This is a genomic window from Achromobacter sp. MUI-25009338, from assembly GCF_057359325.1.
Genome location: NZ_CM170627.1, coordinates 2159764 through 2213081, shown reverse-complemented (window position 1 = coordinate 2213081; position 53318 = coordinate 2159764). Strand labels below are relative to the sequence as shown.

Sequence of the window (53318 nt, the reverse complement as noted above, 5' to 3'; positions counted from 1 at the left end):
TCCTCGCCGGTGACGTACAGCACGCTGGTGGTGGCCGACAGCGAGGCCAGCGCCTGCAGCAGCAGCGTGGACTTGCCGATGCCCGGGTCGCCGCCGATCAGCACGACCGCGCCGGCCACCAGGCCGCCGCCCAGCACGCGGTCGAATTCGTCCAGCCCGGTGGGCTGGCGCGGGGTTTCGCGGGCTTCGATTTCGGACAGGCTGCGCACCGGACTGCTGGAGGCCAGGGGCGCGTAGCGGTGGGCGGAAGCCGCCGGGGTCGAAGACTCGACCGTCTCTTCCAGCGTGTTCCAGGCATTGCAGTGCGGGCATTTGCCCTGCCACTTCGGGGTGGTGCCGCCGCAGTCGGCGCAGACGTATACGGTTCGGGATTTGGCCATGCGCGGAAGTTTACCGGCATCGCCGCGGCCCCGAGGGCCAGCGCCGTTACATGATGCAAATTTACGAAATTTCCTGCCGGATTCCTTCAAATCGCGCATAATCAGACAGTGCTGCGCAAGATCGAGCCGCCCGCCCCACGCGGCCTCCCGAAACTGCGCAAGGAGTACGCGCATGAGCATTGCCTACCGCCCCCCTTTCGACGAAGACGATGAACGGGATCTGCGCGCCCTGTACCGTCGGCCCGACCCCGGCGCCAGCCCCGAACTGGACGCGGCGGTGCGCCGCAGCTGGCATCCCGGCCACAGCTGGCACCCGGCCTGGGGCGCCGCCGCCTGCGCCGCCATGGTCGCCGGCCTGTTCGCCTGGACCGACATGCGCGAGGCGCAGCAGGAATACGCCGATCCGGCCGCGCAGCTGACCGCGCCCCACGAATCCGCCGCAAGCCAGGAAGCGCCCGCTGCGGCCGCGGCTGAAACGCCCGCGCCGGCCGCCCCCGCCATGCAGCGCGAGGCCGTCGAGCCGCCCGCCCAGGAAACGGCGTCCGACACCCAGCCGCAGGCCGAAGCCGCACCCGCCGAAGGCGAGGCCGCCGCCGAGCCGGCGCCTTTCAGCGACGAGGACATCGAGGCCCGCGCCGCGCATATCCGCGCCCTGATGCAGGCCGGCCAACAGGAAGAGGCCGTGCAGGCGCTGCGCGAGCTGCAGCAGGGCGCGCCCGACCTGGCCCTGCCCGACGACCTGCAGGAACTGGCCGACCGCAACCCGGCCTGAGCCCGGCGGGCCGCCCCCGGGCTTCTTGCTAACATAGCCGCATGAGCCCGAGCTTTCACCACCGCAACCTGCCTCACCTGCTGCTGCATGCGCGCGAAACGCTGATGGCGCATTTCCGCCCGCTGCTGAACGAGGCCGGCGTCACGGAACAGCAGTGGCGGGTCCTGCGCACCCTGAGCGAAACCGGGCCGATGGAGCCCAACCAGATCGCGCGCAGCTGTCAGCTGCTCAGCCCCAGCCTCACGCGCATGCTGGCCGGCATGCAGGAACAGGGCCTGATCAAGCGCGAACGCTCGCGCGCCGACCAGCGGCGCCAGGAAATCTCGCTCACGCCCAAGAGCCACAAGCTGATCGACCGCATGCGCCCGATGGTGGACGCGAAATACCTGGAGCTGGAATCCAGGATCGGCAAGGAACTGCTGGACCGCATGTACCGGGACGTGGACGCCATGGTCGAACTGATCAAGCGCGATCCCGATGCGCCGCAAGAGCCCGGCGAAACGCAATCCTGACTCCACTCGTCCATGGACATCCTGACCAATACCTTCAAACGCGCCCTGCTCCAGGGCAAGCCGCAGATCGGCCTGTGGGCCGGCCTGTGCAGCGCCTATTCCATCGAGATCGTCGCCGGCGCCGGCTTCGACTGGCTGGTGATCGACGGCGAGCACGCGCCCAACACCTTGCAGAGCACGCTGGCGCAGCTGCAATCCGTGGCCGCCTATCCCGTCGCGCCGGTGGTGCGGCCGGCCTGGAACGACGCCGTCCAGATCAAGCAGATCCTGGACGCGGGCGCGCAGACCATACTGGTCCCGATGGTGCAATCGGCCGAAGAAGCCGCGGCTGCGGTCGCCGCCGTGCGTTATCCGCCCCAGGGCATACGCGGCGTGGGCAGCGCGCTGGCCCGCTCCTCGCGCTGGAACCGCATCCCCGACTACCTGCGGCGCGCCAACGACGAGATGTGCGTGCTGGTGCAGATCGAAACGCCGCGCGCGGTCGAGGCGCTGGAACAGATCCTCGCCGTGGACGGCGTGGACGGGGCCTTCATCGGCCCGGCCGACCTGGCGGCCAGCATGGGCTACCTGAGCGAGCCCGACCATCCGGCGGTCGCGCAAGTGATCGAGCGCACCATCGAACGCATCGTCGCCAGCGGCAAGGCCGCCGGCATCCTGCATGGCAGGGTCGAACAGGCGCGGCGCTACCTGTCGCTGGGCGCGAGTTTCGTCGCCGTGGGCGTCGACGCGATTCTGCTGGCGCGCGCGGCCGAAGAGCTGGCGGCCCAGTTCAAGGACGTCGCCGCGCCCGCGGCCCGGGCCGCCCAGGGCCCCTACTGAGACTCCAGCACCACGCCCGAGGCGCGCACCACCTCCTGCCATTTGCCCGCCTCGCTGCGCAGGGTCTGGGCGAACTGGGCCGGGGTGTCCTGCGCCGGCACGAAACCGTTGGCCAGATAGGACTGGCGCACCTCGGGCAGGCTCAGCACCTCGCGCAGCGCATCGGCGAAACGCGCGATGCGGTCGGCCGGCGTGCCCTTGGGCGCGGCGAAACCGAACCAGTTGCTCCTGACCACGTCGGGCATGCCGGCCTGCGCCGCGGTGGGCACGTCCGGCAGCCCGCCGAAGCGCTCGGGCGAGGCCACCGCCAGCACCCGCACCCGGTTCTGCGGCAGATAGGCCGCCGCGACGCTGTAGCCGCCGATGTACAGCTGCACCTCGTCGGCCAGCAGGGCCTGCACGCCCGGCGCCGAACCGCGGTAGGCGATGTGCATCATGCCCGCGCCCATCGCCTCGGACAGGCTGTAGGCCGACAGGTGCGGCGTGGTGCCCATGCCCGGCGAGCCGTAGTTGAGCTTGCCCTTGTGGGCGCGGGCGTACTGCGCGAACTGCGCGTAATCCTCGGCCGGCACTTTGGCGCTGATGTAGACGAACGCCGGTATGTCGACCATCTTGCCCACCGGCTCCAGGTCGGTCAGCGGATCGAAGCCCAGCTTGCGGTACAGGAACTGGTTGATGACGAAGTTGTTGGTCGCCCCCAGCAGCAGCGTGTAGCCGTCGGGCTTGGCGCGCACCACGTCCTGCGCGCCGATGTTGCCGCCGGCGCCGGTCTTGTAGTCCACCACCACGGGCTGGCCCAGGCGCTTTTCCAGCAGCGGCTGGATCTGGCGCATGGCGACGTCGCCCGCCGCCCCCGGCGCATACGGCAGCACGACCCGGATGGGATGATCGGGATATTCCGCCCGGGCCGACGGCGGCAGCGCCGCCGCGCACAGGGCAAGCAAAACGGATACGGCGCAAGTCCGGTACGTCATGATGTCCTCCCCTGGCCGGCAGGCGGCGCGCCCGCGACATCCCGGCGCGTCGGCCGGCCGTAGTCGTTGCTGGTGCTACAGGTCGATGCGCATCAGGTCGTGCGCCAGGCGCAGCGGACCCGAGTAGTTCTTGCGGATGTCGGCCACGATCTCGTCCATCAGGTGCGGGCCCATCAGCTCCACCGGCAGGTGCTTGGCGGCGGCGCGCTTGAGCACCGGGCTGGTGGAATCGAAGTGGCCGAAGTGCGTGGCCACCAGGCTCTTCACATTGGCCCGCTGCGCGATCTTGCCCAGGTCGGTGGGGCTGGTGTGCGCATAGGTGCCCACGCCGGTCTTGGCGCGGTGCGCGATGAACGATTCGGGAAACGTGCACTCGTGGATCAGCAGGTCGGCGTCCTGCGCCAGCTTCACCATGGCCTCACAGGGCGCGGTATCGCCGCTGAACGCGATGACCTTGCCTTCGGCCTCGACCCGCACGCCGAAGCATTCGCAGATCTCGCGCGGAATGTGCTCGACCCAGTCGACCGAAATGCGCACCCGGCCGTCGTCGAACACCACGCCGGGGCTGACCTCGCGCACCTCGGGCCGGATGGCCTCGATATTGGCCTGGCGCACCGGATAGGCGCTGCGCGCCTGGAAATCGATCTGGAAGGCGCCGTTCTCGAACAGATGATCGACGAAGTGGCGCGTGCCCTTGGGCCCCAGCACCAGCGGCGGCCCCTTCTTGTTCAGCATCCAACTGGAAATCACGAAGTACGGATAGTCGCAGATGTGGTCGTGATGCATGTGCGTCAGGAACACGAAGCCGACCTTGGCCGGGTCGACATCGGCGCGCACCATCTGGCGCGTGGCCCCTTCGCCGCAATCGAACAGATAGTGCGTATCGTCATCCAGGGTCAGCAGGATGGCGGACTGGCCGCGGTCGGGATCGGGCAGCGCGGCGCCGGTCCCCAGCATCGTGATCTTCATGGTTTCCCCTTGTGTGTCGCAAGACGGTTGGACTGCGACCCAGTATAGGCACGGAGTGCATACGATCTAATCAATTATTAGAATGCTGTGATAACCAACAGGAATTACACGAAACCATGCCCTCCCCGCCCCGCATTCCCGAGCTGCGCCACATCGGCGGACGCCTGCGCATGCGCCACCTGGAGCTGCTGCGCGCGCTGTACGCGCTGCGCAGCGTGCACAAGGCGGCGGCCGAACTCGGCATGACGCAGCCGGCCGCCAGCAAGCAATTGCTGGAACTGGAGGACATGTTCGGCGTGCCGCTGTTCCAGCGCACGCGCCGCGGCATCGTGCCCACCGGCTTCGGCCACGCGCTGGCGCGCAAGGCCGACGTGCTCTGGTCCGACCTGTCCGGCGCGCGCAATGAAATGGCGGCGCTGGCCGTGGGCGCCAGCGGGCGCATCCGCGTCGGCGTGCAGCAGGTGGCGCTGCCGGTGCTGGTGCCGCGCGCCGTGCAGCGCCTGCATGCCGAGCACGCCGGCGTCACCGTCATGCTGCAGGAAGAGGCGCACGACACACTGCTGGCGGGCCTGGCGCGCGGCGAGTTCGACTGCGTGCTGGGCCGCCTCATGCTGGATGCGACGCAGCCCATCTTCCGCACCGAAGTGCTGTACGAGGAGCCCATATGCGTGGTGGCGCGCGTCGGCCACCCGCTGGCGAAATCCAGCCGCATCACCGCCGCCGCGCTGGCGCGGCAGGACTGGCTGCTGCCGCCGCCCCAGGCGCCGCTGCGCCAGCGCATCGACGCCTACTTCGCCCAACACGGGCTGACGCTGCGCGCGCCCATGGCCGAGTCGGTTTCGCTGCTGGCCAACGAGGTGCTGCTGCGCACCAGCGACGTGCTGTCGGCCATGCCGCGCGCGGTGGCGCAGCACTACGCCGCGCTGGGCGTGCTGGCCATCTTGAAGTTCCGTCCCGACTGGACCCTGCCGCCGGTCGGCGTGGTGCAGCGCGCCGAGGTCGAGGCGGCGCCTGCGCTGCAGCGCTTTCTGGAAGCGCTGCGCATCGAAGCCGGCGCGCTGGGCGCGTGAAGCCCGGGCCTCAGGCGTATTGCGCCAGGCCGCGGCCCAGCGACCAGTTCTCCTTGGCCACTTCCACCAGGCTCACGAATACGTCGTCGGCGCGCATGCCGGGGCTGGCGGCCAGCCGTCCGGCAATCCGCGCGAACAGCGCTTTCTTCTGCTGCGCGCTGCGCGTGTTGCTTGCCGTGATCTGGATGAACACCACGTCATCGCTGCGGTCCACGCCCAGGTAGGTCGCGCCATAGCGGAAATTGGCGGCGTCGTGTTCTGTCATGGCCATGAACTGGTCGTCGTCGGGAACGTCGTAGGTTTCGCGCAGCGCCTGATAGACGCCGTCGAAAATCGCCTGGCGGTAGGCTTCGGGCTTGCCCGTGCGCAATGAAATATGGACTAGCGGCATGGCGGTTCTCCAAGTTGTGCCGCTTCATGTTATCTATTCTGATACGCTATTTTCCCATATATCATTGATAAGTATTTGAAATGACCGACAGAGCCCTGGACCTGGATGCCGTCAAGGCCTTCGTGCGCATCGCCGAACTCGGCAGCTTCACCCTGGCCGCCGAGGCGGTGGGCGCCACGCAGGCCGCGGTCAGCCTGAAGCTGAAGCGGCTCGAAGACCGGCTGGGTTTCCGCCTGCTCGAACGCACGCCGCGCTATGTGGAGCTGTCCGCGCGCGGCGCGGGCTTCCTGGAGCACGCCCGCGAACTCCTGGCCGCGCACGACCGCGCGCTGTCGGCGGTGGCCGCGACCCGCCAGCGCCTGGCCATCGGCATCAGCGACCACGTCGCCGGCCCTGAACTGCCCTCGCTGATCGCGCGCATGAACGCGCAGGACCCGCAGCTGCTGATCGAAATCCGGATCGCCTCGTCGGCCGATCTGCTGCAGAGCTACGACCGCCGCGAACTGGACACGGCGATCGTCCGGCTGCACGCCGGGCGCAGCGACGGCAAGCTCATCGCGAAGGAGAAATTCGGCTGGTTCGCCGCGCCGGGCTGGCAGCACCGGGCGGGCGAGCCGCTGCCGCTGGCCACGATGGCGCAGCCCTGCGGCGTGCGCGCCTTGGCCGGGGAACTGCTGAACGCCGCCGGCATCCCCTGGACCGAAGTGTTCGTCGGCGGCGGCGTGATGGCGGTGACGGCCGCCGTCATGGCGGGATTGGGCGTGGCGGCGCTGGCGCCGCGCATGCTGCCGTTCGGCGCGGTGGACGCGGGCCCCAGGCTGGGGCTGCCCGCGCTGCCGCAGCTGCCGGTGCTATTGCATACGCGGGTCCGGGACGGCCGTGCGCACGATGCGCTCACGGCCCTGGCGGCCGCTTTCCGCAGCGCGGTGCGCGGCTGAGCCGGCGGCTCAGGAACGCCCGGCCAGGCTGCCGCCGCCGTCCACCCCCAGCACCTGGCCGGTGATGAAGCCCGCGTCGTCCGACAGCAGGAAGGCGATGGCGGCCGCCACTTCGGCGGGCGTGCCCAGGCGCTTCATGGGCACCGAGGCCAGGGCGCGCTTTTCGGCGTCGCTGCCGGCCGGCCGCGTGGCGCGGAACATTTCGGTTTCGATCGGGCCGGGCGCCACCGCGTTGACGGTGACGCCGTACTCGGCCAGCTCCAGCGCCCAGCTGCGGGTACAGCCCACCAGCGCGCTCTTGGCGGCCGAATAGGCGCTGCGGTCGACGCCGCCGTGGACGGCGCGGCTGACCACGTTGACGATGCGCCCGGCGCGGCGCACTTTCATGGATTCGATGAAAGCCTGGGTGACCTGCACCGCCACGCGCACGTTCAGGTCCAGCACGTTGTACAGGGTGGCCAGGTCGATTTCGCCCAGCGGCTGCGGCAGCACGATGCCGACGTTGTTGACCACGGCGTCGACCGGGAATTTCTCGCGGATCTCGCGCAGCACTTCCTCGGTGCGGCCGGCGTCGGCCAGGTCGCAGGCGTAGAGATAGCCGGGAAAATCCACGTCGGTGGTGTTGCGCGCGATCCCGACCACATGGCAGCCCATGTCGGACAGCCGCTGGGTAAGGGCCCAGCCGATGCCTTTGGTAGCGCCCGTGATGAGCACGCATTTGTCCTTCATGGATCCAAACCTCGCTTCAGTTTTCTAGGAAAAAACGGGCGCCTGAGCGCCCGGTCTTTCAAGTAGACACCATCCGGCGTTACCTGTCTTGTAAATTGCGTAGCAATTCTTGCACGCCGGACGGCCTGGTCAGGCGTCCCGGGTGACCGGCACGCGCGGCGCCAGGGCGCACAGCAGCTCGTAGCCGATGGTGCCCGCAGCCTGGGCGACCTCGTCGACCGACGGGCCTTCCTCGCCCCACAGCGACACCGGCGTGCCCACGCCGGCGGCGGGAACCGGGTCCAGGTCGACCATCAGCATGTCCATGGAGACCCGGCCCACGAGCTGGGTGCGGATGCCGGCCACGACCACCGGCGTGCCGGTGGCGGCGTGGCGCGGATAGCCGTCGGCGTAGCCGCAGGCCACGATGCCGATGCGCATCGCGCGCTCGGCGCGGAAAATCGCGCCGTAGCCGACCGAATCGCCAGCCTTGAGTTCCTGCACGGCGATGATTTCCGAGCGCAGCGACATGGCCGGCTTCAGGCCGAACGACGCCGCGTCGGCGTCGGCGAACGGCGAGGCGCCGTACAGGCAGATGCCGGGGCGCACCCAGTGCGCCTGCGATTCCGAACCGACCGCGATCTCGGCGAAACGCAGCGTGGCCGCCGAATTGCAGACGCTGATCGCGCCCGGCAGCTTATGGGTCACCGAATTGAAGATACCCAGTTGTTCGTTCACGCCCTGCGGGCCGTCGGCGCAGGCGAAGTGGGTCATCTTGCCCACCGAGCCCAGCGTGCCCTGCTGCTGCAGCAGCAGGGCGCGTTCGTGCGCCGCGGCATAGGCCGCCGGGCTGAATCCCAGGCGGTTCATGCCGCTGTTGAGCTTGAGCATGATGTCCACGCGGCGCGACAGGCGCGCGCGCGCCAGCATGTCGAGTTGCTCGCGGTTGTGCACCGTGGCGCTCAGGTGGTAGCGGTCGACCACGTCCAGGTCGGCCGGATCGAAGAAACCTTCGAGCAGCAGTATCGGCCCGCCCCAGCCCGCCTCGCGGCAGCGCACGGCTTCGTCCAGGTCCAGCATCGCCAGGCCCTGCGCCTTGGAGAATCCGGCCACCGCCTGCTCGATGCCGTGGCCGTAGGCATTGGCCTTGATGACGGCCCAGATCGAGGGCGCCTGCCCGGACGCGGCGGCGGCGGTCAGGTCGAGATGGCGGCGCACGGCGGCCAGATTGTGCGCGAGGGCGGAAACGGAGACAGTGGCTGAAATTGGGCGCGGCATGGTGTGCAATCCTGTGGCGCTTAAGTCTAACTGATCCTTGCCCCCGGCGGCATGGCGCCGCCGCGCGGGCGCGTACACCTTAAAATGATCCGGTCCCGGCTCCCGCGGGGCCGTCATCGCCCATCCGCTTTATGCCCATCGATCACTACGAAAACTTTCCCGTCGCCTCGCTGCTGCTGCCGCGCAGGCTGCGCGGCGCCGTGACCGATATCTACCGGTTCGCCCGCGCCGCGGACGACATCGCCGACGAAGGCAGCGCCACCGACGAGGAACGGCTGCGCCAGCTGGCGGCCTTCCGCGCCGAACTGCACCGCATCGGCGCCGAGCCGGGCGCCACGCCCGAGCCCGGCTCGCCCGAGCTGGCCGGCATCTTCGTGCCGCTGGCGGCCACCATCGCCCGCCACCAGCTGCCGATCACGCCGTTTTTCGACCTGCTGTCGGCCTTCGAGCAGGACATCGGCGTCAAGCGCTACGAAACCTACGCCGCGCTGGCCGACTACTGTACGCGCTCGGCCAACCCCGTGGGCCGGCTCATGCTGCACCTGTTCGAAGCCACCAATCCCAACAACGTCGAAGAGGCCGACGCGATCTGCACCGGCCTGCAGCTGGTGAATTTCTGGCAGGACGTGCGGGTGGACTGGCGCAAGCAGCGCGTCTACCTGCCCCAGGAAGACCTGCGCCGCCACGGCGTCACCGACGAGGACCTGGCCGCCTGCCGGCTGACGCCCGCGTGGCGCGACCTGATGGCCTTCGAAGTCGAACGCGCCCGCGCGCTGCTACACTTCGGCGCTCCGCTGGCGCGTCGCCTGCCGGGCCGCATGGGCCTGGAGCTGCGCCTGGTGGTGCAAGGCGGGCTGCGCGTGCTGGAGCGTATCGAGGCGGGCGGCTACGATGTATTCATGAATCGCCCCGAATTGGGCGCCAAAGACTGGGCCATCATGTTGTGGCGCGCAATTACCTGATATGACCCCTGACGAATATTGCCAGGAAAAAGCCGCCAAAAGCGGCTCCAGCTTCTACTACGCCTTCCTGTTCCTGCCGCCCGAGCGGCGGCGCGCCATCACGGCCCTGTACGCCTATTGCCGCGAAGTCGACGACGTGGTGGACGAATGCACCGATCCCTCGCTGGCGCGCGTCAAGCTGGCCTGGTGGCGCACCCAGGTCGACCAGATGTACGACGGCAAGCCCGACCATCCCGTCACCCGCGCGCTGCAGCCGCACCTGGAAAGCTGCGCCATCACGCGGGAGCGCCTGCTGGCCGTGATCGACGGCATGGAAATGGACCTGGACCAGACCCGCTACCTGGACTGGCCCGGGCTGCGCAAATACTGTTGGCACGCCGCCGGCGTGGTGGGCGAACTGTCCGCCGGCATCTTCGGCTACTCCGATCCCAAGACCCTGGTGTACGCGGAAAAGCTCGGCCTGGCGTTTCAGATGACCAATATCATCCGCGACGTGGGCGACGACGCCCGCCGCGGCCGCATCTACCTGCCGGTCAACGACATGCAGCAGTTCGAGGTCAAGGCCTCGGACATTCTCAACGGCGAATATTCCGAACGCTTCAGCGCGCTGATGAAGTTCCAGGCCGAGCGCGCCCGCAGCCTGTACCGCGAAGCGATGAGCAACCTGCCCGAGGCCGACCGCCGCTCGCAGCGGCCCGGCCTGATGATGGCCGCCATCTACCACGCGCTGCTCGACGAGATCGAGCGCGACGACTGGCAGGTGCTGCACCAGCGCATTTCGCTCACGCCGCTGCGCAAGCTGTGGCTGGCCTGGAAAACCTGGGTGGGCGGCGGACGCGGACTCGTCCGCCGGCTGGCGCGGTGAAGGCCGCGGTCATCGGCGCGGGCTGGGCCGGGCTGGCGGCCAGCGTCGCCCTGCGCGAGGCGGGCGCCAAGGTCACGGTATTCGAAGCCGGCCATACGCCGGGCGGGCGCGCCCGGCGCGTCTTCCACACCGAATTCGACGCACCGCTGGACAACGGCCAGCACCTGCTCTGCGGCGCCTACAGGCAGACGCTGGCGCTGATGCGGCGCGTGGGCCGCAACCCGGACGCGCTACTGATGCGCCGCCCGCTGCGGCTGGCCAGCCTGGACGGGCGCTTCCGCCTGGCGGCCCCGCGCCTGCCGGCGCCGCTGCACATGGCCGTGGCCATCCTGGGCGCGCGCGGCCTGTCCTGGGCCGACCGGCTGGCGATGCTGCGCCTGATGCGCGGGCTCAAGGCCATGTCCTGGACGCCGCCGCGCGACTGGACCGTGCAGCAGCTGCTGCATTACCACGCGCAGTCCGACGCGCTCATCGGCCAGCTCTGGGAGCCGCTGTGCCTGGCCGCGCTCAACACGCCGCCGGCCGCGGCCAGCGCCGCGCTGTTCGCGCGGGTGCTGCGCGACAGCCTGGCCGGCCGCCGCGAAGACAGCGACATGCTGATGCCCTGCACCGACCTGTCGGCGCTGTGGCCCGACGCCGCCGCGCGCCAGGTGACCATGCGCTACGGCAGCACGGTGCGCCAGCTGCGCCCGTCGGACGACGGCATCGACGTCAACCAGGAACGCTTCGACGCCGCGGTGCTGGCCGTGCCGCCCACGTTCGCGGCCCGCCTGCTGGACGCGCCGCTGCGCGAGGCCGGCGCCGCCGGCCTGTTGAACGCGCTCAAGGCTTTCGACTACCTGCCCATCGCCACGCTCAACCTCCGGCTCGCCGAGCCCTGGCGCCTGCCCGAGCCCATGATGATGCTGCGCGAGGAAGCCGCCCGCGGCCACGTCGGGCAGTGGCTGTTCGACCGCGCGCAACTCGCTGGCGACACCCGCGCGGGCGAGCTGGCCGTGGTGGCCAGCAATGCGGTCGGCATCGCCGAGCGCAACCGGCGCCAGGCCATCGAAGCGCTGATCGACCAGGTGGCCGAGCAGGCCGCCAGCCATCCGGCGCGCATGTCCGCCATGCCCGAAGTGACGGCGGCGGAACTGTTCATCGAAAAACGCGCGACCTTTGCGGCCGTGCCGGGCCTGACCCGTCCGCTGAACACCACGCCCTGGCCCACGCTGGCGCTGGCCGGCGACTGGACCGACACCGGCTATCCCGGCGTGCTGGAAGGCGCGGTGCGCAGCGGCCTGCAGGCCGCCAGCGTGCTGGCCCGCGCAAGCGCCGAAGCGCCCGCCTAGCGGAACAGGCTGGCGCTGGCCAGCCCGGCCGCGGTCAGCAGCAGCGAACCGGCCAGGCTGGCCCCGGCGTAGCCCAGCGCGCCGCCGTAGGCGCCGCGTTCCAGCATGGCCACGGTTTCGGCCGAGAACGTGGAAAACGTGGTCAGCCCGCCCATGAAACCCGTGATCGCGCCCAGGCGTATCCAGGCCGGCCATTCGGGATGCGCGGCCACCAGCGCCAGCGCCAGCCCCACCAGGTAGCCGCCCGCCAGGTTCACCGCCATGGTTCCCCAGGGCCAGGACTCGACGTTCAGCCACAGGCCGATCAGCCAGCGCGCCCAGGCGCCGAACATGGCGCCCAGGCCCACGGCCAGGAAATTGAGGGGAATCAGGGTCTGGTATGCGGACATCGGATCAGGGCGCCTTGTGCTGTCGCAGGCGCAGGGAAAAAACCAGCAGCAGTATGCCGAAAAACACGGCGTAGATGCCGATCACCCACACCAGCGCCAGCGCGCCCGCGCCGGGCTGCATGACCAGCATGGCGCCGAACAGCACCGACACCAGGCCGGACAGGCCGAGCAGCCATTCGTTGCGGATCTCCTTGCGGAAACGGACCGCCGCGATCAGCTGGAACACGCCCGACACCAGCGCCCACAGCGCAATGATGTAGAGCAGGACCAGCGCCGTCAGGCCCGGCCACAGGAACGTGACGATGCCGGCCGCCACGCCCAGCAGGCCCACCACGATGAGCGCCCACAGCGGCTTGCCGTTGTCCCGGATGCGCACGCCGGCCACCAGCGCCAGCACGCCGTCGGCCAGCGCGAAGGCGCCCCACACCAGCACCAGGGCCGACAGCGTGATGGCGGGCATGAACATGGCCATGAGGCCGAACAGGATGGCGACGACTCCGCGCAGCGCCACCCATCCCCAATGACGACCGATGTGATCTGCGACTTGCCGTTCGAGCATGACGACCTCCGGGGGTTTGCCAAGGGTGGCCTATCTTATCGCCGCAGCCCTCCGGGCGCCACGCGGCGGCGAAACCGATTGAAATCCTCTTGCGGTCGCGCGCGTGGCACTTATAAGAGTCATTCTCATTAAGTGTTAGAATCCGCGGGCTTTCATCCGAAACCCCATGGACAGCCCAACCACTCCCCGCCGCCGCGCCTACTGGCTCAAGACCCTGCACCAATGGCACTGGATCAGCTCGGCGCTGTGTCTGCTCGGAATGCTGCTGTTCGCCATCACCGGCCTCACGCTGAACAACGCCTCGCACATCGAGGCCAAGCCGGTCGTCACCAGCCGTCAGGTCCAGCTTCCTCCCGCCGAACTGGCGCAACTGTCCCCTCCCCCCGCCCTGGACCGCAACAAGGCGCCGCTGCCGGCCGCCGTGGCGCGCTGGCTGGACGACACGCTCGACGCCGGCGCGGCGGGCCGCCAGGCCGAGTGGTCCGCCGATGAAATCTATCTGTCGCTGCCGCGCGCCGGCGGCGACGCCTGGCTGTCCATCGACCTGACCAGCGGCGAGGTCGAGTACGAACGCACCGACCGCGGCTGGATCTCCTACCTGAACGATTTGCACAAGGGCCGCAACACCGGCCTAGCCTGGAGCTGGTTCCTCGACATCTTCGCCGTGGCCTGTCTGGTGTTTTCGCTGACCGGGCTGGTGCTGCTGAAGATGCACGCCGGCAACCGCAGCGCGACCTGGCCGATGGTGGGGCTGGGCGTGGTGATCCCGGTCGTGCTGGCCCTGCTATTCATCCATTGATCCGCCCCTGGAGACTTCCATGCGCAAGCTGTTGCTGTCGGCCCTGCTGGCCGGCCTGATCGCCCGAACGGCCCAAGCGGCCGACATCGGCCTGTCCATCGAGGTGCCGCGCCTCGACGTCGCCGAGTACCACCGTCCCTACGTGGCGATCTGGATCGAGAATCCCGACCAGAGCGTGGCCACCGACCTGGCCGTCTGGTACGACGTGGCCAAGAAGAACAACGAAGGCACCGAATGGCTCAAGGACATGCGCCAGTGGTGGCGCCGCAGCGGCCGCAACCAGCAGTTTCCGGTGGACGGCGTGAGCGGCGCGACCAAGCCCGTCGGCAAGCACGCGCTCAGCTTCGACGCCGCCAGCAAGCCGCTGGCGCAGCTCAAGCCCGGCCAGTACGCCATGGTGGTCGAGGCGGCGCGCGAAGTCGGCGGCCGCGAGCTGCTGCGCATCCCCTTCCAATGGCCGCCGCAGAAGGCCGAGCAGCTGACCGCCCGCGGCGAACACGAACTGGGCGCCATCGCGCTCGACCTGAAACCCTGATTAGGAGCGCAACGATGAAATCCACCGCCAAACTGGCCGCCGCCCTGGCCCTGTGCCTGCCCTTCGCCGCCCAGGCCCATGACGTCTGGATGGTGCCGTCCTCGACGGTGCTGTCGGGCACCGACAGCTGGGTCACGGTCGACGCCGCCGTCGGCAACGACAAGTTCTATTTCAACCACGCGCCGCTGCGCCTGGACGGCCTGGCCGTGACCGCGCCCGACGGCAAGCCGGCCGAGGCCGAGAACCTCAACCGCGGCAAGCTGCGCAGCACCTTCGACCTGCAGCTCAAGCAAAGCGGCACCTACCGCGTGGCCGTGGTCAACGACGGCGTGTTCGCGCGCTGGAAGGAAGACGGCAAGAACAAGCGCTACTTCGGCAAGCCGGAAGGCCTGGCGCAGGCGGTGCCGGCCAAGGCCGACGGCCTGGAGATCTCCCAGAGCGTGGGCCGCGTCGAAACCTTCGTCACCGCCGGCAAGCCGTCGGCCGTCAAGCCGGTCGGCCGCGGCCTGGAACTGGCGCCCGTGACGCACCCGAACGACCTGTTCACCGACGAGCCCGCCACCTTCCAGATGCTGCTCGACGGCAAGCCCGCGGCGGAACTGCAAGTCAATGTCGTGCCCGGCGGCAGCCGCTATCGCGACAAGGTCGGCGAGATCGAGCTCAAGACCGACAAGGACGGTAAGTTCACGGTGAAGTGGCCGCAGCCCGGCCTGTACTGGATCGAAGCCGGCATGGAAGACGCCAAGGTCACCGTGGAGCAGGCCAAGAAGCGCCGCCTGTCCTACGCCGGTACGGTCGAAGTGCTGCAACCCTGACGGTCAGCCGGCGCATGGCCTCTTCTTCCTACGCCCCGCGCGGCGCGCCGGCCGCGGCCGTAAGCGTCGCCTACGGCGCCATGCCGGCGCGCCCGGCGGCGCTGGCCGGCGCCACCATGGGCACGACCTGGTCGGCGCGCATGGCGCTGCCGGCCGGGCGCACCGAAGCGGCCGCGCGCCAGGCCATCCAGGGCGCGCTGGACGACGTGGTGGCCCAGATGAGCACCTGGGAAGCCGACACCGACATCACGCGCTACAACCGGGCGCAGCCGGGCTGGCAGGCGCTGCCGGCCGGGTTCTTCCATGTGCTGAGCCACGCGCTGGCGCTGGCCGAGGACAGCGGCGGCGCCTACGATCCCACCGTCGGGCCGCTGGTCAACGCCTGGGGTTTTGGGCCGCACCAGCGCGCCTTCGAACCGCCCTCGCCCGGCGCCATCGAGGCCGCGCGCGCCCGCTGCGGCTGGCGCCGCGTGCAGCTCGACGCCGAACGCCGCGCGGCGCTGCAGCCGGGCGGCGCCTACCTGGACCTGTCCTCCATCGCCAAGGGCTACGGCGTGGACCGCGCCGCGCTCGCGCTCGACGCCCTGGGCGTCACCCAATACCTGGTCGAAGTCGGCGGCGAACTGCGCGCCCGGGGCGCGCGGCCCGACGGCCAGCCCTGGCGCGTCGCCATCGAAGTGCCCGACGCCAGCGACGGCCATGCGCTGGCGCTGCCGCTCACGGACCGCAGCATCGCCACCTCGGGCGACTACCGCCGCCACGCCGGCAGCGGCGACCAGCGCTACGCCCACACCATCGATCCGCGCAGCGGCCAGCCGGTGCGCAACAACCTGGCTTCGGTCACGGTGCTGCATACCGGCTGCATGCAGGCCGACGCCTACGCCACGGCGCTGACCGTGCTGGGCGAGGCCGACGGCCTGGCCTACGCCCGCCGCCACGACCTGGCGGCCCTGTTCATCCTGCGCGAGCGCGACGCCTGGCGCGTCGTGGCCACCCCCGCGTTCCAGGCGCTGGCCGAATTCCGTTGACGCCATGGCAGCAACCCGGTTGATCGCGGCGGCATGCATGGTGGGGGCCTGGCTGCTCTTGTGCGCCTGGGCCTGGCGCCGCGCCCACCTCCACCGCGTGCAGCAGGCGCTGGCCCGACAGGCCCTGGACGCGCCGGTCCCCGACGACACCTTGCTGGTCGCCTACGCGACGCAGACCGGCTACGCCGAGATCCTGGCCGAACAGACCGCGCAATCGCTGCGCGCCGGCGGCCTGGCGGTGCGCGTGGCCGCGCTGGAACAGCTGGACGGCAGGCGTCTGGCCGAATATCGCCGCATGCTGTTCGTGGCCAGCACCTATGGCGAAGGCGATCCGCCCGACGCCGCCGCGGCCTTCGCCCAGCGCATGCAGCAGGCCGCGCCGGCGCTGGCCGGCTCGCAGTACGCGGTGCTGGCGCTGGGCGACAGCGAGTACGCGCACTTCTGCGGCTTCGGCCATCGCCTGGACGAGTGGCTGCACGCGCAGGGCGCGACGCCGCTGTTCGACCTGGTCGAAGTCGACAACGGCGATCCGGCCGCCCTGCGGCACTGGCAGCACCACCTGGGCCTGCTGGCCGGCCGCAGCGACCTGCCCGACTGGCAGGCGCCGGTCTACGAATCCTGGCGCCTGGCCGAGCGCCGCCACCTCAATCCAGGCAGCCAGGGCGGCCCCTGCTATCTGCTGACGCTGACCCCACCGCCCGGCGTCGCGCCCGGCTGGCAGGCGGGCGACATCGCCGAGATCGGCCCGCGCCGCGAAACCGGCGGCCCGCTGCTGGCGCACCGCGAATACTCGATCGCCTCGCTGCCCGAGGACGGCTCGATCCAGTTGCTGGTGCGCCAGATGCGCGGCGCCGACGGCGCGCTGGGCCTGGGCAGCGGCTGGCTGACCCACATCGCCCAGCCGGGCGATGCCATCGATCTGCGCGTGCGCGCCAACCGCAATTTCCATGCGCCGGCCGACGACCGCCCGCTGCTGCTGGTGGGCAACGGCACCGGCCTGGCCGGGCTGCGCGCGCTGATCAAGGCGCGCCGCGCCGCGGGCCGGCGGCGCAACTGGCTGGTGTTCGGAGAGCGCAACGCCGCGCACGACTGGTTCTGCCGCGTAGAGATCGACGCCTGGCGCGGAGACGGCACGCTGGAGCGCGTGGACGCGGTGTTCTCGCGCGACCAGCCGCAGCGCCGCTACGTGCAGCACCTGCTGCGCGAACAGGCCGACGCGGTGCGCGCCTGGATCGACGCCGGCGCGGCGGTCTACGTCTGCGGCAGCCTGCAGGGGATGGCCGGCGGCGTGGACGCCGCCTTGCAGAACATCCTGGGCGCGGCGCGCCTGCAGGCCATGCAGCACGACGGCCGCTACCGCCGCGACGTGTACTGAACGGCCGGGCTTACTGCAGCTTGATCTGCGCGCGCTCGATCACCGTCTTCCAGCGGTCGCGCTCGGTGCGGATCTGCGCGCCGAACTCGGCCGGCGTGTTGCCCAGCGGGAACGCGCCGGTCTCTTCCATCTTGGCCGCCGTCGCCGGATCGCGCACCGCCTGGGCGAACGCCTGCGCCAGCTTGTCGCGCACCTCGTCGGGCATGCCGGCCGGCCCCACCACGCCGTACCAGGCGGTCACGTCGTAGTCCTTGTAGCCCTGCTCCGCGAAAGTCGGCACGTCCGGCAGGCGCGGATTGCGCTGCGTGCCCGTGATGGCCAGCGCGCGCAGGTGGTTGCTCTTCAGGTACGGCAGCGAGGACGGGAAATTGTCGAAGATCACCGGCACCACGCCGCCCACGGTGTCGGTCAGCGCCGGCGCCGAGCCGCGGTACGAGATGCTGTTCATCTTGCCGCCGATGAGCTGCAGGAACCAGATCATGCCCAGGTCGTTGACCCCACCGGCGCCCGCGTTGGCGTAGCCGTCCTTGCCGGGATTGGCGCGCACGTGCGCCACGAAGTCGGCCAGCGTGCGGGCCGGATATTCCGGGTTCACGCTGAGGATGTTGGGGCTGGTGACCAGGTTGCTGATGGGCGTGAAATCCTTGACCGGGTCGTAGGCCAGCTTGGGAAACAGGTGCGGCGCGGTGCCGTGCGTGCTGACGGTGGCCAGCCCCACGGTGTAGCCGTCGGGTTTGGCGCGCGCCGTGGCGGTCATGCCTATGGTGCCGGAGGCGCCCGTGCGGTTCTCGACCACGACCTGCTGGCCGAGGATCTCGCCCGCCTTGGCCGCCGCCAGCCGGCCGACGATATCGGTGGGCCCGCCCGCCGGGAACGGCACGATCAGGGTGATGGGACGGTCGGGAAAGGCCGCCTGGGCGGCGGGCAGCACGGCGGCCAGCGCCAGGGCGATGCAGGTCTTGCGCAACATGATGCTTGTCTCCTGTGAAGGATGGTGGATGTCGTTATCGGTGGGAATCGGCCGCGGGCTGCGCCATCGCCTCGCGCCGCAGGATGCGGCCGGGGCGCGGCTGCCCGGCCAGCGGCGGATGGACCTGGCGGCCGTTGACCAGCACCTGCTCGACGCCGGCCGAGGCCAGCGTCGGCGCCTCCCAGGTGGCGCGGTCCTCGACGGTGTCGGCGTCGAACACCACGATGTCGGCCCAGGCGCCCTCCGTGAGCTGGCCGCGCCCGGCCAGGCCGAACACGCGCGCCGGCAGGGCGGTCATCTTGGCGACCGCCTCCTCCAGCGTCAGCAGCCGGGCCTCGCGCACGTAGCGGCCCAGCACCCGCGTGAAGCTGCCCCACAGGCGCGGGTGCGGATGCGCGTCGTTGGGCAGGCCGTCGGAGCCGACCATGCAGCGCTCGTGCCGGAAAATGCGCTGCACCTCGGCTTCGTCCATGGCGAAGTAGATCGCGCCCGCCGGGCACAGGCGGCGCGCCGCCGTGGTCTTGTCGCAGCCCCATTGCGCCGCGATGTCGCTCAGGTAGCGCCCGCCGCATTCGGGATGCGGGGTCGACCAGGTGATGCGGATGTCGTCGATGAGGTCGGCGCGCTCCGGAATCAGGATGGTGGAGCTGCCCGGATACGGGTAGATGTCCAGCGCCACGTCCACGCCCTCGGCGCGCGCGCGGTCGATATTGGCCAGCGTCGCGCGGCTCTTGCCCCAGTTGCGCGGCAGCATGCACTTGTGGTGCGAGAGCACGGTGGCGCAGCCGGTGCTGCGGCCCACTGACAGCACCTCTTCGACCGCGGCCTCGACCTCGTCGCCCTCGTTGCGGATATGGCTGGTATGCATGGCGCCGCGCGCGGCCGCCACCCGGGCCAGCCCTTCCAGCTCCGGCGGCTGCGCGGCGCCGCCCGGCTGGTACGCCAGCCCGGTGCTGAACCCCACCGCGCCCGCTTCCAGGGCGGCCTCCAGCATGCGCTCCATGGTCTGCTGTTCCTCGGCCGTCGGCTGGGCCGCCGGATCGCGCATGGCGGCCAGGCGCAGGTTGGCGTGCCCCACCAGGGCCGCCACGTTGATCATGGGCTGCTGCGCGCGCAGTTCGCCGAAATAGGCGTCCATGTCGGCGAACAGCGGCGTCTCGCCCAGCAGCGCCAGCGCCGCCGCGGTATTGCCGGGCAGCGGCGCGGGCGCGCCGCTGACGCCGCAATTGCCCACCACCACCGTGGTGATGCCCTGGCTGGTCTTCCATTCCAGGCCGGGCCGCTCCACGAACATCAGGTCGTCATGGCCGTGCACGTCGATGAATCCGGGCGCGACGATCTTGCCGCGGGCGTCCACGCGCCGCGCCGCGGCGGCCTGCGCCAGGTCTCCGATCGCGGCGATGCGGTCGCCCGACACGCCCACGTCGGCCCGCCGCCGCGGGCCGCCCAGCCCGTCGATGACCCAGCCGCCTTCGATGATGAGGTCCAGAGTGTGCTGCCGCATTGCCTATCCTGCCGGGAGGTGAAAAGGCCTAGTATCGGCGCACGGATCAATCTGGGAAAATTGTTTTTATTGATCCATCTATCGTGATTTGAAATGAATCGCCTGCCCAAGCACGTCACGCTCAAGCACCTGACCGCCTTCGTCGCGGTGGCGCAGGAATCCAGCTTCACGCATGCCGCCAAGCGCCTGTTCCAGACCCAGTCCTCGGTCACCGGCCTGGTGCAGCAGCTGGAGGAAGCGCTCGCCACGCAGCTGTTCGCGCGCACCAGCCGGCGCGTGCTGCTCACGGCGGCGGGCGAGGCCTTCCTGCCCGGCGTGATGCGGCTGCTGGCGGATTTCGACGGGGTGATCGAGGACGTGGTGCGCTTCGGCGCGCTGGAGCGCGGACGCGTGGGCGTGGCGGCCGCGCCGTCGGCCATCACCCAGATCATCGCGCCGGCGTCCGCCGCGTTCTGCGCCCGGCATCCCGGCGTGCGCCTGTACCTGAGCGACGACAACTCCGGCCGCATCCAGCGCAAGGTCGCGGCGCGCGAAGTCGATTTCGGCCTGACCAGCCGCTGGGCCGACGCGCCCGGGCTGCATTTCGACGCCGTGCTGGAAGACCGTTTCGGCGTGCTGTACCGCGAGGACGACCCGGCGCTGCGCCCCGGCCGCGGCGGCACGATGCGCTGGTCCGACCTGGCGCCGCGCAAGCTGGTGGGCGTGGTCGACGAGACCGGCATCATGGCCTTGCTGCGCGCCCGCGCCGACCTGCCGATCGAAGCGGCCGCGCCATTCTACGAGGCGTCCAGCACCACTTCGCAGGCCGCGCTGGTCAAGGCCGGGCTGGGCGTGGCGCTATTGCCCGCGCTGGCCGCCCAGCGCGTGCTGGAGCCGGGGCTGGCCTACGCGCTGCTGGCGCGGCCCACGGTGATGCGCACGGTCTGCATCATCCGGCCCAAGGAATATCCGTTGAGCCCGGCCGCCGAGGGATTGATCGGGGCGATCCGGGATTATCTGCGCACGGCGGAGCTGCCGGCGGGGTGCAGGCGGGTGGGGTGACCGCCCGCACTCCTTATTTGGCCGCGCGCAGCTTCTCGTCCAGGGCCGCCAGGCCCGCGGCGAACACGCCCTGGCCCACGGCCTTGGCCACGTCGCTCAGTTCCGCGCCTTCGACGCGGAAATCGGCCCACCACTGCACCAGCGTCTGGCCGCCTTCGGTGACGGGATGCAGCGACACGCCGGCGACGTAGTCGCGCATGGGCAGGTCGGTCTCGATGATGGAATAGCGCAGCGCCGTGCCGGGATCGTCCAGCATCAGCAATTGCTCGCGCACGAAACCCGAGGGCTTGAGCGTCAGGTACCGCACGCTGCCCACGGCGTCGTGGCGGCCGCCCTCTTCCAGGCGGCTTTCGGCGATGCCGGGATGCCAGGCGGCCAGGCCGTTGAAGTCGCGGAAGCTGGCCCAGACCTTCTGAAGCGGCGCATGGATGATGGCGCTGACGTGCACGGTGTGCGGCATACGGACTCCTGCGGGCGCGCGGCCCAGTGTGGTGACGGGATCAGAAAGTCAGGTTCTTGAACTCGCGCGTGGCGGCGGTCAGGGCCTGTTCGGTGGGCAGGCGCTCCATGGAACTGGCGCCGTAGAAGCCGTGGCAGTGCTTGCAGGCGCGCAGCACGTGCAGGGCGTCGGCGGGCGTGGCGATGGGGCCGCCATGGCACAGCACGATGACGTCCGGGCGCACGGCCAGCGCGGCGGCGGCGATGCGGTCGATGGCCGCCACGCAGTCGTCCAGCGTCAGGGCCGTTTCCGCGCCGATCGAGCCGCCGGTGGTCAGGCCCATGTGGGCCACGATGATGTCGGCCCCCGCGCGCGTCATCGCCACCGCGTCGTCTTCATTGAACACATAGGGCGTGGTCAGCATGCCCTTCTTGTGCGCCAGGCGGATCATGTCCACTTCCAGCGCGTAGCCCATGCCGGTCTCTTCCAGGTTGGCGCGGAAATTGCCGTCGATCAGGCCCACGGTGGGAAAATTCTGCACGCCGGCGAAGCCCTGGCGCTTGAGGTCGTCGAGGAACACGTCGAAATCGCAGAACGGATCGGTGCCGTTCACGCCGGCCAGCACCGGCGTCTTTTTGACCACCGGCAGGACTTCGCGCCCCATCTCCACCACGATCTCGTTGGCGTTGCCGTAGGCCAGCAGACCGGCCAGCGAGCCGCGGCCGGCCATGCGGTAGCGGCCCGAGTTGTAGATCACGATCAGGTCGATGCCGCCCGCTTCCTCGCACTTGGCCGACAGGCCGGTGCCCGCGCCGCCGCCCACGATGGGCGTGCGCGCGCGCACCATGGCGCGGAACTTGTCCAGTAGCTCGTTGCGGTCAAAACGCGGCATGGCGGCAATCCTCAGTGTGTAGCGATTTCAAGATAGTGTTCGACCGCCGTCTTGGCGAACAACGGGTCGTTGATGTGGCAAGGCACGCGCACCAGCCGGCGCTGCCCGGTCTGCTTGAGATTGGCCTCCAGCGCCCCGAACAGCGCGGCGTCGGCCTGCGGGTCCCAGAACGCCTGCCCCGGCGCGTCCAGCGCGGACACCCCGCCCTCCGGGATCAGGAAGCGCACCGGCCCCTGGCACTGGTTCAGTCTGGCCGCGATCCACTCGCCCTGGCGCGCGTTTTCCTCGACGGTGGTGCGCATCAGCGTCACCTGCGGGTTGTGGGGATAGAACTTGCGGCCCCGATAGCGTTCCGGAACCGTCTCCATCGCGCCGAAGTTCACCATGTCGAGCGCGCCGCAGGAACCCACGTAGGGCGCGCCCGTGCGGGCCACGGCGCCGAAGCGGTCCTCGGTGCAGGCCAGCACGCCGCCGAACAGCAGGTCGCAGACTTCGGTGGTGGTCAGGTCCAGCACACCGGCCAGCAGGTGGCTGTCGAGCAGCTTTTCCATCGACTGCCCGCCGGTGCCGGTGGCATGGAACACCAGGCAGTCGTAGCGCGATTCCAGCAGCGGCACCACCTGCTGCACGCAGGGCGTGGTCACGCCGAACATCGTGATGCCCAGCGCGGGCCGGCCGTCGTCCGGCGCGGCGCTGGCCGCCTGCCGGAACGCGCCGCCGATGGCGCCTGCGGCATTGCCCAGCACCCGCCGCGAAATGCGGTTCAGCCCCGCGACGTCGGTCACCGAATACATCATGGCGATGTCCGACGGCCCCACATAAGGCGCCACATTGCCCGACGCCATGGTCGAGACCATCAGCTTGGGGGTGCCGATGGGCAGCGCGCGCATGGCCGGCGTGATCAGCGCGGTGCCGCCCGATCCGCCCAGCCCCAGCATCGCGCCGATATCGGCGCGCCCGGCGGCGTAGCGTTCGAAGGCCTGCGCCATGGCGGCGATGGCGGTGCCGCGGTCGCCGGTGAACACCGCCGCCGTCCCCTGCGGGTGGCTGGCGGCGACCTCCTGGGCCTGCACCTGGGCGGCGCTGGCCGCGCCCGAGGTGGACACGTCCACCGACACCACGTCCAGCCCCTGCCCCTTGAGCAGCGCCACCACGTAGTCGGCTTCCTGGCCCTTGGTGTCGTAAGTGGCGGCCACGTAGACCCGCCGGTTCGAATGCGTCATGACTCCTCCGCGGGCGGCTACACTCGGTGCGCGCCTCGATATGTGGGGCCGCGAGGCCTGTAGAATCTAGAAATGAGACGAAAGAATCATACTGAGACACCTGTCTCACGTCAAACCCGATCCCCCGCCCGCAAAGCGCCCGCCGGGGCCGCCGCGGCCCGCCTGATCGCCCCCGCCAGCCCCCAGGCCGCGGCCAGCGGCGAGCCTCCGCACGGCCCGCGCGCGCGCATGCGCAAAACCCTGCTGGACACGGCCCAGCGCCTGATGGCGCAGGGCATCACGCCTTCGGTGGCCGAACTGGCCGGGCACGCCCAGGTCTCGCGCGCCACCGCCTACCGCTATTTCCCCAGCCAGAGCGCGCTGATCGCCGCGGTGGTGGACGAAAGCCTGGGACCCATCCTGGCCTGGGACTCGGCCGCGCCCGACGCGTCCACGCGCGTGGACGAGCTGCTGCGCTTCGCCTATCCGCGGCTGGAATCGCACGAGGCGCCGCTGCGCGCCGCCATCATGGTGTCCCTGCAGCAGCACGCCGAGGCCAGCGCCGGACGCGCCGGCGCAGAACCCCGGCTGGTGCGCGGCCACCGCGTCGACATCCTGAAGCGCGCCATCGCGCCGCTGGCCGGCCGGCTCACGCCGGCGCAGCAGGACCGCGTGGCCCAGGCGCTGTCGCTGGTGTACGGCACCGAGGTGTTCCTGGTGCTGAAGGACATCTGGAAACTGGAACTGCCCGAGGTCACCGAAGTCGCGCGCTGGACGGCCCGCGCCATCATCGAGCAGGCGCTGGCCGAGGCGGATGGGCGCGGGAAGTAGCCCGGCTACGCGCGCGACTTGCGGTGGCTGCGAAACAGCAGGTGCGTGGAAGCCAGATGGAAGCGCACCGCGATCTGGGCGCACTCCGCGTCGCGCGCGCGCAGCGCGGCGATGATCTGGCGGTGATGCTCCACGCTGCGCAGCATGTCGTCCCTGGTGTAGAAGTAGAACGAGCCGATGATGATCGGCATATCGAGCAGGCTTTCCACCATGGAGCGCACCCGGGCCGATTGCGCGGCGTTCAGCAGCGCGTGATGGAACTGGTTGTTGTAGTGCTGCACGCGCGCCACGCTGTCGGGGTCGTTGGAATTGACCGCGTCCAGCATGCACTGGTTGATGCGCTCCAGTTCGAGGATCTGTTCAGGGGTCGCGCGTTCGGCCGCCGCCTTGGCCGAATACGGTTCCAGCAGCATGCGTAGTTCGAACGCTTCGTCGATGTCGCGGTCCTGCCAGCCCAGCACCACCGCGCCGCGCCGGCCTTCGTGCTTGACCAGGCCGTCGGCCACCAGGCGCTCGATGGCGCTGCGCACCGGCGTGCGGCTGACGGAAAGCTCGGCCGCGATATGCTCTTCGCGCAGCCGCTCGCCCGGCATGAAAGCGCCCGCCATCAAGCGGCGGCGCAGCTCTCCATAGACGTAATCGCGGGCGCTGGACATGGTGGCGCGAGGCTCCGGAACAAGGTAGTCGAACTATACCGGAAGGCCATGCGGGGCATGGCGCTGCGCCAGCCGCTCCAGGAACCTGGGCCAGACCTCCGGATTCAACAGCCGCGCCGGGCGGCGGCCCGCCAGCATCGCGGCGATCTGGGCCGCGGACCCTTGCGCCACCTTGCGCCGGCCTTCGTGCGTCACGCCGCCCGTGTGATAGGTCGCCACCACGTCGGGACGCAGCAGCAGCGGGTGGTCCGGCGGCGGCGGCTCCTGGCTCCAGACGTCCAGGCCGGCGCCCGCCAGCCGTCCGTCCCGCAGCGCCGCCAGCAGCGCGTCTTCGTCGTGGATGCCGCCGCGCGCGGTGGAAATGAAAAGCGCGCCTGGCTTCATCCGCCCGAACTGCTCGGCCCCGAACATGCCGCGCGTCTCGCCGTTCAACGGACAGTGCAGGCTGACGACGTCGGCCGCGTCGAGCAGCGCCGCCAGGTCCGCCGGTTCGGCGCCGCGGCGTCGGATTTCCCCGGCCGGCAGCAGCGGATCGCAGGCGAGGACGCGCATGCCGAAACCGGCGGCGGCGCGCGCCACTCTGGCGCCGATTTCGCCGATGCCCACCAGGCCCAGCACCCGGCCTTCGATTTCATGCCCCATCAGCGCCTCGCGCGTGGCGGCGGTTCCCGCCAGCAGCGCGGCCTGGGAGGCGCGCAGGCGCTTGACCAGCGCCAGCAGCAAGGCGTAGGTCATTTCCGCCACCGAGGCCGCATTCGCGCCGGCCTGGTTGACCACGGCCACGCCGGCCCGCGTGCAGGCCGCCACGTCCACCGTGTCGTAGCCGGCGCCGCCGGAGGACACGCACAGCAACTGCGGGCATGCGGCCAGCAGGCTTTCCGACACCTGCCAGCGCGCGGGCACCTCGTCCTTGGCCGCGCTGACGTGGTAGGCGTGCGCGCCGGCCAAGCCGGCCGCCGTGACGGCGTCGCCATGCGCGGGCAGCACCTGCAGGGCGAGGCCCGGCTCGCGCCCGATGTCCGCGTCGAACGCCGGGTCGATCCACAGATCCAGCCGGGCCACGCGCATCGTGTCCTTCGGCCGCGGCGCTGCGCTCATGCCTGCCGCTCCGTGCAGCCCAGGGCTTTGAGCCTGGCGTCGATCCACGAGGTATCCAGCCTGCCGGCGGCGATGTCCGCCAGCATCTTGGTTTCCACTTCGTGCTTGGACGAGGCCGCCTGATAAAGCGCCTCGGTCTGCTCGTACGGGATCGACAGCAGGCCGTCGTCGTCTCCGACGATCAGGTCGCCCGGCGCGATCGTCATGCCGTCCAGCGCGATGACGCCATTGATCTCGCCCGGCCCGTCCTTGTAGGGTCCGCGGTGCGTCACGCCGGCCGCGTAGACCGGGAACGAGCCGCGCCGTATCGCGCCGCAGTCGCGGATGGCGCCGTTGATCACGATGCCGGCGAGGCCGCGCGCCTGCGCATAGCTGGTCATGATTTCGCCGATGATCGCGTTGGTCAGGTCGCCGCCCGCGTCCACCACGATCACGTCGCCCGGCTGGGCCAGCTCCAGCGCCTTGTGCACCAGCAGATTGTCGCCGGGCCGGGTGCGCACGGTCAGGGCCGGGCCGGCCATCGGACGGCCGTCGTGCATGGGCCGCAGGCGCGCGCCGCCCGCCGCCATGCGCGACATGCAATCGCTGATGTTGGCCACCGGAATGCCGCTGAACTTCTCCACGGTCTGCCTGCTCACCGCGCGCTTGCGGGCATGGATCTCAAAACCGATCATCTTTGCTCCTGTCTGGAAAATTGCGATGGCTCGCGGTCACTGCTTGGGAATGCCGGCGTCCTGCACGACCTTGCCGAAGATCTCGTGGTCGGCGCGGTGCTGGCGCGCCAGGTCGTCGGGCGTGCCCTTGAGGATGCTGTAGCCGGCGTCTTCCAGCTTCTTCACCAGTTCGGGGTTGGACTGCACGGCCTGCAGGGCCTGGTTCAGCGTGGCGACCACGTCGTCCGGCGTCTTGGCCGGCGCCATCAGGCCCCACCAGATCGACTGGTCCAGGCCCTTGAATCCGTTCTCCGCGAACGTCGGCACGTCGGGCAAGGCCGGCGCGCGGTCCTTGGCGACCACGGCCAGCGCGCGCACCTTGCCGCCGCGGATCTGCGGAAGCAGCGAAGCCACCGAGCCCACGTACATGTCGATCCGGCCGCTGGCCAGGTCCGGGAACGCCTGGCCCCAGCCGCGGTACGGCACGTGCATCAATTCGATGTTCGCGGCCTTGCGCCACAGATAGCCGGTCAGGTCGCCGGTGCCGCCGATGCCGGGAATGCCCAGCGAAACCTGGCCGGGGCGGGCCTGCGCCGCCTTGACCACGTCGGCCACCGTCTTGAACGGCGAGTCGGGCAGCACCACGAACACGCTGGGCGAAGTCGCCACCGGCCCGACCGGCCTGAAATCCTTGAAGGTGTCGTAGCTGAGCTTGTTGTAGAGCCAGGGGTTCAGCACGATGTTGTCGGTCTGGGCCATCACCAGCGTGTGGCCGTCGGGGCGGGCGCGGGCGGTGGCGTCCAGCGCCAGGTTGCCGCCGGCGCCGGGCTTGTTCTCCACCACCATGTTCCAGCCGCGGTCCTGGCCGATCGCGCTGGCCATCATGCGCGTCAGCGTGTCGGTGCCGCCGCCGGGCGGAAACGGGGAGATCAGGGTAATGGGCGCCGCGCCCATGTCGGCGGCGTTCACGGCGGCGCAGCCCAGCACGAGCGTGGCGGCCAACAGGTTCTTCAAGCGTTTCATCGTCTTCCTCACACGGTTTGATTTTTTTGACTGGCAGTTCCACGCGGCGCGCTCAACGCCGCTGCGCCAACGGCGCCAGCCAGGCCAGGCGCGCGTCCACCGAATCCGGCACGTCGAAATCGCCCCGGGCCCGGGCCGCGTCTATGCCGCGGCTGGTGCGCGCGAACAGCCGCTCCACGCCGTCGAGCACCAGCGGTTCCAGCCCGGCCTCGACCAGTTGCTCGCGCGCCTCGCGGACTTCGGCATGCCGGCGGCCGGCGTGCAACACGTGCGAACGGATGAAGGAATCCATGAAGGCGGTCAGCGGCGTGCGGTCGATGTCCGCCAGCACTTCGTAGAGCGAGGCGCGCAGCCCCATGGATTCGGCCGCCACCAGGCATTCCACCGCCAGGCTTTCCATGCCCTTGGTCATGATGCTGCGCAGCAGCTTCAGCCGCACGGCGTCGCCCGCCGCGCCGGCGATGGCGCGCGCCGGCGCCCCGCCGCTCTCGGCAAGGCGCAGCACGGCGTCGGCGCCCGTGCCGGCGCACAGCAAGGGCGTGCGCTCGGCCAGCAAGGCGATGGCGCCCATGATCGCCACGTCGGTGAAATCGATGCCCTGCGCGGCGGCGGCCGCCGCGGCGGCCTGCATGTCGGCCGCGCCGGCCGTGGTGAAGTCGGCGTAGACGGCGTCGGCGCGCATGTGGGGGAAGCTCTGCTGCGCCACCTCGCGCGCGGCGTGGCCGTACACGGCCGACACCACGATGTCGGCCTCGCGCAGCCAGGGTCCGGGCGCCGCGTGCAGTCCGGCGCCATAGCGGCGCGCGCGCGCGGTCATTTCCTCGTCCTGGCGCAGATCGCAGATGCCGGCCATTCGATGGCCGGCATCGGTCCACGCCTGCGCGTAGCAGGACCCCACTTCACCGCAACCCAGCAAGGCGATTTTCATTTCTATAAATACATAAAAAATACAATGATGCGTTTATAGAACGAAAATACGCAGAAACTTATCGGTAATAACCCGTAGTTTTAATACATTAAAAAAACAATTTGCCTCAAGCGCGGCGGGTCATGCCGGCCGAGATGGCGCGCGCCGTGCGGCACAGCGGCTCCAGGCACTGCTCGACCATCTGGTCGGCGGTGCGCACGCCCTGTATCCACACGATGTTCACGCAACCGTAGAGCCGCCCCGGCGCCGCCACGATGGGAACGGCGATGGCCTCCAGCCTGTCGTTCTGATCCCTGCGCGGCTTGTCGTAGTCGCCGCCGAAGCGCTGCTCGCGCAGCCCGTAACCCTGGCTGCGCGTCTGCTCCAGCATTCTGTCCACGGCGGCGCCATCGTGCGCCAGCGCGTCGCCCTCGCGGCGGCTGCGGCGCAGCGCCGCCAGGATCGACTCGCGCTCCTTGTCGGCGCAGAACGCCAGATAGGCGCGGCCCACGGCGGAACGCAGCATATTGATCTGGAAGCCGATGTTGTCCCTGCGTATCGTGAAGTACGACTGGCTGCGGTTGGTCTCGCGCACGATCATCGCGCTGCCGCGGCGCACCGTCAGGTCCGACGGCCACAGCACCTTGGCCTGCAGGCGGTCCAGTTCGGGCGCCGCGCACTGGCCCAGCAGGTCCAGCACGCGCGCGCGCCGGCTGGGTTCGTTGAGCGAGCTGGCCGGACAGAAATAGTCGTCGGCGATCCGCCGCCAGATCAGCCCGCGCAATTGCAGCGTCGCCAGGATGCGCAGCAGCGTGGCCTTGGCGTAGCCGGTGCGCACGTGCAATTCCTGCAGGCTCGCGCCCTGCGAGGCGCGCACCTCGTCCAGCACGATCAGGCCGCGCTCCAGCGCGTCTATCGTCTTCACTTTCGGGGCCCAGCGGGTCATTGCGTCTCCCTTTTCCGCGCCTTCCGCGGATTTCACTCGGTGAAACTCTAGCAAAACCTGCTTGAGCCGCCCAGTCCGCTCCAAATATCGTGAAGCCTATCGAAAGCCGATGTGGCGAACGAACCAGGACGAGAGGCTGGAATGGGCGGACAGGCTGTACGCAATGTGCTGTGGATCATGTGCGACCAACTGCGCTGGGACTATCTGTCCTGTTACGGGCACCCGCGCCTGCGCACCCCCAACATCGACCGGCTGGCCGCCGAGGGCGTGCGTTTCGACAACGCCTTCGTGCAAGGCCCGGTCTGCGGCCCGTCGCGCATGTCCTACTACACCGGCCGCTACGTCACCAGCCACGGCGCGGTGTGGAACTTCGTGCCCATGCCGGTCAGCGAACTGACGCTGGGCGATTACCTGAACCCGCTGGGCGTGCGCGTGGCGGTGGCCGGCAAGACGCACATGGAACCGGACATGGCCGGCCTGCGCCGCCTGGGGATCGACCCCGCCAGCGCCATCGGCACGCTGGCAATGGAAGGCGGCTTCGAACCCTACGACCGCGACGACGGCATCTGGCCCGACGGCTTCAGCACCGAGGCGCACCGCTACGGGCAATACCTGCGCCAGCGCGGCTACGACGGCGCCAATCCCTGGCACGATCACGCCAACTCGGCGCTGGGCCAGAACGGCGAGATTCTGTCGGGCTGGAACATGCGCCACGCCGCCCTGCCCGCCCGCGTGCGCGAAGAGGACTCCGAAACGCCCTACATGACGCGGCGCGCGATCGAGTTCATCGAGGAAAGCGGCGACCGCCCCTGGGTGCTGCACCTGTCCTACATCAAACCGCACTGGCCCTACGTCGCGCCGGCGCCCTATCACGCCATGTATTCGAAGGACGACGTGCAGGCCGTCAAGCGCAGCGCCCGCGAGCTGGAGCATGCGCACCCCGTGCTGCAGGGCTACCGCCGCACGGAGGTGAGCCAGAGCTTCTCGCGCGATGAAGTGCGCGAGACCGTCATTCCCACCTACATGGGACTCATCAAGCAGGTGGACGACCAATTGGGCGTGCTGTTCGACTACCTGCGGCGCAGCGGGCGCGACCGGGACACCATGATCATTTTCAGCAGCGACCACGGCGACTACCTGGGCGACCACTACATGGGCGAGAAGGAGCTCTTCCACGATTGCGTGGCCAAGGTGCCGCTCATCATCCGCCTGCCGGGCGACGGCGTGCCGCGCGGCGTCGTGGAATCGCGGCTGGTGGAAGCCATCGACCTGGTCCCCACGATCCTGGACGCCTACAAGGCGGACATCCCCGGCCACATTCTGGAAGGACGTTCGCTGCTGCCGCTATTGCAGGGCAATGCCCCGGCCGAGTGGCGCAACGCCGTGTACTCGGAAAACGACTATGCGTTCCGCGACTGCGTGCGCGAACCGCTGAACCGGCCCGCCGACGGCTGCCACGCCTACATGGTGCGCGACCACGACTGGAAGTACGTGCATTTCGAGGGCTTGCGTCCGCAGCTCTTCGACCTGCGCGCCGACCCCGACGAATTCGACGACCTGGGCGCGGACCCCGCTTACGCCGCCGTTCGCGAGCGTTACCAGGCCCTGCTGTTCGAGTGGCTGCGCAACCGCCGGATACACCCCACGGTCAGCGGCGAGACGATGGCGGCATGGACGCGCAAGGAGGAGTCGACAGGCATCCATATCGGCAGGTGGTGACACAGCGCGCCCGCACCAGGGCGCCTGAAAAAAACATACGGAAGGAGACAACATGAAATCGCAGCTACTTGCGCTGGCGGCCTGTATCGCCGCCGGCACAGGACCGTACGCCCATGCGCAGGACGACTGGCCGGCGCGCCCCATCCGCGTGGTGGTGGCGTTTCCGGCGGGCTCGCCCGGCGACACGGCCGCGCGCATCGTGGCCGAGGCGGTCGGACAGACGCTCAAGCAGCCCCTCGTCGTGGAAAACCGCCCCGGCGCGGGCGGCAATATCGGCGCGGAAGCGGTGGCCCGGGCGGCCGCCGACGGCTACACCTTTCTGCAGGCGCCCGATACGGTGGTCACCATCAACCCGGCCATCTATCGCAAGCTCAATTTCAAGGCCGAAGACCTGACGCCGGTCGTGGCGCTGGCCAACTTCAACCAGATGCTGGTGTGCGGCCCCTCGTCGGGCCTGCGCACGCTGGCCCAGCTCGACGCCGAGGCCAGAAAGGCGCCCGGCGCGCTCAGCTACGCGTCCGGCGGCCAGGGCGTGCCCGGCCATCTGGCGATGGAGCTGTACCTGTCCGGCGCGGGCCTCAACGTCATGCACGTCCCGTACAAAGGGCCGTCGCCGGCCACCCAGGACGTGCTGGCCGGCCAGGTGCCCTGCGGCTACCTCGCCTCGCCCGTGGTCGCGTCCTACGTGTCCGCCGGCAAGCTGAACGGGCTGGCGGTATCGGGCGACACGCGCTCGGTGCAGGCGCCGGACGTGCCCACCATGCAGCAGGCCGGCGTCGCGGGCTACGACGCCACTTTCCGAGAAATGCTGTTCGCGCCCAAGGGCACGCCGGCGGCCATCGTCGACCGCATGAACGAAGCGGTGGCGCAGGCCCTGGCCAGGCCGGACGTCAAGCAGAAGCTGCAGGCCAACGACCTGGACCCGCGTCCGGAATCGCCCGAGCAGACGGCCAGCCGGTTGCGCGACGACACCGCCAAATGGAACGCCGTCATCCAGAAGATTCACCTGCAGGTGAACTGAACCTGAACGATATTGGAGACCCCATGAACACGACCGCAACGCCCACCGTCTTCGGCTCGCTGAAGAACTACCGGAAAGGCTCTATCGAGATCACCACCGGATCGCCCCGCCACTATGTGTTTTCCAACATATTCGAAGTGGCCGACGGCGCCGCGCCCTACGAGAAGATCGTCGTGGGCAAGAACCTGGAGTACGTCATCGAGACCGTGCGGGCCGAAGGCGTGTCGCCCTGGTACGTCTGCAGCCACGACGAGTTCGCCATCCTCATGGACGGCGTGGCGCAGGTCGAATTCCTGGCCCTGGACCAGCCGCCGGCCGCGGGCGAAGGCGCCGTGCTCGCGGGCGAAAACCCCGCCGGCCGGCCGATGGGACACGTGAAGCTGGGCCGCGGACACCAGTGCCTGCTGCCCGCGGGCTGCGCCTACCGCTTCACCGCCGCGCTGCCGGGCGTCCTGCTGCTGCACACCCGCCTGGGCGAACTGTCCGTCGAGAAGTGGGCGGACATCTGCCTGCAGTAGCCCTCCGCCCTCCCCCACGATTCTTTCCATCTGGAGAACCGACATGGCCCAGCTCGCCACCGATACCCCCGCCCCCGCTTTCGCCGCCGACAAGGTCCAGGCCAGCGCCGCCGACGCCGCGACCGGCTACAAGCGCTTCGATCTCGGCGCCTTCACCTTCACCCGCGACGAATACTTCGCCAAGATTCACTGGCCGGCCAACGGCCAGACGCGCACCCACGCCATGCCCGCCGACGCGTTCCTGCGCGCCCTGATGCGGGACGTGGCCTGGGGCTTCTTCTACGGCTGGGTGAACTTCGACCACGTATTCGGCACCCGCAACCACTACGGCAAGGTCGACGTCTACGCCGGCTCGTTCAACGGCGTCATGAAGGCGGCCGGCGTGGACTACACCGAGACCTTCGACACCCCGCTCATCATGGCCACGTTCAAGGCCATGCTGCACGACTGGACCAACGAAGGCTTCGATCCCTTCGCCGCGCCGGAAGAAACCGGCACCGCCTTCGGCCGCAAGCACGGCGACAACGCGGACGCCATCGAACGTTCGCGGATCGCCACCCGGCGCATGCCCGGCCTGCCCGGGGATTCGCCCCTGCGCGACGACCTGCCGGTCAACCGCGCGTTCGCGGACGTGACCCAGGAAGAGCCGGAGGTCCACGTCGAACCCGGCTTCGAAGGCCAGCTGCACGCCTTCAACCTGTTCAAGTACCTGTCGCGCTCGGACGTGACCTGGAACCCCTCGGTCACCTCGGTGTGCGGCGCCAGCCTGTTCTGCCCCACGACCGAGGAGTTCATCCTGCCGGTGTTCCACGGCAACGACCGGGTGGAATGGTTCCTGCAGCTGTCCGACGAGATCGTCTGGGACATCGGCGACAAGGAAACCGGCGCGCCGCGCGCGCGGGTCACGATGCGCGCCGGCGACGTCTGCGCCATGCCGGCCGACATCCGCCACCAGGGCTATTCGACCAAGCGCTCCATGCTGCTGGTCTGGGAGAACGCCACGCCCGACCTGCCCCAGCGCTACGAAAGCGGCGAACTCCCGCCGTATCCGGTCGCCTTCTGAGCCTTACCCACACTCTTCAGCGAATCATCAACCATGCAGAACAAACTCTTCATCGACGGCAAGTTCGTGGACGCGGCCGCCGGCGGCACCATCGACGTGCTGAATCCTTACGACGGCGCCCTCATCACCGCCATCGCCGCCGCCGAGGCGGCCGACGTGGACCGCGCCGTCGCAGCGGCGCAGCGCGCGTTTCCCGCCTGGTCGCGGATGGCGGCGGCCGACCGCGGACACCTGCTGCTCAAGCTCGCCGACAGGATCGAAGCCAACGCCGAAGAGCTGGCGCAGCTGGAAACCCTGGACACCGGCCATCCCATCCGCGATACGCGCGGCCTGGACGTGCCGCGCACCGCCGCCTGCTTCCGCTACTTCGGCGGCATGGCCGACAAGCTGCTGGGCAGCGTCATCCCGGTGGAAGCGGGCTTTCTGAACTACGTGCAGCGCGCGCCGATCGGCGTGGTGGGCCAGATCGTGCCGTGGAACTTCCCGCTAATGTTCACCAGCTGGAAAATGGGCCCGGCCCTGGCCGCCGGCAACACCGTCGTGATCAAGCCGTCGGAGCTCACGCCGCTGTCGACGCTGCGCATCGCCGAACTCATGGCCGAGGTCGGCTTTCCCGACGGCGTCGTCAACGTGGTCCCGGGCTATGGCCATACCGCCGGCCAGCGCCTGGCCGAGCATCCGGACGTGGGCAAGATCGCCTTCACCGGCTCGACCGCCACCGGCCGGCGCATCGTCGAGGCGTCCAAGGGCAACCTCAAGCGCGTGCAGCTCGAACTGGGCGGCAAGGGCGCCAACATCGTCTTCGAGGACGCCAACCTCGACGCCGCGGTCAACGGCGCGGCCTGGGCCATCTTCCACAACCAGGGCCAGGCCTGCATCGCCGGCTCGCGGCTGATGCTGCACGACAAGATCGCCGACGAATTCCTCGAACGCTTCACCCGGCTGGCGAACTCCATCCGCCTGGGCGATCCGCGCTCGCCCGACACGGAAATGGGCCCGCTGACCTCGGCGCAGCATCGCGACAAAGTGCTGTCCTACGTGCAGATCGCCACCGAACAGGGCGGGCGCGTGCTGGCCGGCGGCAAGGCGCCCGACGGGGCGCTGTCCGCGGGCTATTTCGTGGCCCCGACGGTGGTGGAGGCCAAACCGCAGGACCGCGTCGCGCAGGAAGAAGTCTTCGGCCCCTTCGTCACCGTGCTGCGCTTCGGCAGCGACGAAGAAGCCGTCGCCATCGCCAATGCGACCGACTACGGGCTGGGCAGCGGGCTGTGGACGCGCGACCTGGCGCGCGCGCACAAGGTCGCGGACGCCATCCGCGCCGGCATGTGCTGGATAAACTGCTACAAACGGGTGAATCCGGGCAGTCCCTTCGGCGGCATGGGCCAGTCCGGCTATGGCCGCGAGATGGGCTTCGAGGCCATGCACGACTACACCGAGGCCAAGTCCGTCTGGGTGAATGTGGACGCCGCGGTGCCGCCCTACTTCAAGCGTTGAGCCATCGACAGGAGTCCCCCATGAACACCGCCACCCGAGACCCCGAAGCCGTCCTCACCGAAACCGTCCTCGACACCTTCGCCCGGACGCCGGACCCGCGGCTGCGCCAGCTGATGCAGTCGCTGGTGCGCCACCTGCATGCCTTCGTCTCGGACGTGGAACCGACCGAAGCCGAATGGATGGCGGCCATCCGGTTTTTGACCGAAACGGGGCAGATCTGTGACGGCGTGGTGCGGCAGGAGTTCATCCTGCTGTCCGACACGCTGGGCGTCTCCATGCTGGTCGACGCCATCAACCACCGCAAGCCGGGCCACGCCACCGAAAGCACCGTGTTCGGCCCCTTCTACATCGCCGGCATGCCGGACCGGGCCGCGGGCGAGGACATGGCACAGACGCCCGGCGAGCCGGCGCTGGTTCATGGGTACGTCCGCGACACCGAGGGCCGGCCGCTGGCCGGCGCCGTGCTCGATGTGTGGCAGACGGCCGCCAACGGCATGTACTCCGGCCAGGACACGGCCCAGCCCGAAGGCAACCTGCGCGGCCGCTATCGCGCGGACGACACCGGCTACTACGCGATACGCACCATCCTGCCGGTGTCCTATCCCATTCCAGGAGACGGGCCCGTGGGCCGCATGATGGCGGCCACCGGCCGGCACATCTTCCGGCCCGCCCACCTGCATTTCATGATCGAGGCGCCGGGCCACCAGACGCTGGTCACGCACCTGTTCAATGCCGGCGATCCCTACCTCGCCTCCGACGCCGTGTTCGGCGTCAAGCCGTCGCTGGTGGTGCAGTACGAGCCGCGCGGCGCGGACTCGCCGCTGGCGGCGCGCTACGGATTCCGGTCGGGGTTCCACGAGGGGCAATATGACTTCGTGCTGCCGCGAGCCTGAACAACGCGCCGGGGCGCTATGCCGGGTCGAAGACGTGCCCGACGGCGGATCGCGCACGGTCAGCGCGGGCGCGCAGTCCGTGATCCTGGTGCGGCGGGGAGACGCGGTATGGGGCTACCTGAACCGCTGCCCGCACTTCTCCATCACGCTGGGCGCGGCGCATGGCGGCGTGCTGACCTACGAAGGCCGGGTGATGATGTGCGCCCACCATTCGGCCCTGTTCCGCTTCGAGGACGGCCAGTGCATAGAAGGCCCGTGCCAGGGCGCGGCGCTGGACCCGTACCCGGTGCGCATTGCGGCGGGGGTGGTGTACCCGGCGTAGGATGGGTGCAGCGCGAGAATCCTTAAGCAAGAACCCAATCTTCCAGCGCGCGAAACCCATCAGGCGGCGAAAGCCGCCGCCTTTCGTGGCAAGAAAAAAAAGCCGGCTTACGCCGGCCGATGGGTTTCGCGCGTTCGGCGCGAGAATTCTTCTACGGGAACTCTCGCGCTGCACCCATCCTACTGCAGGGTGCGCGTGAAGACGAACTGACCGTCCTGCCAGTCCACCGGCACCACGTCGCGCGGGCCGAAGCGGCCTTCGAGGATCAGCTTCGCGACCGGGTTTTCGATCTGCTGCTGGATCGCGCGCTTCAAGGGGCGCGCGCCGAACACCGGATCGAAGCCGGAGCGGGCCAGTTCGGCCAGCGCGGGTTCGCTGACCTCCAGGCGCATTTCCTGGCGCTCCAGGCGCTCGCCGAGGCGGCGCAGCTGGATGCGGGCGATCGATTCGATGTGCTGCGCTTCCAGGCCATGGAACACGACCACCTCGTCGATGCGGTTGAGGAACTCCGGACGCAGGGTCTGCTTGAGTTCGTCCCACACCACTTCCTTGACCACTTCGTAGGGCTTGCCCGCCAGGCTCTGGATATGGTGCGAGCCCAGGTTGGAAGTCATCACGATGACGGTGTTGCGGAAGTCCACGGTGCGGCCCTGGCCGTCGGTCAGGCGGCCGTCGTCCAGCACCTGCAGCAGCACGTTGAAGACGTCCGGGTGCGCCTTTTCCACTTCGTCCAGCAGCACCACGCTGTACGGCTTGCGGCGCACGGCCTCGGTCAGGTAGCCGCCCTCTTCGTAGCCCACGTATCCCGGCGGCGCGCCGATCAGCCGCGCCACCGAGTGCTTCTCCATGAATTCGCTCATGTCGATGCGGATCATGTGCTCTTCGGAGTCGAACAGGAATTCCGCCAGTGCGCGCGTCAGCTCGGTCTTGCCCACGCCGGTGGGGCCCAGGAACAGGAACGAGCCGTAGGGGCGCGACGGGTCCGCCAGGCCGGCGCGCGAACGCCGGATCGCGTCGGACACCAGGCGCACGGCCTCGTCCTGGCCGACCACGCGCTTGTGCAGGTATTCCTCCATGTGCAGCAGCTTCTCGCGTTCGCCCTGCATCATCTTGGACACCGGGATGCCGGTGGCACGCGACACGACCTCGGCGATTTCCTCGGCGCCGACGCGGGTGCGCAGCAGGCGCGGACGCCCTTCGCCGCCCTCGGCTTCCTCGGCGGCTTCGGCCGCGCCCACTTCCGCCGCCTTCAGTCGCGCCTCAAGGTCGGGCAGCTTGCCGTACTGCAGCTCGGCCAGCTTGTCGAACTGGCCCTTGCGCTGCAGTTCCGCCATCTCGGCGCGCACGCTGTCGATCTCTTCCTTGATGGCCTGCGTGCCCTGCACGGCGGCCTTCTCGGCCTTCCAGATTTCCTCGAAGTCGTTGTATTCGCGCTGCAGCTTTTCGAGCTCGTCCTCGATCGCGCCCAGGCGGCGCTTGGAAGCGTCGTCGGTTTCCTTCTTGACGGCCTCGCGCTCGATCTTGAGCTGGATGATGCGGCGGTCCAGCTTGTCCATCACTTCCGGCTTGGAATCGATTTCCATGCGGATGCGCGCGCCGGCCTCGTCGATCAGGTCGATGGCCTTGTCGGGCAGGAAGCGGTCGGTGATGTAGCGGTGCGACAGCTCGGCCGCGGCCACGATGGCCGGGTCGGTGATCTCGACGCCGTGGTGGATTTCATAGCGTTCCTGCAGCCCGCGCAGGATGGCGATGGTGGACTCCACGTCCGGTTCGTCGACCAGCACCTTCTGGAAGCGCCGCTCCAGCGCCGCGTCCTTTTCGATGTACTTGCGGTATTCGTCCAGCGTGGTCGCGCCGATGCAGTGCAGCTCGCCGCGCGCCAGCGCCGGCTTGAGCATGTTGCCGGCGTCCATCGCGCCCTCGGCCTTGCCCGCGCCCACCATGGTGTGCAGCTCGTCGATGAAGACGATGTTGCTGCCGTCGTCCTGGGCCAGCTCCTTGAGCACGGCCTTCAGGCGCTCTTCGAATTCGCCGCGGAACTTGGCGCCGGCCAGCAGCGCGGCCAGGTCCAGCGACAGCACGCGCTTGCCGCGCAGGGTTTCCGGCACCTCGTCGTTGACGATGCGCTGCGCCAGGCCTTCGACGATGGCGGTCTTGCCCACGCCGGGTTCGCCGATCAGCACCGGGTTGTTCTTGGTGCGGCGCTGCAGGATCTGGATGGTGCGGCGGATTTCGTCGTCGCGGCCGATGACCGGGTCGAGCTTGCCCTGGCGGGCGCGCTCGGTCAGATCCATGGTGTACTTGGACAGGGCTTCGCGGTTGGATTCGCCTTCGGCGGCGGACACGTTCTCGCCGCCGCGCACGGCCTCGATCGCGGCTTCCAGGGCCTTTTTCTGCAGGCCCGCCTCGCGCAGGATGCGGCCGGCCTCGCCCTTGTCGTCGGCCAGGGCCAGCAGGAACAGCTCGCTGGCGATGTAGGTGTCGCCGCGGCGCGCGGCTTCCTTGTCGGTGCGGGTGAGCACGCCCTGCAGGTCGCGGCCGACCTGGACGTTGTCTTCGCCCTGCACCTGCGGCAGGGACTTCAGGGCGCTGTCGATGGCCGGCTGCAGCCGGTTCACCGCCACGCCGGCCCGCGCCAGCAGGCTGCCGGCGCCGCTGTCGGCATCCGACAGCAGGGCCGAGAGCACGTGGATGGGCTCGATGTAGGGGTGGTCATTGCGCGCGGCCAGACTCTGGGCGTCGGCCAGGGCTTGCTGGAACTTGGTGGTGAGTTTGTCGAATCGCATAATGGTCTATTGGCTTGTGGGGGAGCCTGACCGATACATGCCGGCGGGCTCGATAAGCTGAATATGCGGCCGGGTGCCCGAATTTCAACACCGTGCGCGCGCCATGGTTTCTTCGACCTGCAGCCATAATGTCGTTCATGAGCATATACGTTTTTGTCTACGGCACGCTACGCGCCGGCGAAATCAACGACCTGGCGCTGGCGGCCGCCGGCCGCGGCCTGCCCGCGGCCCGCTACGTCGGTCCGGCCAGCGTGCCGGGCCGCCTGGTGGATTTCGGCGACTGGCCGGGCCTGATCCCCGTGGAGGACGGCCGCCGGGTGCGCGGCGACGTCTTCCTGGTGGAACCGCCCCTGCTCGCCCTGATGGACGAAATCGAGGAATACGATCCCGCCCTGCCGGGCTGCTTCGTGCGGCGCGAGGTCAGCGCGCGCCTGGAGCCTCCGTCGCCGGTGCGCAGCCTGGCTTGCCAGTACTACCCCATAGACCCGGCGTTACGCGGCGCGGCGGTGGACATCGCGGCCGATGACTGGATTCGTTACCGAATGGTGAGGCAGGCGCGCCACATCGATAAGACGTCGTAGTAACAACGGACTACAATAGCAAGCATCTTCGCGCTTCACCTCCCATTCTGGTCGTAACCCGATCTATGGGCACTACAAAGGTCATCATATGCAAAAACGGGTCCCCGTTGCCCCTGATGCCGCCCACTGTTCCACTTGCATGCTGGGGCACGTGTGCGTGCCGGTCGGCATGGCAGCCGCCGAAGTGGAAAAGCTGGACGAACTGGTCAAGGAGCGCGTGCGCCTTGAAAAGGGCAAATCGCTTTATTCGCTGAACCATCCGCTGGACGCCGTCTACAGCGTGCGCTTCGGCAGCCTCAAGACGCAGCTGGAAGACGCCACCGGCCAGATCCAGGTCACCGGTTTTCACCTGCCCGGCGAAATCGTCGGCATGGACGGCATGCTCGACGGCAAGCACGTCTCGACCGCGGTGGCGCTGGAAGACTCCGAGGTCTGCGTCATCCGTCTGGCCGACATCGACCGCGTCGCGGCGCACCTGCCCTCGCTGCAGCAGCAGTTCCGCCGCCTGATGAGCCGCGAAATCAACCGCTCCCACCAGATGCTGGCCTCGCTGGGCTCGATGCGCTCCGAGCAGCGCCTGGCCGCGTTCCTGCTCAACCTGTCGCAGCGCTACGCCTCGCTGGGCTATTCGTCCACCGAGTTCGTGCTGCGCATGAGCCGCGAAGAAATCGGCAATTATCTCGGCTTGACCCTGGAGACGGTCAGCCGGCTGTTCTCGCGCTTCGCGCGCGACGGCCTCATCAAGATCAACCAGCGCGAAGTACGCATCCTGGACCTGCCGGCGCTCAAGCAGCTCCTGGGCCAAGAAGGCTGCTGAACGCCCGCTGCGCCGTGCGCCGCGCACCCGCTTCCCACATCCGTCCGGCGCCGCCGGGCCGCGCCGCCTTCGGCGCGGCGCAAGGCCTGGCCGCGCTGCTAGCGCTGACGGCCTGTCTGGCGCCCCTGGCGGCCCATGCCCAGACGCCGCTGCCGCCCCCCTACGACTACGACGAACCCGTGCCCGTGCCCAAGCGCGCGGCGCCCTTGCGCTGGCAGCCGCTGGAGCTGGGCAAGCCCGGGCAGCGGTACAGGATGCCGGTCTACGCCAACCGCCGGCTCGACCGCGACGACCTGCGCGATATCAAGCAGGTCGTCATCGTGGTCCACGGCGTCAAGCGCGACGCCGACCATTACTACCAAACCGTGGAGCAGCTGCTCGCGCGCAATCCGGCGCGGGCGCGCGACACGCTGATCCTGGCGCCGCGCTACACGGGCGCGATCGATTCGGGATACGCCGGCATGGCGGCCTGGCGCAAGGCGAGCTGGGAGGAAGGCGCCGACAGCGTGCAGGCCGCCGGCCGGCCCGCGCCGGTCAGCGCGTTTCAGGTGCTCGACGACCTGCTGCGCAGCCTGGACGACGACGAGCGCCTGCCGGCCCTGGCGGGCATCGTGCTGGCCGGCCATTCGGCCGGCGCGCAGCTGGTGCACCGCTACGCGGTGCTGAACAATGTCGACGGCCCGCTGCGCCGCGGCGGCGTGGCGCTGCGCTACGTGATCGCCAATCCTTCGTCCTACCTGTACCTGACCAACGAGCGCCCGCGCCCCGACGGCAAGGGCTATGCGCCGTACGAGCGCGGCATCTGCCCGACCTACAACCAGTACAAGTACGGCCCGGACCGGCTGCCGCCCTATGCCCGCGAAACCGACGAATCGCGGCTGTTCGTGCGCTATGCGGCGCGCGATGTGACCTACCTGCTGGGCGCGGCGGACAACAATCCCGAAGACCGCCTGCTCGACAAGACCTGCGGCGCCGAGGCCCAGGGCGCGACCCGCCTGGCGCGCGGCATGGGCTACGTCCAGTACGAATACCAGCTGGCCGCCCGCGGCGCCCGACCCGTCACGCTGCACCGGCGCGCCTACCAGGTCGCCGGCGTCGGCCACGACCACGTCGGCATGTTCGGCTCGGAATGCGGCGCGCGCGCCCTGCTGGGCCAGGACACCCGCGGCGCCGACGGCGCCGCCTCCTGCGAAGCCGTCAAGCCGCGCGCCCGCTGACGGAAAACTGAAAACCGCCGCAAGGGGGTGCATTTCCGCGCCGGCGGGCGCAACATAAGGCCTGGAGCGATCCACCGATGGCGGCGCAGGCCCGCATCGGCGCTTCCGACAGTCAGCAGGAGAACGGATATGACGCACGCATATCTCGACATGCCCGACGCCAAGCGCCGCATCAAGGCCATTTTCGTCGGCTCCATGGGCAATCTGGTGGAGTGGTACGACTTCTACGCCTACACCGCCTTCGCCCTGTACTTCGCCCCCGCCTTCTTCCCTTCCCACGACCCGGTGGTCCAGCAGCTGAACGCCGCCACGCTGTTCGCCGCGGGCTTCATCGTGCGCCCGCTGGGCGGCTGGCTGTTCGGCCATCTGGCCGACCGCCACGGGCGGCGGCTGTCGCTCATGGTCTCGGTGGGGATGATGTGCGTGGGCTCGCTGATCATCGCGGTCACGCCCACCTACGCCACCATCGGCCTGGCCGCGCCGGCGCTGCTGGCGCTGGCGCGCGTGGTCGAGGGCCTGAGCCTGGGCGGCGAATACGGCGCCAGCGCCACCTACCTGACCGAGATCGCGGACCCCGAACACCGCGGCTTCTATTCCAGCTTCCAGTACGTCACGCTGATCGGCGGCCAGCTCTGCGCGATCCTGGTGCTGCTGCTGTTGCAGAACGTGTTCCTCACGCATGAACAGCTGCTGGAATGGGGCTGGCGCATCCCCTTCGTGATCGGCGCCATGCTCGCCATCATCACCGCCGTCATGCGGCGCGACATGCCCGAGACCGACTCGTACAAGGAGGCCAGCAAGGCCCCGAAGCCGCAGACCAGTTCGCTGCGCGGCCTGCTGCAGTACCCGCGCGAGGTGGCGATCGTGGTGGGCCTGACCGCCGGCGGCACCGCGGCCTTCTATACCTTCACCACCTACATGCAGACCTTCGTGCGCCAGACCTCGGGGTTCAGCGACATCGTCACCACCTACATCATCGCCGGCTCGCTGATCTTCGCGCTGTTCCTGCAGCCGCTGTACGGCGCCCTGTCCGACCGCATCGGGCGCAAGCCGCTGCTGATCTTCTTCGGCGTGGCCGGCGCGGCGCTCACCGTGCCCATCCTGATGACGCTGTCGCATACCAGCTCGCCGTTCATCGCCTTCCTGCTGATCTGCGGCGCCTGGATTTTCACGGCGGGCTATACGTCCATCAACGCCGTGGTCAAGGCCGAGCTGTTCCCCACCAACGTGCGCGCCACCGGCGTGGCCGTGCCGTACGCGATAACGGTGTCCATCTTCGGCGGCACGGCGCCGGCCATCGCGCTGTTCTTCAAGCAGCAGGGGCACGAGGAATGGTTCTACTACTACCTGGCGGGCATCATCCTGCTGTCCCTGCTGGTGTATGCGAGCATGCGCGACACCAAGCACGCGTCGGCCATGCACCGGCACGCCTGAGCGCCGGCGCGCCGCCTCAGGTAATGCGCACCACGTAGTCCGGCAGGGGCGGCTCGGGCAGCACGGCCAGCGCCTTCAGCTGCGAAGGCGCACGCTTGCTGGCGGCACGCAGATGGTCCGCCAGCGCCTCGGCCGCCTCATCGAAGCGCGCTTCGCACAGGCAATCGGCGATGCGCGCGTACTCGGCCGCCACCGCCGCATTGACGGGCTGACGGAACATGCGGCAGAAGAGCTGGTTCACGATCAGCGGCAGTTCGCAGCGCGTCAGAATGCGCAGCAGCTTGGTGTTCTGGTGATGCGCCAGGCAGTCCACGTGTATGGCGCGCTCGACCCGCAGCAGGCCTTCCAGGTCCAGCGCCGGCGAGGCCAGTTCGCGCCGCAGCGCCGCCGGCAGCGCCGGGTCCAGCTGCGGCGCGCTCAGGCGCAGCGCCTGCGGCGCCAGCAGCAGCCGCAGTTCGAAATCCTGGAAGATGGCGCGCGCGGTCAGCGGGCCGGCGCGCCACGAGGAATACACGCTTTTTTCGACCAGCCCACGGTCCACCAGCCGGCCCAGCGCCTCGCGCACGGCGGCGCGGTTGGCGCGGAAATGCTCGGTGGCGCGGGCCTCGTCGATGCGGAAATGGCCGAACACCACACAGGTGGAAATGGCCTGCTCCAGCTGGCCGTAGATGCGCTCGCTCTCGGAAGGAATGCGGATGGTGGCGTCGGGGGTGTCCAGCCCCAGCGCGGCCTCGTCGATGGGCAGGCGGCGCGGCGCGGGCTGCTCGCCGGGCGGCGCCACCAGATAGCCGCGGCCCTGGAACTTGCGCAGCAGATTCTCTTCGTGCAGCATTTCGAAGGCCTTGCGCACCGGCACGCGGCTGGTGCCGAACACCTTCGCGACCGGCCCTTCCAGCAGCACCAGCCCGGCCGCCACGCGGCCATCGAGGATGGCCTGGCGCAGGCGGTTGCGGATCACGTCATAGCGCAGCTCGCGCGGCCCCGGCTCGGGCGGCGGCGCGGCCTCGGCGGGCAGGCCGGGATCCTGGACGGGCGACTGGCGCGGTGCTCTTTTCATCGTCGTGGCGCGGCCGGCCAGCTTGCGGGCCGGGATTCAATCTGTACGCATGAAGTCGGCCCATTTGCGGACCAGGTAATTGTGCTCGTCCATGACGGTGTTCCATACCGCCACACGGCTCATGCGCTGCTCATACGAACCGCCGTCGCGGACGCTGCCGCGGCGCACGAGGATATTACCACCCGTGCCCGGCAGGTCCTCGCGGGCCGGCAGCCCGCCGTACCAGTAGTCCCATTCGGCCTGGCTGAGATAGGCGCGGGCGCGTGCGGGATTGGAGATGTAGAAGCCCTGGCGCGCCATCACCGCGCCCGCGCGGCCCGACAGCCACCAGTTCAGGTAGCGGTAGGCGTCCTCCAGCTTGGGCCCTTGCAGCCGGCTGGAAATGCCCAGCCCGCCATACCAGGCGCGGTAGCCCTCGGCCGGACTGGCGATGCGGCAGGCCAGGCCCGCGCTGGCGTAGTCGTCGGCCGATGGCGACCAGTGGCTCTGTATGGCCACGCGCCTGTGCGCCATCAGGCTCGCGGCCTCGGCGCAATCGTCCCAGAAGCCGGCGAACAGGCCGGCCTTCTTCTTGGCGATCAGCAGCTCGATCATGCCGTCGATCTCTTCGATGCTGAGATTGCCGATGTCGCCGAACCGCATTTCGCCGCTGGCCTGCAGCGCCAGCGCCGCGTCGAGCGCGCCGATGGCGGCGTCGGCCTGCAGCGCCACGCGCCCGGTGCAGCGCGGCGACACCAGCCAGGACCAGCTTTCCGGGGCGTCGCCGATCAGCCGGGACAGTTCGGCCGGCAGGTAGGCGAAGCTGTCGGCGTTGTGCGTCAGCGGCAGCATGCTGATCCGGCGGCCGGGCGTGTCGGCCAGGGTACTGTCGGCCTGCACGTACAGGCGCGTCACCGGATTGCAGCCCTGCCCGTAGGGCGCGCCCGGCGTCAGGCGGCCGCTGCGCGGCAGCGCGTTGATCTCGTCCCAGTGCGCGATGCGATCGGTGTCGATGGCCTGCAGCGCGCCGGTCGGCCACAGGTAGTCGATGCTGTGGAACCACTGGTCGTACACGTCGAAGCTGCCGGGCTCGATCACGGCCTGGCGCTGGGCGTCGAAACCATTGAGCACCTGGTATTCGATGGGAATGCCCAGATCCTCCTCGGCGCTGCGGCGCAGCGATTCCAGCAGCGTCACCGACGTGCCCAGCACGCGCAGCGCCCGCCGCTCACGGGCCTTTACCGATATGCCTTGCGTGCTGACCATGGCGCACCTATCGAGAACATGAATGGCTATCCTGCCCGGCCATTGTGTAGAAATGCTCGAACTCGCGCCAGGACTTTGTCACGGCGCCCTCGTCCAGGCCGCGGGTGATGAACACCAGCCGCGAACGGCGGTCGGCGCCCGGCCACGCGTCCAGGTGCCGCGGCGGGTGCATCAGGTGGCCCATGCCGTGCAGGACCACGGCGCGCGCCGCTCCGCCGCCTTCGGGAACCACCTCCAGCAAACCCTTCAGGCGCAGGATGCGGTCGGCGTGGCGATGCATCAGGAGCGTCAGCCACAGGGTCAGCACGGCCCAGCGCAAGGGCCCGTCGAAGCTCAGGCAGAAGGCGCTGGCGCCGTCGGCCGCCGCCTCGCCGCCGCGCGGGCCTCGGCCTGCCGCGCCGACCCGGCGCAGCCATTGCGCGGGGTCCGCCGCCGGGCCGTCGGCGCCGGCGGCCAGCCAGCCGTCGGGCGCATCGTCCGCGGGCGCGCCCAGATCGATGCGCCGCGCCATCGGGTTGAGCTGCGCCAGCTGCGCGTGCAGCGCGGCCACCTCGTCCGCGCCGGCCAGGTCGGTCTTGCTCAGCCACAACGTGTCGGCCGCCGCCACCTGCGCCGTCCATTCGGCGTAGCGCCGGCGCTGGTCCGCCGCGCTGATTGCATCGACCACGGTGGCGACGAACGCGGGATGGAAACGGCGGCTGGCCAGCAGCGTGGCCAGCACCGGCCCGGGCGCGGCCAGGCCGGTGGTTTCGATCACCACGCGCTTGAACGGCGGCAGTTCGCCGCGCAGGCGGCGCTGGTGCAGCCGGACCAGCGCGCTGTCGAGCTCGCCGCGGATGGAACAGCAGATACAGCCGTTCTCCAGCAGCAAGGTGTCGGAATCGACGGCGCCGACCAGCAGGTGGTCCAGGCCCACGGCGCCGAATTCGTTGATCAGCACCGCGGTCTCGCCGCGTTCGCCGCCGCGCAGCCAGCGCTGCAGCAGCGTGGTCTTGCCCGCGCCCAGAAAGCCGGTCAGCACGCCCGCCGGCAGCGTGCCCGCGTCAGCCCGCGCCATGCTCGGCCTCCCGGACGGCTTGCGGCCAGGGCATGTCCAGCGGATCGAGGCGGCGGCCCAGCAGCAGTTCGGCGGCCGCCCACAGCCCGCCCAGGTCGGGCAGCAGCACGCTCGCGCCGGTCGGGCCGGACAGCAGATAGGACTGCCCGTGCAGGTCGCGCAGCTCCAGGCGGAACAGCGCCAGCAGCCGGTTGGCCTGGGCCGCCTGGAGCAGGCGTTCGCGCCGCGACTGCTCGGGCGGGACGTCGGCGCGGCTCCAGTGGGCCGTGCCTTGCAGCAAACCGCAGATGCCGCACATGGTCGCCTCCTTTCAGGGCATGACGTCGCCGGAGTTCGGCCCCAGCACCTGGCCGACGTAGAGATTGCCGCCGGGGTCGGACGCCAGCAGCACCGCGCTGGGCGCGACCTCCTCGGGGCGGCCGAAGCGACCCAGCGGCAGGCCGGCGGCCTTCTGCTTTTTCCAGCTCTCGCTGATGCCGTCGACCAGCGGCGTCTCGATCGGGCCGGGCGCGATGGCGTTGACCAGCACGTTGGCCGGCGCCGCTTCCAGCGCCAGCGACTTGGTGAAGCCGATGACGCCCGCCTTGGCCGCCGCGTAGTGGCTCAGCTCCGCGCCGCCCTTGATGCCCAGCTGCGAAGCGACGTTGACGATGCGCCCCCAACGCTGCGCCGTCATGTGCGGCAGCGCCCGGCGCGAGCACAGGAATACGCTGCGCAGGTCCACGCGCATCATCTCGTCCCACATCGCCGCCGGCATGTCGGCGCACAGCGACTGCGTCAGGATGCCGGCGTTGTTCACCAGCACGTCGATGCCGCCGTAGGCGTGCACGCAGGCATCGATGGCGCGCGCGGCGGCCAGCTCGTCGCTGACGTCGGCGGCCTGCACCACGGCGCGCGCGCCGGCCTCGCGGCAGCGCGCCGCGACCGCCTCGGCCCGCGCGCCGTCCAGGTCGGCCAGCAGCAGCGCGGCGCCCGCCCGCGCATAGGCCAGCGCGATGGCCGCGCCGATGCCGCTGCCCGCGCCCGTCACCACGGCGCGCCGGTTCTCCAGAACGTTCGTATGCATCATGAGTGCCTCTTTCAGGTTTGCAGACCCGGCCAGCGCACCGTCAGCCCGCCGTCGGCGATCACGGACTGCCCGGTGATGTAGGAAGCGTCGTCGCTGGTCAGGAAGCGGATCAGCAGCGCGATCTCGCGGGCGCTGCCCACGCGCCCCAGCGGTATGCCGGCGGCCGCACGCGCCAGGCCTTCCGGCCCCAGGGAATTGACCGGGTCCAGCGACTGCGGCGTCTCGACCAGGCCCGGAATGACCGCATTGCAGCGGATGCCGCGCGGCGCCAGCTCCATGGCCACGGCGCGGCACAGGCCGGGCACGCCGGCCTTGGCCGCCGCGTAATGGACGTGCTGCTGCCAGCCATACACGCCGCCGGCGATGGACGAGACCGCCACCATCGCCCCGCCGTCGCGCATGTGCCGGGCCGCCGCCCGGAACACGCGCATCACCCCGCCCAGGTCCACGTCCATCATCTCGGTCCATTGCGCGTCGCTCATGTCGGCGAGCGCGGCCTGCCTGAGCAGGCCGGCGTTGGCCACCGCGTAATCCAGCCGCCCGTAATGCCCGGCCGCGCGCGCGGCGAACGCCTCGACCTGGCCGGCCTGGGTCACGTCCACCGGCAGCATCAGGCACTGGCCGCCGGCCGCCTCCACCAGGGCCGCCGTCGCCGAGGGATCGTGAACGTCGCCGGGCAGGTAGCCGCCGGCCACCGCCACGCCGGCCTGCGCGTAGGCCAACGCCAGGGCCTGGCCGATGCCGCTGGCCGCGCCGGTGACCAGCGCCGCTTTGTCGTATCCGGACATGGCAACCTCCTATTTGACGGTGCTGGGGTCCACGTGCGGGACCAGCACCATGACGATGCCGGACAGGAAGCACGGGATGGCGCCCCAGTACAGCGCCGCCTCGATCCAGTCCGCGCCGCTGGACAGCGTGTACGTGCTGCCGAAGCCGGCCACGATGGCCCCCACCTGCCCGAGCGCGTTGACGAAGGAGCCGGCCGTCGCCCGGATCTGGTTGGGGAAGCTCTCGCCGATCAGGAACAGCACCGCCGCGTAGGGGCCGATAAGAAAGAACAGGCCCAGCGAGTACAGCGGCACGATGCTCCAGAAATCGCCCTGCGGCGCCTGCAGCATGGCGTAGAACGCCAGCCCGCCCAGAATCCAGCCGATGGCCACGGCGTTGCGCCGCCCGATGCGGTCGCCCAGCCAGCCGTGGAACAGATAGCCCAGGAAGCCCGCCAGGTTGGACACGATCAGCACTTGCAGCGCGTTGGAGAAGTCCACGCCCTTGCCGGGCGTGCCGCCCGAGCCGCCCAGCACCGACGTGCCCAGCACCGCGAACAGCACGATGGCGAACCAGTTCAGGAAAAAGCCCAGCGACAGGGTCAGCGTCGGGCGCAGCGACGCGCCTTTGAAGATCGCCGCCACGCCCTGCTGGTGCCCGCCGCCGGCGTCCAGGCCGTGGGCCGCGGCCAGGGCTTGCGCCTGTTCCCCCTCGCCCCGGGCGCGCAGTTCGGCGATGCGCCGGGCCGTGAGGAACTGCGGGGTCTCGACCAGCCTGCGGCCCAGGATCACGATGACGACCGCGGGAAAAGTCGCGAACACGAAGGACAGGCCCCAGCCGCCGCCCTGTCCGAACCAGCGCTCGCCCAGCGGATACAGCACGGCCACCAGCGCCGCCGTCAGCACCGCGCCTATCGGCCAGCCGCCCTGCACCAGCGAATAGATGAAGCCGCGCCGCTTGCGGGCCGCGGGATCGGCGTGCGCCACCGCGAACAGCTCGGTCAGGTAGGTGGCGTTGATGCTCTGCTCGGCATAGCCCAGCCCCGCCAGCGAACGCACCAGGATCAGCAGCAGAAAGCCCAGCCCCGCCGACAGGCCGATGATCCAGCCCGCCAGCGCCGTCAGGCCCGAGCAGATGGCGGCGCCGGCCACCGCGATGATAATGCCCTTGCGCCGGCCGAGACGGTCGGTGACCGGTCCCAGGCCGAACGCCACCAGCGCCGTGCCCACGGTGACCCAGGTGTTGAGACTGGCCAGGCGCTCGGCGCTCCATTGGAAATACTCGCCCAGCTGCGGCAGCAGCGTGCCGAACAGGATGAAATCATAGACAGCGAAAACCCAGGCGAAAAAGCACACCCAGGTGGCGTAGTTGACTTGCTGCTTGGTGACGGCGGGCGGCGTCCATAGCGCCGAGGCGCTGCGCGCGGAATCGAGGGTATCCATGGGGTCGGCCTGCGGAAAGTAAGGGCCGGGACGGCCCGGGAAGAATCGGTCAGCTGCGCGGCTGGCGGCGCAGGAAGTCGTCGGCGATCTGGTCGCAGGTCGCGAAGCGCACGCCGTCGTGCTTCTGGAAGTGTTCGATCAGCCGTTCCAGCATCAGCAGCACCTGGGGCCGGCCGGACACGTCGGGATGCAGCGTGATCGGAAACACCGCGTAGTCGTGCTCGCGGTAGACCCAGTCGAACTGGTCGCGCCACATCTGCTCGATGTCGCGCGGGTTGACGAAGCCGTGGCTGTTGGGCGCCTTTTTGATGAACATCATCGGCGGCAGGTCGTCCAGGTACCAGTTGGCCGGGATCTCGACCAGCGACGTCTCGCGGCCCCGCTGCAGCGGCTTCATCCAGGTGTCGGGATGGCGGGAATAGTCGATCTTGGTCCAGGTGTCGCCCACGCGCACGTAGTAGGGATGGAAGTCGTTGTGCATCAGGCTGTGGTCGTACTTGATGCCCTTCTTGACCAGCAGCTCGTTGGTGATGGGGCTGAATTCCCACCACGGCGCGACGTAGCCGGTGGGCGCCCTGCCCGCCAATCGGGTGATGACCTCGATGCTTTTGTCCAGCACCGCCTCTTCCTGCTCCGGCGTCATGGCGATGGGATTCTCGTGGCTGTAGCCGTGTATGCCGACCTCGTGCCCGGCGTCGACCACCGCCTTCATCTGGTCGGGGAAGGTTTCGGCCGAATGGCCGGGGATGAACCAGGTCGTGGTCAGCCCGTATTTCTTGAACAGCTTGAGCAGCCGCGGCGAGCCGACCTCGCCCGCGAACATGCCGCGCGAAATGTCGTCCGGGGAATCCTCGCCGCCGTACGAGCCCAGCCAGCCGCTCACCGCGTCCACGTCGACGCCGAACGCCACGAATATCTGCTTTGCCATGCCTGCACCTCCTGCCCTGGGTAGAGAACCTGGACCGCCCGCAGCACGGGCGGCAGCTTGAATATGTACATTTTCATCAAAGTACATATTTGGGCAAATGGTAATGCGTCTGGAAGGCCATGCCATTGGGGTGATCCCTAGCGCGAGGCCGCCGGCGCGAATTTCCGCTTGACAGCCGGACGGCGGCGGCTAGACACTTAACCTCATGGTTAACTTTGACGAAGACACGCTGGACGGCATCTTCGCCGCCTTGGCCGATTCCACCCGGCGCCGCGTGCTGGCCGATCTGCAGCAGGGCGCGGCCTCGGTCAGCGACCTGGCGCGGCCGCACGCCATGTCCCTGCCCGCTTTCCTGAAGCATCTGCGGGTGCTGGAAGACGCCGGCCTGATCGCGCGCGCCAAGGACGGCCGCGTGGTGAACTGCACCCTGTCGCCCGAGCCGATGCGCACGGCAAGCGACTGGCTGGCCCGCTACGAGAAGTTCTGGAGCGGACAGCTCGATTCGCTGGCGCGCTACCTCTATCACGAGGAGGAAATCCACCCATGCAAAACCGAGACACCCCGCAAGCCGACACCCCCATCGAACTCCGGCTCCGGCGGCGCTTCGACGCCCCGGTCGAGCGCGTCTGGCGCGCCTGGACGGACCCGCAAGCGCTGATGCGCTGGTTCGGCCCCGCCGAGACCCGGCGGGTGCTGGTGGCCGAAACCGACGTCCGGGTAGGCGGCGCCTACCTGGTCGGGTTCGCCACCGAAGACGGGCTGGAGCACCACGCCAGCGGCAGCTACCGTGTCGTGGAGCCGCAGCGCCGGCTGGTCTTCACCTGGGCCTGGCGCGACACGCCGGCCGAGGTCTCGCTCATCACGCTGGAATTCACGCCCGCAGGCGGCGGCACCGAACTCGCCTTCCTGCAGACCCCGTTCGTCGACCCGGCCACCCGCGACAGCCACGAGCATGGCTGGTCCGGCGCCATGGACCGGCTGGCGGGCCACCTGGCGGACGCGGCCTGAGCGCCGTCCGCCCCACCCCAGAGGAGCCACAGATGCAAACCGATCATCCTGTCGTATCCCAGGCGCAATGGAACGCCGCGCGCGAAGCGCTGCTGCGCCGCGAGAAAGAACTGACCCGGGCGCAGGACGCGCTGGCGCGCGAGCGCCTGGCCCTGCCCTGGGTCCGCGTAAGCAAGCCGTACCGCTTCGAGGGTCCGGACGGCGTGCTGGACCTGGCCGGGCTGTTCCAGGGCAGAAGCCAGCTCATCGTCTACCACTTCATGTACGCCCCCGAATGGGAGGAAGGCTGCGTGGGCTGTTCGTTCCTGGCCGATCACATGGAAGGCGCGCTGATGCACCTGCGCCAGCACGACGTCACGGTGGCCGCCGTGTCGCGCGCGCCCTACGCCAGCCTGGCCGCGTTCAAGCGGCGCATGGGCTGGCGTTTCGACTGGTATTCGTCGCAGGGCGACGACTTCAATCTCGACCTGGGCGCCTCGCTGCGCCCCCCCGACGGTGCGATCGAGGACCGTCCCGGCGCCAGCGCCTTCTTCCTCGACCCGGACGGCGAGATCTTCCACACCTACTCGGCCTTCGACCGCGGCGTGGAACGGCTGGCGGGCGCCTACAACTACCTGGAGCTGGCGCCGCTGGGACGCAACGAAAACGGGCCGCACTTCAACCTGGGCGACTGGGTGCGCCACCATGACCGCTACGACGACGCCGCGCAGGCCTGCCACGCCTGCGGCTGAAGGCGGCGCGCCGGCCCTGGCATGGCTGGCCTGCACGGCGGCCATGGCCGCCGGCCTGTGGCTGGACACGCTGCGCACGCCGGCCGCCGCGCTGGCCAGCGCCTGCGCGGTCCCCGGCAACCTGGCGGAAATGGCGTGGCGCCACGCCGCGCTGATGCCGGCCAGCACGCTGGCCATGGCGGCCGCGGCGCTGGCGCCCTGGCCGGGCGCGCCGGCGTTCGCGGCGCGGCTGGCCTGCATGCTGCCGATGGTCGTGGGCATGGTGGCCGGCGCGCAGCTGGGCATGGCCCTGGCCTTGCCGCTGGGCGCGGCGCCGTTCGCGGCGATGGCCGTAGGCATGGCGGGCGGCATGGCCGCCGCCCTGCTGGCGGTGGGCGCGCCTTAGCGGCGCGCCCCGGTCAGCGGGCGCGGCGGTGGCGGCGGCGCATCCTCGATGGGCGCGGCCTGCGGCGACTGGATTTCCAGCGCCGACACGGCCTGCGCCACGCAGGGCAGTATCCAGCCCTCTTCCTTTTCG

The 53318-nt window shown here is 69.7% G+C and carries 59 protein-coding genes (2 of these 59 only partly in view); 30 read left to right on the top strand and 29 right to left on the bottom strand.

What is annotated here, in order from left to right; all coding sequences use genetic code 11:
• Positions 1-380 carry the beginning of a DNA repair protein RadA gene (gene radA / locus AC1IQ6_RS10590; protein ID WP_102772197.1) on the bottom strand. The gene continues 982 nt to the left of window position 1, outside the view, so only the first 380 of its 1362 coding nucleotides appear in the window; it begins with the start codon at positions 378-380; the stop codon falls past the left edge of the window.
• 172 nt (positions 381-552) lie between these two features.
• Between radA and AC1IQ6_RS10585 the strand changes: the two genes are divergently transcribed.
• The 3 genes from AC1IQ6_RS10585 to hpaI are packed head-to-tail and all read left to right on the top strand — an operon-like array spanning position 553 to position 2483.
• On the top strand, positions 553-1152 hold the full coding sequence (locus AC1IQ6_RS10585; protein WP_485866292.1) for a hypothetical protein: 600 nt from the start codon (positions 553-555) through the stop codon (positions 1150-1152).
• 41 nt (positions 1153-1193) lie between these two features.
• Positions 1194-1664 (top strand): homoprotocatechuate degradation operon regulator HpaR, encoded by a 471-nt coding sequence (hpaR, locus tag AC1IQ6_RS10580; protein ID WP_102772199.1) that lies wholly within the window; start codon positions 1194-1196, stop codon positions 1662-1664.
• Positions 1665-1676: 12 nt separating this feature from the next.
• On the top strand, positions 1677-2483 hold the full coding sequence (gene hpaI, locus AC1IQ6_RS10575; protein ID WP_485866291.1) for a 4-hydroxy-2-oxoheptanedioate aldolase: 807 nt from the start codon (positions 1677-1679) through the stop codon (positions 2481-2483).
• Here hpaI and AC1IQ6_RS10570 read toward each other — a convergent pair.
• Positions 2477-3457 carry a Bug family tripartite tricarboxylate transporter substrate binding protein gene (locus AC1IQ6_RS10570; RefSeq protein WP_209165304.1) on the bottom strand — a complete coding sequence of 327 codons (981 nt, stop codon included), beginning with the start codon at positions 3455-3457 and terminating at the stop codon, positions 2477-2479. The two genes, hpaI and AC1IQ6_RS10570, sit on opposite strands and share 7 nt — an antisense overlap.
• 75 nt (positions 3458-3532) lie before the next feature.
• On the bottom strand, positions 3533-4426 hold the full coding sequence (locus AC1IQ6_RS10565; RefSeq protein ID WP_102772202.1) for an MBL fold metallo-hydrolase: 894 nt from the start codon (positions 4424-4426) through the stop codon (positions 3533-3535).
• A 116-nt stretch (positions 4427-4542) separates the two neighbouring features.
• Here AC1IQ6_RS10565 and AC1IQ6_RS10560 point away from each other — a divergent pair, with 116 nt between their 5' ends.
• Positions 4543-5496, top strand: coding sequence for a LysR substrate-binding domain-containing protein (locus tag AC1IQ6_RS10560; RefSeq protein WP_102772203.1), 954 nt, complete (start codon positions 4543-4545; stop codon positions 5494-5496).
• A gap of 10 nt (positions 5497-5506) precedes the next feature.
• Here the strand turns inward: AC1IQ6_RS10560 and AC1IQ6_RS10555 are convergent, their stop codons facing one another.
• Positions 5507-5887 (bottom strand): tautomerase family protein, encoded by a 381-nt coding sequence (locus AC1IQ6_RS10555; protein WP_102772204.1) that lies wholly within the window; start codon positions 5885-5887, stop codon positions 5507-5509.
• 80 nt (positions 5888-5967) lie between these two features.
• Here AC1IQ6_RS10555 and AC1IQ6_RS10550 point away from each other — a divergent pair, with 80 nt between their 5' ends.
• On the top strand, positions 5968-6825 hold the full coding sequence (locus AC1IQ6_RS10550) for a LysR substrate-binding domain-containing protein (protein ID WP_485866290.1): 858 nt from the start codon (positions 5968-5970) through the stop codon (positions 6823-6825).
• Between the two features lie 9 nt (positions 6826-6834).
• Here AC1IQ6_RS10550 and AC1IQ6_RS10545 read toward each other — a convergent pair whose 3' ends face one another.
• Positions 6835-7554, bottom strand: a complete 720-nt coding sequence (locus AC1IQ6_RS10545) for an SDR family oxidoreductase (RefSeq protein WP_102772206.1) — start codon at positions 7552-7554, stop codon at positions 6835-6837.
• A gap of 129 nt (positions 7555-7683) precedes the next feature.
• Positions 7684-8811: an alanine racemase gene (gene alr / locus AC1IQ6_RS10540; protein ID WP_485866289.1), complete on the bottom strand. Its 1128-nt coding sequence runs from the start codon at positions 8809-8811 to the stop codon at positions 7684-7686.
• Between the two features lie 131 nt (positions 8812-8942).
• On the opposite strand from alr, the gene hpnC reads away from it, so the two are divergent.
• Genes hpnC through hpnE form a run of 3 tightly spaced genes read left to right on the top strand, consistent with a single transcriptional unit; the run spans position 8943 to position 11969 of the window.
• On the top strand, positions 8943-9773 hold the full coding sequence (gene hpnC, locus AC1IQ6_RS10535; protein WP_102772208.1) for a squalene synthase HpnC: 831 nt from the start codon (positions 8943-8945) through the stop codon (positions 9771-9773).
• A 1-nt stretch (position 9774) separates the two neighbouring features.
• Positions 9775-10638: a presqualene diphosphate synthase HpnD gene (gene hpnD, locus AC1IQ6_RS10530; RefSeq protein WP_485866288.1), complete on the top strand. Its 864-nt coding sequence runs from the start codon at positions 9775-9777 to the stop codon at positions 10636-10638.
• The gene (gene hpnE / locus AC1IQ6_RS10525) at positions 10635-11969 is read left to right on the top strand and encodes a hydroxysqualene dehydroxylase HpnE (RefSeq protein WP_111824766.1); all 1335 of its coding nucleotides are present in this window, start codon (positions 10635-10637) and stop codon (positions 11967-11969) included. The genes hpnD and hpnE overlap by 4 nt, the downstream gene beginning before the upstream one ends.
• On the opposite strand, the gene crcB is transcribed toward hpnE, so the two are convergent.
• Positions 11966-12358 carry a fluoride efflux transporter CrcB gene (gene crcB, locus AC1IQ6_RS10520; RefSeq protein WP_102772211.1) on the bottom strand — a complete coding sequence of 131 codons (393 nt, stop codon included), beginning with the start codon at positions 12356-12358 and terminating at the stop codon, positions 11966-11968. The two genes, hpnE and crcB, sit on opposite strands and share 4 nt — an antisense overlap.
• Positions 12359-12362: 4 nt before the next feature.
• Positions 12363-12917, bottom strand: coding sequence for an HdeD family acid-resistance protein (locus AC1IQ6_RS10515; RefSeq protein WP_111824765.1), 555 nt, complete (start codon positions 12915-12917; stop codon positions 12363-12365).
• 166 nt (positions 12918-13083) lie between these two features.
• On the opposite strand from AC1IQ6_RS10515, the gene AC1IQ6_RS10510 reads away from it, so the two are divergent.
• The 5 genes from AC1IQ6_RS10510 to AC1IQ6_RS10490 are packed head-to-tail and all read left to right on the top strand — an operon-like array spanning position 13084 to position 17469.
• The gene (locus AC1IQ6_RS10510) at positions 13084-13716 is read left to right on the top strand and encodes a PepSY-associated TM helix domain-containing protein (protein WP_479731503.1); all 633 of its coding nucleotides are present in this window, start codon (positions 13084-13086) and stop codon (positions 13714-13716) included.
• 19 nt (positions 13717-13735) lie between these two features.
• Complete coding sequence (locus AC1IQ6_RS10505) at positions 13736-14251, top strand: DUF2271 domain-containing protein (protein WP_485866287.1); 516 nt, start codon at positions 13736-13738, stop codon at positions 14249-14251.
• Between the two features lie 14 nt (positions 14252-14265).
• Positions 14266-15066 (top strand): DUF4198 domain-containing protein, encoded by an 801-nt coding sequence (locus tag AC1IQ6_RS10500; protein ID WP_102772215.1) that lies wholly within the window; start codon positions 14266-14268, stop codon positions 15064-15066.
• A gap of 14 nt (positions 15067-15080) precedes the next feature.
• Complete coding sequence (locus AC1IQ6_RS10495) at positions 15081-16094, top strand: FAD:protein FMN transferase (protein WP_485866286.1); 1014 nt, start codon at positions 15081-15083, stop codon at positions 16092-16094.
• A gap of 4 nt (positions 16095-16098) precedes the next feature.
• Positions 16099-17469, top strand: a complete 1371-nt coding sequence (locus tag AC1IQ6_RS10490; protein WP_485866285.1) for a sulfite reductase subunit alpha — start codon at positions 16099-16101, stop codon at positions 17467-17469.
• Positions 17470-17479: 10 nt separating this feature from the next.
• Here AC1IQ6_RS10490 and AC1IQ6_RS10485 read toward each other — a convergent pair whose 3' ends face one another.
• Positions 17480-18439, bottom strand: coding sequence for a tripartite tricarboxylate transporter substrate binding protein BugE (locus tag AC1IQ6_RS10485; RefSeq protein WP_168202099.1), 960 nt, complete (start codon positions 18437-18439; stop codon positions 17480-17482).
• Positions 18440-18473: 34 nt separating this feature from the next.
• The gene (locus AC1IQ6_RS10480; RefSeq protein ID WP_485866284.1) at positions 18474-19943 is read right to left on the bottom strand and encodes an N-acyl-D-amino-acid deacylase family protein; all 1470 of its coding nucleotides are present in this window, start codon (positions 19941-19943) and stop codon (positions 18474-18476) included.
• A 93-nt stretch (positions 19944-20036) separates the two neighbouring features.
• Between AC1IQ6_RS10480 and AC1IQ6_RS10475 the strand changes: the two genes are divergently transcribed.
• Positions 20037-20984: a LysR family transcriptional regulator gene (locus tag AC1IQ6_RS10475; RefSeq protein WP_102772219.1), complete on the top strand. Its 948-nt coding sequence runs from the start codon at positions 20037-20039 to the stop codon at positions 20982-20984.
• A gap of 13 nt (positions 20985-20997) precedes the next feature.
• On the opposite strand, the gene AC1IQ6_RS10470 is transcribed toward AC1IQ6_RS10475, so the two are convergent.
• Genes AC1IQ6_RS10470 through AC1IQ6_RS10460 form a run of 3 tightly spaced genes read right to left on the bottom strand, consistent with a single transcriptional unit; the run spans position 20998 to position 23538 of the window.
• The gene (locus tag AC1IQ6_RS10470; protein WP_102772220.1) at positions 20998-21444 is read right to left on the bottom strand and encodes an SRPBCC family protein; all 447 of its coding nucleotides are present in this window, start codon (positions 21442-21444) and stop codon (positions 20998-21000) included.
• Between the two features lie 40 nt (positions 21445-21484).
• Positions 21485-22315, bottom strand: coding sequence for a phosphoenolpyruvate hydrolase family protein (locus AC1IQ6_RS10465; RefSeq protein ID WP_111824760.1), 831 nt, complete (start codon positions 22313-22315; stop codon positions 21485-21487).
• 11 nt (positions 22316-22326) lie between these two features.
• Positions 22327-23538 carry a Tm-1-like ATP-binding domain-containing protein gene (locus AC1IQ6_RS10460; protein ID WP_102772222.1) on the bottom strand — a complete coding sequence of 404 codons (1212 nt, stop codon included), beginning with the start codon at positions 23536-23538 and terminating at the stop codon, positions 22327-22329.
• Positions 23539-23700: 162 nt separating this feature from the next.
• On the opposite strand from AC1IQ6_RS10460, the gene AC1IQ6_RS10455 reads away from it, so the two are divergent.
• A complete protein-coding gene (locus tag AC1IQ6_RS10455; RefSeq protein ID WP_102772830.1) occupies positions 23701-24348 on the top strand; it encodes a TetR/AcrR family transcriptional regulator in 648 nt (215 codons plus the stop codon).
• Positions 24349-24353: 5 nt separating this feature from the next.
• Here the strand turns inward: AC1IQ6_RS10455 and AC1IQ6_RS10450 are convergent, their stop codons facing one another.
• The 6 genes from AC1IQ6_RS10450 to AC1IQ6_RS10425 form a co-directional block, all read right to left on the bottom strand.
• Positions 24354-25004, bottom strand: coding sequence for a GntR family transcriptional regulator (locus tag AC1IQ6_RS10450; RefSeq protein ID WP_102772223.1), 651 nt, complete (start codon positions 25002-25004; stop codon positions 24354-24356).
• Positions 25005-25037: 33 nt separating this feature from the next.
• Positions 25038-26102, bottom strand: coding sequence for an NAD(P)-dependent oxidoreductase (locus AC1IQ6_RS10445; RefSeq protein ID WP_479731499.1), 1065 nt, complete (start codon positions 26100-26102; stop codon positions 25038-25040).
• Positions 26099-26776 (bottom strand): RraA family protein, encoded by a 678-nt coding sequence (locus tag AC1IQ6_RS10440; protein WP_111824757.1) that lies wholly within the window; start codon positions 26774-26776, stop codon positions 26099-26101. The genes AC1IQ6_RS10445 and AC1IQ6_RS10440 overlap by 4 nt, the downstream gene beginning before the upstream one ends.
• Before the next feature lie 36 nt (positions 26777-26812).
• Entirely contained in the window at positions 26813-27778 is a 966-nt protein-coding gene (locus AC1IQ6_RS10435) for a Bug family tripartite tricarboxylate transporter substrate binding protein (RefSeq protein WP_102772226.1), read from the bottom strand.
• A 52-nt stretch (positions 27779-27830) separates the two neighbouring features.
• The gene (locus AC1IQ6_RS10430) at positions 27831-28706 is read right to left on the bottom strand and encodes a DUF1932 domain-containing protein (protein WP_479731497.1); all 876 of its coding nucleotides are present in this window, start codon (positions 28704-28706) and stop codon (positions 27831-27833) included.
• Between the two features lie 106 nt (positions 28707-28812).
• Complete coding sequence (locus AC1IQ6_RS10425; protein WP_485866283.1) at positions 28813-29631, bottom strand: IclR family transcriptional regulator domain-containing protein; 819 nt, start codon at positions 29629-29631, stop codon at positions 28813-28815.
• A 141-nt stretch (positions 29632-29772) separates the two neighbouring features.
• On the opposite strand from AC1IQ6_RS10425, the gene AC1IQ6_RS10420 reads away from it, so the two are divergent.
• Genes AC1IQ6_RS10420 through AC1IQ6_RS10390 form a run of 7 tightly spaced genes read left to right on the top strand, consistent with a single transcriptional unit; the run spans position 29773 to position 36661 of the window.
• Positions 29773-31350, top strand: a complete 1578-nt coding sequence (locus tag AC1IQ6_RS10420) for an alkaline phosphatase family protein (RefSeq protein WP_485866282.1) — start codon at positions 29773-29775, stop codon at positions 31348-31350.
• A 52-nt stretch (positions 31351-31402) separates the two neighbouring features.
• Positions 31403-32371: a Bug family tripartite tricarboxylate transporter substrate binding protein gene (locus AC1IQ6_RS10415; protein ID WP_102772229.1), complete on the top strand. Its 969-nt coding sequence runs from the start codon at positions 31403-31405 to the stop codon at positions 32369-32371.
• A 23-nt stretch (positions 32372-32394) separates the two neighbouring features.
• Entirely contained in the window at positions 32395-32889 is a 495-nt protein-coding gene (locus tag AC1IQ6_RS10410; protein ID WP_102772230.1) for a cupin domain-containing protein, read from the top strand.
• Between the two features lie 43 nt (positions 32890-32932).
• Positions 32933-33952, top strand: a complete 1020-nt coding sequence (locus tag AC1IQ6_RS10405) for a hydroxyquinol 1,2-dioxygenase (RefSeq protein ID WP_479731494.1) — start codon at positions 32933-32935, stop codon at positions 33950-33952.
• Between the two features lie 33 nt (positions 33953-33985).
• Complete coding sequence (locus AC1IQ6_RS10400) at positions 33986-35446, top strand: aldehyde dehydrogenase family protein (RefSeq protein WP_485866281.1); 1461 nt, start codon at positions 33986-33988, stop codon at positions 35444-35446.
• 20 nt (positions 35447-35466) lie between these two features.
• On the top strand, positions 35467-36339 hold the full coding sequence (locus tag AC1IQ6_RS10395; RefSeq protein ID WP_479731493.1) for an intradiol ring-cleavage dioxygenase: 873 nt from the start codon (positions 35467-35469) through the stop codon (positions 36337-36339).
• A complete protein-coding gene (locus tag AC1IQ6_RS10390; RefSeq protein WP_209165288.1) occupies positions 36314-36661 on the top strand; it encodes a Rieske (2Fe-2S) protein in 348 nt (115 codons plus the stop codon). Before AC1IQ6_RS10395 ends, AC1IQ6_RS10390 begins: the two co-directional genes overlap by 26 nt.
• Before the next feature lie 179 nt (positions 36662-36840).
• On the opposite strand, the gene clpB is transcribed toward AC1IQ6_RS10390, so the two are convergent.
• Complete coding sequence (clpB, locus tag AC1IQ6_RS10385) at positions 36841-39447, bottom strand: ATP-dependent chaperone ClpB (protein ID WP_102772235.1); 2607 nt, start codon at positions 39445-39447, stop codon at positions 36841-36843.
• A gap of 137 nt (positions 39448-39584) precedes the next feature.
• Here clpB and AC1IQ6_RS10380 point away from each other — a divergent pair, with 137 nt between their 5' ends.
• The 4 genes from AC1IQ6_RS10380 (at position 39585) to AC1IQ6_RS10365 (ending at position 43496) form a co-directional block, all read left to right on the top strand.
• Positions 39585-40028 carry a gamma-glutamylcyclotransferase family protein gene (locus AC1IQ6_RS10380; protein WP_479731492.1) on the top strand — a complete coding sequence of 148 codons (444 nt, stop codon included), beginning with the start codon at positions 39585-39587 and terminating at the stop codon, positions 40026-40028.
• An 88-nt stretch (positions 40029-40116) separates the two neighbouring features.
• The gene (locus tag AC1IQ6_RS10375; RefSeq protein ID WP_102772236.1) at positions 40117-40845 is read left to right on the top strand and encodes a helix-turn-helix domain-containing protein; all 729 of its coding nucleotides are present in this window, start codon (positions 40117-40119) and stop codon (positions 40843-40845) included.
• 116 nt (positions 40846-40961) lie between these two features.
• Positions 40962-42062, top strand: coding sequence for a hypothetical protein (locus tag AC1IQ6_RS10370; protein WP_485866562.1), 1101 nt, complete (start codon positions 40962-40964; stop codon positions 42060-42062).
• Positions 42063-42191: 129 nt separating this feature from the next.
• Positions 42192-43496: an MFS transporter gene (locus AC1IQ6_RS10365; protein WP_485866280.1), complete on the top strand. Its 1305-nt coding sequence runs from the start codon at positions 42192-42194 to the stop codon at positions 43494-43496.
• Positions 43497-43512: 16 nt separating this feature from the next.
• Here the strand turns inward: AC1IQ6_RS10365 and AC1IQ6_RS10360 are convergent, their stop codons facing one another.
• From AC1IQ6_RS10360 to AC1IQ6_RS10325, 8 genes are read right to left on the bottom strand one after another with little or no spacing between them, the layout of a single operon-like run.
• The gene (locus AC1IQ6_RS10360) at positions 43513-44553 is read right to left on the bottom strand and encodes a GntR family transcriptional regulator (protein WP_485866279.1); all 1041 of its coding nucleotides are present in this window, start codon (positions 44551-44553) and stop codon (positions 43513-43515) included.
• 36 nt (positions 44554-44589) lie between these two features.
• Positions 44590-45798: an ABC transporter substrate-binding protein gene (locus tag AC1IQ6_RS10355; RefSeq protein ID WP_485866278.1), complete on the bottom strand. Its 1209-nt coding sequence runs from the start codon at positions 45796-45798 to the stop codon at positions 44590-44592.
• Between the two features lie 7 nt (positions 45799-45805).
• Positions 45806-46855: a CobW family GTP-binding protein gene (locus AC1IQ6_RS10350; protein ID WP_485866277.1), complete on the bottom strand. Its 1050-nt coding sequence runs from the start codon at positions 46853-46855 to the stop codon at positions 45806-45808.
• Entirely contained in the window at positions 46842-47153 is a 312-nt protein-coding gene (locus AC1IQ6_RS10345) for a hypothetical protein (protein ID WP_485866276.1), read from the bottom strand. The genes AC1IQ6_RS10350 and AC1IQ6_RS10345 overlap by 14 nt, the downstream gene beginning before the upstream one ends.
• Before the next feature lie 12 nt (positions 47154-47165).
• On the bottom strand, positions 47166-47924 hold the full coding sequence (locus AC1IQ6_RS10340; RefSeq protein ID WP_485866275.1) for an SDR family NAD(P)-dependent oxidoreductase: 759 nt from the start codon (positions 47922-47924) through the stop codon (positions 47166-47168).
• Between the two features lie 11 nt (positions 47925-47935).
• A complete protein-coding gene (locus AC1IQ6_RS10335) occupies positions 47936-48712 on the bottom strand; it encodes an SDR family NAD(P)-dependent oxidoreductase (protein WP_111824747.1) in 777 nt (258 codons plus the stop codon).
• Between the two features lie 9 nt (positions 48713-48721).
• A complete protein-coding gene (locus AC1IQ6_RS10330; RefSeq protein ID WP_102772246.1) occupies positions 48722-50134 on the bottom strand; it encodes an MFS transporter in 1413 nt (470 codons plus the stop codon).
• Between the two features lie 49 nt (positions 50135-50183).
• Positions 50184-51062, bottom strand: a complete 879-nt coding sequence (locus tag AC1IQ6_RS10325; RefSeq protein ID WP_209165276.1) for a polysaccharide deacetylase family protein — start codon at positions 51060-51062, stop codon at positions 50184-50186.
• Between the two features lie 205 nt (positions 51063-51267).
• On the opposite strand from AC1IQ6_RS10325, the gene AC1IQ6_RS10320 reads away from it, so the two are divergent.
• The 4 genes from AC1IQ6_RS10320 to AC1IQ6_RS10305 are packed head-to-tail and all read left to right on the top strand — an operon-like array spanning position 51268 to position 53186.
• Entirely contained in the window at positions 51268-51720 is a 453-nt protein-coding gene (locus AC1IQ6_RS10320) for an ArsR/SmtB family transcription factor (protein ID WP_485866274.1), read from the top strand.
• The gene (locus AC1IQ6_RS10315; protein ID WP_146196879.1) at positions 51606-52070 is read left to right on the top strand and encodes an SRPBCC family protein; all 465 of its coding nucleotides are present in this window, start codon (positions 51606-51608) and stop codon (positions 52068-52070) included. The genes AC1IQ6_RS10320 and AC1IQ6_RS10315 overlap by 115 nt, the downstream gene beginning before the upstream one ends.
• 32 nt (positions 52071-52102) lie before the next feature.
• Positions 52103-52801: a DUF899 domain-containing protein gene (locus tag AC1IQ6_RS10310; RefSeq protein WP_102772249.1), complete on the top strand. Its 699-nt coding sequence runs from the start codon at positions 52103-52105 to the stop codon at positions 52799-52801.
• Complete coding sequence (locus AC1IQ6_RS10305) at positions 52755-53186, top strand: hypothetical protein (protein ID WP_258231365.1); 432 nt, start codon at positions 52755-52757, stop codon at positions 53184-53186. The genes AC1IQ6_RS10310 and AC1IQ6_RS10305 overlap by 47 nt, the downstream gene beginning before the upstream one ends.
• On the opposite strand, the gene AC1IQ6_RS10300 is transcribed toward AC1IQ6_RS10305, so the two are convergent.
• Positions 53183-53318, bottom strand: the final stretch of a protein-coding gene (locus tag AC1IQ6_RS10300; RefSeq protein WP_485866273.1) for a 2Fe-2S iron-sulfur cluster-binding protein. It continues 203 nt past the right edge of the window; 136 of the gene's 339 nt are visible here — the last part of the coding sequence; the start codon falls outside the window, past its right edge; its stop codon occupies positions 53183-53185. The genes AC1IQ6_RS10305 and AC1IQ6_RS10300 overlap by 4 nt on opposite strands.

Bases quoted from the DNA above. Each gene is read 5' to 3' on its own strand.
- AC1IQ6_RS10460 (WP_102772222.1), bottom strand. From the start codon at position 23,538: ATGACGCATTCGAACCGGCGGGTCTACGTGGCCGCCACTTACGACACC.
- AC1IQ6_RS10425 (WP_485866283.1), bottom strand. From the start codon at position 29,631: ATGACCCGCTGGGCCCCGAAAGTGAAGACGATAGACGCGCTGGAGCGC.
- AC1IQ6_RS10475 (WP_102772219.1), top strand. From the start codon at position 20,037: ATGAATCGCCTGCCCAAGCACGTCACGCTCAAGCACCTGACCGCCTTC.
- AC1IQ6_RS10510 (WP_479731503.1), top strand. From the start codon at position 13,084: ATGGACAGCCCAACCACTCCCCGCCGCCGCGCCTACTGGCTCAAGACC.
- AC1IQ6_RS10565 (WP_102772202.1), bottom strand. From the start codon at position 4,426: ATGAAGATCACGATGCTGGGGACCGGCGCCGCGCTGCCCGATCCCGAC.
- AC1IQ6_RS10405 (WP_479731494.1), top strand. From the start codon at position 32,933: ATGGCCCAGCTCGCCACCGATACCCCCGCCCCCGCTTTCGCCGCCGAC.
- hpaI (WP_485866291.1), top strand. From the start codon at position 1,677: ATGGACATCCTGACCAATACCTTCAAACGCGCCCTGCTCCAGGGCAAG.
- AC1IQ6_RS10395 (WP_479731493.1), top strand. From the start codon at position 35,467: ATGAACACCGCCACCCGAGACCCCGAAGCCGTCCTCACCGAAACCGTC.
- AC1IQ6_RS10480 (WP_485866284.1), bottom strand. From the start codon at position 19,943: ATGCGGCAGCACACTCTGGACCTCATCATCGAAGGCGGCTGGGTCATC.
- AC1IQ6_RS10420 (WP_485866282.1), top strand. From the start codon at position 29,773: ATGGGCGGACAGGCTGTACGCAATGTGCTGTGGATCATGTGCGACCAA.
- AC1IQ6_RS10495 (WP_485866286.1), top strand. From the start codon at position 15,081: ATGGCCTCTTCTTCCTACGCCCCGCGCGGCGCGCCGGCCGCGGCCGTA.
- AC1IQ6_RS10570 (WP_209165304.1), bottom strand. From the start codon at position 3,457: ATGACGTACCGGACTTGCGCCGTATCCGTTTTGCTTGCCCTGTGCGCG.
- AC1IQ6_RS10505 (WP_485866287.1), top strand. From the start codon at position 13,736: ATGCGCAAGCTGTTGCTGTCGGCCCTGCTGGCCGGCCTGATCGCCCGA.
- AC1IQ6_RS10465 (WP_111824760.1), bottom strand. From the start codon at position 22,315: ATGCCGCGTTTTGACCGCAACGAGCTACTGGACAAGTTCCGCGCCATG.
- AC1IQ6_RS10350 (WP_485866277.1), bottom strand. From the start codon at position 46,855: ATGGCGCGGGCTGACGCGGGCACGCTGCCGGCGGGCGTGCTGACCGGC.
- AC1IQ6_RS10450 (WP_102772223.1), bottom strand. From the start codon at position 25,004: ATGTCCAGCGCCCGCGATTACGTCTATGGAGAGCTGCGCCGCCGCTTG.
- AC1IQ6_RS10365 (WP_485866280.1), top strand. From the start codon at position 42,192: ATGACGCACGCATATCTCGACATGCCCGACGCCAAGCGCCGCATCAAG.
- AC1IQ6_RS10345 (WP_485866276.1), bottom strand. From the start codon at position 47,153: ATGTGCGGCATCTGCGGTTTGCTGCAAGGCACGGCCCACTGGAGCCGC.
- AC1IQ6_RS10400 (WP_485866281.1), top strand. From the start codon at position 33,986: ATGCAGAACAAACTCTTCATCGACGGCAAGTTCGTGGACGCGGCCGCC.
- AC1IQ6_RS10380 (WP_479731492.1), top strand. From the start codon at position 39,585: ATGAGCATATACGTTTTTGTCTACGGCACGCTACGCGCCGGCGAAATC.
- clpB (WP_102772235.1), bottom strand. From the start codon at position 39,447: ATGCGATTCGACAAACTCACCACCAAGTTCCAGCAAGCCCTGGCCGAC.
- AC1IQ6_RS10330 (WP_102772246.1), bottom strand. From the start codon at position 50,134: ATGGATACCCTCGATTCCGCGCGCAGCGCCTCGGCGCTATGGACGCCG.
- AC1IQ6_RS10410 (WP_102772230.1), top strand. From the start codon at position 32,395: ATGAACACGACCGCAACGCCCACCGTCTTCGGCTCGCTGAAGAACTAC.
- AC1IQ6_RS10360 (WP_485866279.1), bottom strand. From the start codon at position 44,553: ATGAAAAGAGCACCGCGCCAGTCGCCCGTCCAGGATCCCGGCCTGCCC.
- AC1IQ6_RS10445 (WP_479731499.1), bottom strand. From the start codon at position 26,102: ATGAGCGCAGCGCCGCGGCCGAAGGACACGATGCGCGTGGCCCGGCTG.
- AC1IQ6_RS10325 (WP_209165276.1), bottom strand. From the start codon at position 51,062: ATGGCAAAGCAGATATTCGTGGCGTTCGGCGTCGACGTGGACGCGGTG.
- AC1IQ6_RS10355 (WP_485866278.1), bottom strand. From the start codon at position 45,798: ATGGTCAGCACGCAAGGCATATCGGTAAAGGCCCGTGAGCGGCGGGCG.
- hpnC (WP_102772208.1), top strand. From the start codon at position 8,943: ATGCCCATCGATCACTACGAAAACTTTCCCGTCGCCTCGCTGCTGCTG.
- hpaR (WP_102772199.1), top strand. From the start codon at position 1,194: ATGAGCCCGAGCTTTCACCACCGCAACCTGCCTCACCTGCTGCTGCAT.
- crcB (WP_102772211.1), bottom strand. From the start codon at position 12,358: ATGTCCGCATACCAGACCCTGATTCCCCTCAATTTCCTGGCCGTGGGC.
- AC1IQ6_RS10430 (WP_479731497.1), bottom strand. From the start codon at position 28,706: ATGAAAATCGCCTTGCTGGGTTGCGGTGAAGTGGGGTCCTGCTACGCG.
- AC1IQ6_RS10340 (WP_485866275.1), bottom strand. From the start codon at position 47,924: ATGATGCATACGAACGTTCTGGAGAACCGGCGCGCCGTGGTGACGGGC.
- AC1IQ6_RS10320 (WP_485866274.1), top strand. From the start codon at position 51,268: ATGGTTAACTTTGACGAAGACACGCTGGACGGCATCTTCGCCGCCTTG.
- AC1IQ6_RS10585 (WP_485866292.1), top strand. From the start codon at position 553: ATGAGCATTGCCTACCGCCCCCCTTTCGACGAAGACGATGAACGGGAT.
- AC1IQ6_RS10555 (WP_102772204.1), bottom strand. From the start codon at position 5,887: ATGCCGCTAGTCCATATTTCATTGCGCACGGGCAAGCCCGAAGCCTAC.
- AC1IQ6_RS10560 (WP_102772203.1), top strand. From the start codon at position 4,543: ATGCCCTCCCCGCCCCGCATTCCCGAGCTGCGCCACATCGGCGGACGC.
- AC1IQ6_RS10315 (WP_146196879.1), top strand. From the start codon at position 51,606: ATGCAAAACCGAGACACCCCGCAAGCCGACACCCCCATCGAACTCCGG.
- AC1IQ6_RS10415 (WP_102772229.1), top strand. From the start codon at position 31,403: ATGAAATCGCAGCTACTTGCGCTGGCGGCCTGTATCGCCGCCGGCACA.
- AC1IQ6_RS10515 (WP_111824765.1), bottom strand. From the start codon at position 12,917: ATGCTCGAACGGCAAGTCGCAGATCACATCGGTCGTCATTGGGGATGG.
- AC1IQ6_RS10485 (WP_168202099.1), bottom strand. From the start codon at position 18,439: ATGTTGCGCAAGACCTGCATCGCCCTGGCGCTGGCCGCCGTGCTGCCC.
- AC1IQ6_RS10550 (WP_485866290.1), top strand. From the start codon at position 5,968: ATGACCGACAGAGCCCTGGACCTGGATGCCGTCAAGGCCTTCGTGCGC.
- AC1IQ6_RS10390 (WP_209165288.1), top strand. From the start codon at position 36,314: ATGACTTCGTGCTGCCGCGAGCCTGAACAACGCGCCGGGGCGCTATGC.
- AC1IQ6_RS10490 (WP_485866285.1), top strand. From the start codon at position 16,099: ATGGCAGCAACCCGGTTGATCGCGGCGGCATGCATGGTGGGGGCCTGG.
- AC1IQ6_RS10440 (WP_111824757.1), bottom strand. From the start codon at position 26,776: ATGATCGGTTTTGAGATCCATGCCCGCAAGCGCGCGGTGAGCAGGCAG.
- AC1IQ6_RS10310 (WP_102772249.1), top strand. From the start codon at position 52,103: ATGCAAACCGATCATCCTGTCGTATCCCAGGCGCAATGGAACGCCGCG.
- hpnD (WP_485866288.1), top strand. From the start codon at position 9,775: ATGACCCCTGACGAATATTGCCAGGAAAAAGCCGCCAAAAGCGGCTCC.
- AC1IQ6_RS10335 (WP_111824747.1), bottom strand. From the start codon at position 48,712: ATGTCCGGATACGACAAAGCGGCGCTGGTCACCGGCGCGGCCAGCGGC.
- AC1IQ6_RS10545 (WP_102772206.1), bottom strand. From the start codon at position 7,554: ATGAAGGACAAATGCGTGCTCATCACGGGCGCTACCAAAGGCATCGGC.
- AC1IQ6_RS10305 (WP_258231365.1), top strand. From the start codon at position 52,755: ATGACCGCTACGACGACGCCGCGCAGGCCTGCCACGCCTGCGGCTGAA.
- AC1IQ6_RS10435 (WP_102772226.1), bottom strand. From the start codon at position 27,778: ATGAAACGCTTGAAGAACCTGTTGGCCGCCACGCTCGTGCTGGGCTGC.
- AC1IQ6_RS10500 (WP_102772215.1), top strand. From the start codon at position 14,266: ATGAAATCCACCGCCAAACTGGCCGCCGCCCTGGCCCTGTGCCTGCCC.
- AC1IQ6_RS10375 (WP_102772236.1), top strand. From the start codon at position 40,117: ATGCAAAAACGGGTCCCCGTTGCCCCTGATGCCGCCCACTGTTCCACT.
- alr (WP_485866289.1), bottom strand. From the start codon at position 8,811: ATGCCGCGCCCAATTTCAGCCACTGTCTCCGTTTCCGCCCTCGCGCAC.
- AC1IQ6_RS10470 (WP_102772220.1), bottom strand. From the start codon at position 21,444: ATGCCGCACACCGTGCACGTCAGCGCCATCATCCATGCGCCGCTTCAG.